The sequence below is a fragment of the Azospira sp. MPR-E4 genome (genome assembly GCF_058809645.1).
The window spans coordinates 54,744-99,336 of record NZ_JBXAST010000006.1 but is presented as its reverse complement, the minus strand read 5'-3'; the positions used below and the strand labels follow the sequence as shown (position 1 = coordinate 99,336).

Here is a 44,593-nt window from a genome sequence, read left to right as displayed (position 1 = left end):
GTGGTGGGGCGGGCTTAGAAGGAGTATTTGCCATGTTGCCTCCGTTGATAGTAACTGGGGAGATTATGGATACTTCAGTTGCTTTATTAATTTTTGATTTATCAAGTCCGCCGAGATAAAACGCAATAAATGCCAAGAATGCTACTGCAGCAGTAGCAATCAAAGCTCCACTGGTTTTGTGAAGATAAATTGAGCGACGGTCATTGCATTTAGTGTTCTCGGAAGATGCTTGTACATAGTAATTCATCAAGTAGTCAGAAAAATGCTCTGCTGCCAGTTGTTCTCCATTTTCATATTGTGCGTATGTCTTCTTTAGTGTCTCTCTATAGAGTTCTGTTTCTATTGCTGCAGGAACAAAAGAGTAGGTGTTGTTGTACCAAGATCGAATAAAGAAAAATGTAGCGAATGCTAATGCTGTGGTAGCAAGTCCCAGTAACAGTAAAAACACTATGGCGGCTGTTGAAAAACCTAGGTGCTCATAGTTTTGAAGCATGAAGGCGAGAACGCCAACAAAAGAAACGATGAGGGTCAGAGGAGTCTGCAACCGCGCGTTTAATTTTTCACGAGCATCGATTTCATGAAAATACAGTTTTTCATAAAGAGTAATTGCATCCTTTTTATCCATAGCGGTGACGAAGGTCTCAGGAACTCTTAATTGGTGTGAGATCGATACTCTAAACAAAAAATTTAACTCAGAGTCATATTACTCTTGACTCAGCAACTGATTGGTCGCCCGCAGCCGGTGGGCCATGATGCGCATGACTTCGGTGGCGAAGTGGGGGGTCTGGGCGATGAGGATGTGGAAGCGCTTTTCGTCGATGGCGGCGAAGGTGCAGTCGCTCACGGCGAGGACGCTGGCGGAGTGGGGCAGCCGTTCCACCAGGGACATTTCGCCGAGGATGGCGCCGGCTTCCACTTCGTCCACCGCCCGCTCGCCCACCAGCACCCGGGCGTGGCCATCGAGGAGGACGTAGAGGGCGTCGCCTGGGTCGCCGGCGCGGAAGAGGAAGTCGCCAGCGGCGATGCGGCGCTGGTTGGGTTCGTGGCGGAAGAGGTCGTGGAACAGCATGGGGTTTCTCCTTGGAATGTTCAGTCTTCCGACTCGCTGTCCAGGGCCGGTTCCTTCAGCTCGGGCAGGGAGGCGAAGCGCTGGCTGGCCTTGAAGCCCTGGGCCACGGCGCGGCGCAGGTCGCTGAGGCAGGCCAGCCAGTCGTACATGGCATTGACGTCGGTGCCGCCGGCCCCGGCCTGGAGCAGGGCGGCCTTGCTGCGCTGGTAGGTGTCCTCGAAGCTGTCCCGGGCCTCTTCGGCGCGCAGGGCGATGTTCTCCGGGGCCTCGCCGCAGTCCGGGTCGGCGGCGCCGAAGAAGGCCTGGGCCGAGACCAGCACGGGAGCGACGGCGGCCAGCAGGTCGGTCTGTTCGTCCCGGTTGGGGCTGCTGAGGACCCGGGGGCCGGCCTGGCCGCTGAGAGCCACGTGGTACATGACCCGGGCCAGGGTGTCGTAGTAGTTGGCGATGCGCAGCAACTCGGGCAGCTGTTCGGCCTGGTCCCGGTGCACCTGGCGGCGGCTGACTTCGCCGACGAAGCGGCCGATCTCGGCCTGGAGCTTTTCGATCACTTCCAGGCGGCGGGTGAATTGCACCGCGTCGGCCGGGGCCTGCTGTTGCAGGTGGCGGCAGGCCAGGTTCCCCAGTTCCAGGGCCAGGTGGGCGACCCGGGCCAGTTCCCGGCGCAGGGCCTGCAGCGCCAGCTGGGGCACGGTGGCGACGTTGCGGTCCAGGTAGCGGGGATGGGCGGCGTTGTCTTCGGTGGAGGCGAAGCGGGACAGCAGGAAGGGCACCAGCCAGCGGGAGAGCAGGCCCATCAGCACCACGCCGAGGGCGTTGAAGAGGGTGTGGAAAATCACCAGCTGGGTCACCGGGTCGTCGCCGTCGCCCAGCCCCAGGTCGATGGCCTTTGACAGCCACAGCAGGGGCACCAGCAGGGCGGCGGCCACCACCGCGGTGGCGACGTTGAAGAAGACGTGGGCGGCGGCCAGGCGTTTGGCGTTGGCGGTGGCGCCGATGGCGGCGACGATGCCGGTGAGGGTGGTGCCCACGTTGGCGCCGATGACCAGGGCCGCGGCGGCGGTGAGGGGCAGCATGCCGCCGGCCACCGCTGTCAGGGCCAGGGTCAGGGTGGCGGCGGAGGCCTGCAGGATGACGGTGAGGGCGATGCCGATGAGGATGGCCAGGGCCAGGGCGCCCGGGTCGCTGCCCAGACGCGGCAGGGCGTCCGGCCCCAGACCGGCGAAGCCGTCCTTGAGCAGCTCGATGCCGAGGAAGAGCAGGCCGAAGCCGGCCAGGCTCATGCCCAGGCCGCTGCGCCGGGTGCCTTCGCCGGTGAGCTTGAGGGCCATGCCGATGCCGATGAAGGGCAGGGCGAAGGCGTCGATGGAAATCTTGAAGCCGATCCAGGCCACCAGCCAGCCGGTCACCGAGGAGCCCAGGTTGGAGCCGAAGACCACCCACAGGGCGGCGGCGAAGCTGAGCAGGCCCGCATTGACGAAGCCGATGGCGGCCACGGTCATGGCGGTGGAGGACTGCACCAGGGCGGTGACGCAGATGCCGGTGATGAGGCCGTGCAGGCGGGTCCGCGTCCACGCCGCCAGGATGCGCTCCAGGGCCCGCCCGGCGGCCAGTTTGAGGCCGTCGGTGAGCATGGTCATGCCCAGCAGGAAGAGACCGATGCCGCCCAGCAGGGCGGTCAGCAGGCCGAGGAGGGAGGTGCCTGCCGTCACGGGCGGCCCGCGCCCATCAGACGTGGCCCCGCAGCACCACCCAGGCGAAGACGGCCAGCAGCACCAGGAAGGTCAGGGCCCAGGGCCACACCCGGCGCTTGTCGGCGTAGGGGTCGGTGAGGGCCCGCTCGGCACCATCCGGCAGCTTGGCCAACTGGGTCAGGGCGGTGCCGAAGGGAATGTTGATGCGGGCCCGGGCATTCACCGCCCAGCCGTTGGCGTCCAGCAGGGGCCCCAGGGTGCGGCTCCTGAGCTTGAACCAGGCCAGCAGCATGGAAGGGCCGGAGACCATGAGCATGAGGCCGGCCACGGCGATGGGCATCTGCCACCAGGAGAGGCCGAGGAAGCCGGTGACCACCGAGGCGATGGCGGTGCCGATGGCGCCCACGGCCAGGCCCAGGGCGGCGAAGATGCCGGCGAACTTGCCCACGTCGAAGGGCGTCGGTGCCGGCTTGGCCGCAGCCGGGGCGGCGGGTGCGCTTTCCACCTTCTTGGCGCCGTCGGCCACCAGGGAGGCGGACTGCTGCTCCACGGCGGCGGCCTTGGCGGCGGCGAATTTCTGGAACTGCTCGCCGATCATGCGCGCCACCTTGCGGTAGGGCGACCAGAAGGCCTGGCGGATGCTGATGGGGTGGTCCACGATCTTGCTGATGGTGGCGTTCCAGTCCCGGCCCTGGCGGTCGTAGAAGACACCGTTGCGGCCCACCAGCAGCTGGTCCGAATCGCCGGCGGTGAAGGCGGCGGCGATGGAGAGCTTTTCGCCGCCGCGCTGGCAGTCGCAATAGACCAGGCAGATGCGGGAGAGGCCGGCCAGGGCGGCGTGTTTGGCGGCGTCGTTCACCGGGATCACCAGTTCGCAGCTGCGGCCGTCCAGGTACAGGGTGCCGGCCTGGAACATGGCCTTGCCGCGGCGGGTGTAGAAGTCGCGGAAGGAGACGAAGTTGTTGGCCAGCAGGGCCAGGTCGCGCACGTAATGCACCAGCCGGTCGGCGCTGCTGATGGCCTCGAATTCGGGGGCCACGGCGGCGTCCTCGGCGATGAGGGCGAGCAGGCGCGCCGGCAGGTTGCCGGCGAGGATGGCCTGCAGCCGCTCCAGCCCCAGCTCGGCCACCGGGGTTTCGACCCGGGCGGCGAGCCAGTCCTCATGGGCCTGCAGCCTGGCCAGCAGGGCCTGCCAGTCGGCCTCCGTCAGTGCTTGCCGCTGGCCCAGCAGGGGCGTCACGGCGGCGCTGGCCAGGGTGGCTACGGCAGCGCTCCAGGCCGGGTTGAGGCCGCCTTCCAGAGGCAGGGGGCGGCCGGCTTCAATGCGGGCCAGGGGCAGGGCGGCGATGGCCGCATCCCCCGCTTCCAGGTTGCGCGTCGCCAGGGCCTTGAGGTCGTCCTCGGCGCCGTTCATGAGGCCGCCGGCCCGGGGGTCGAAAGCGGCCAGGCGGCAGCGGGTGAAATAGTCCTCCACCTTGGCCCGCACCGCGGCCACGGCGTCCCGGGCGGCGGCGGTGGCCTCGCCCAGGGGCAGCACGGCGCCATCCTGCCGGGCGGCGGCCTGCCACTCGCACCAGGCCTTGGCCTCGGCCAGGAAGCGCTCGGCCTGGGCCTGGGATACGCCGGGCTCGCCGCTGCGGTCGGTGTCGCTGCCGATGCGCTCCATGATCTCCTGCACCAGGGCGGCCAGGGCCTCGTCCTGGCAGTTGGCCGGGGTGACGATGCCGTCGCCGTTGAAGCGGGCGGCGGCGAAAATGGCGGCGATGTCGGAGGTGTCGGCCGGGGTGATGCTGGCGGCCTCGCCCTTGCCCAGGCTCTGCAGGATGCGCCGGGCGGCGGCCAGCACCTGGCGGCCTTCCTCGCTGCTGTCGTCGATGGCGTCCAGGGGCAGGGTGGCGGCGCCGGCGCCGAGCAGGGCCTTGTCCTTGAGCAGGGCGCCGGTCCAGTGCAGGGCGGCGATCAGTTCCGGGGCGCGGATGTGGCCGTCCCGGTCGGTGTCGATCAGCTCCAGGGTGCGGCGGTCGAACTCCAGGCCCTGGATGGGGCAGGAGAGGGCGACCCACAGCTTCTGGTCCAGCTGGTCCAGGTGCAGCAGGTCCTCGGCCCGGTCCAGGCGCACCTGGTCGAAGCCCCCGGCGCGGAAGAAGCGCCAGCGGTGGGTGTTCTGGGGAGTGGTCATGGAATGGCGGTCCTCGGTCGGTGGGCGGGAAGGCAGCGCCGGCCCTTCGTTGGCGGGGCCGTGCCTGGATATGCGCCGAGTATAGGAAACCCGACCCGCTCTGAATAGTGGGGACGAGCCGCTAGAATGGCGTACCCCCTCTACGGAGCACAGCATGGAATATCGCGCATTGGGCCGCAGCGAGCTCAAGGTTTCCGCCGTCTGCCTCGGCACCATGACCTTCGGCCAGCAGAACAGCGAGGCCGAAGGGCACGCCCAGCTGGACCGGGCCGTCGCCGCCGGCATCAATTTCATCGACACCGCCGAGATGTATCCGGTGCCCGCCCGGGCCGAGACCTACGGCGCCACGGAGCGCATCGTCGGCTCCTGGCTCAAGCGCCAGGCCCGGGACCAGGTGGTGATCGCCACCAAGGCCGCCGGCCCCGCCCGCAGGATGGAGTGGATCCGCGGCGGCCCCCTGGCTTTCGATCTGGCCAATCTGCGCCGCGCCCTGGAGGATTCCCTCCAGCGCCTGCAGACCGACTACGTGGACCTCTACCAGCTGCACTGGCCGGCCCGCAACCAGCCCATGTTCGGCCAGTGGCAGTTCGAGCCGGAACAGGAACGGGAGTCCACGCCCCTGCGGGAAACCCTGGAGGCCCTGGCGGTGCTGGTGCAGGAGGGCAAGATCCGCCAGGTGGGCGTCTCCAACGAGCATCCCTGGGGCGTCATGGAATTCCTGCGCCTGGCCCGGGAGCACGGCCTGCCGGCCATCGCCTCCACCCAGAACGCCTACAACCTGATCAACCGCCTCTACGACACCGGCGGCCTGTCCGAAGTCTGCTTCCGGGAGCGGGTGTCCCTGCTGGCCTATTCGCCCCTGGCCTTCGGCCATCTCTCCGGCAAGTACCTGGCCGATGCCAAGGCGGCGGGGCGCATCACCGCCTTCCCCGGTTTCGGCCAGCGTTACGAGAAGGTCAATGTGCCGCCGGCCCTGGCCGCCTACCGGGAGCTGGCCGCCCGCCACGGCCTTTCCATGACCGGGCTGGCCCTGGCCTTCTGCTACAACCGGCCCGGCGTCACCAGCACCATCATCGGCGCCACCTCCCTGGCCCAGCTGGAGGAAAACCTGGAGGCCTGGGAACGGCGGCCCGGGGCCGAGCAGTGGCGCGCCATCCAGGCCGACATCGACGCCGTGCACCAGCGCTATCCCAACCCCGCCCTGTAGGGTGGCGAGCGGCTGTCGCGTCATGGCACAAGGGCGCCCCGGTGGCGCCCTTGTCGTTGCGGCGGTCACCATGGAAGGCGCGGTGGCGCTGGCGGCTGCCCTCGCACTGCCCGGAGTCAGCATTGCGGCACCGGATCGGCGGGCAGCAAAAAGCCCGTTGCGGACAGGGCCGGAACGGGCTTCTCTGGGGGGCGGCAGACGGCGCTCAGTGCTTGGCCGCCTCGCCTTCCTTGGCGGCTTCCTTGGCCCCTTCCTTCGGCGCTTCGGCGGCGCTATCGGCCGGTGCGGCTTCGGCGTCGGCCTTCTTCTTGGTCTTCTTCTTTTTCGGGTCTTCCGGCGGCGGCGCCGGGGGCAGGGTGGGGGCGATGGTCTGGATCTGGTTTTCCCGCATGTACACGTCCATCTCGCGCCAGCCGCCGTACACCGCGTCCTTGGGCAGCCAGTAATAGACGCTGTAGCAATCCTCGATGGCGCGGCCGGACTGGCGGCAGGCGCCGCCTACGGCCTTGCCTTCGGCCTCCAGCTTGGCGGCCTTGGCCGCCTGGTCCTCGATGCCCAGCTTGCTCTGGACCTGGTCGCAGCCGCCCAGCAGTAGGGGGGCGGCAAGAATGGTGATGGCGATGGCGCTTCTTTTCATGGTCGGCCTTTGATTTGGTCCCTGGATTCTATCTCAGCTGGCGCTTCTGTCAGTTGGCGAAGGCGGCGATGCCGGTCTGGGCCCGGCCCAGGATGAGGGCGTGGATGTCGTGGGTGCCTTCGTAGGTATTCACCACTTCCAGGTTCAGCATGTGGCGCACCACGTGGAATTCGTCGCTGATACCGTTGCCGCCGTGCATGTCCCTGGCCGTCCGGGCGATCTCCAGGGCCTTGCCGCAGGAGTTGCGCTTCAAGAGGGAGGTCATTTCCGGCGCATCCTGGCCCGCGTCCTTCAGGCGGCCCAGGCGCAGGCAGCCCTGCAGGCCCAGGGCGATCTCGGTCTGCATGTCCGCCAGCTTCTTCTGCACCAGCTGGTTGGCGGCCAGGGGACGGCCGAACTGGGGCCGGTCCAGGGTGTATTGGCGGGCCGCGTGCCAGCAGGCTTCGGCGGCGCCGAGGGCGCCCCAGGCGATGCCGTAGCGGGCCTGGTTGAGGCAGGCGAAGGGGCCCTTGAGGCCCTTCACCTTGGGCAGCAGGTTTTCTTCCGGCACGAACACCTTGTCCATGACGATCTCGCCGGTGACCGAGGCCCGCAGGCCCATCTTGCCCTGGATGACCGGGGCGGACAGGTCCTTCATGCCCTTCTCCAGGACGAAGCCGCGGATTTCGCCGCCGTCCTCATCCTGGCCGTCCTTGGCCCAGACCACGAAGACGTCGGCGATGGGGGAATTGGTGATCCACATCTTGGCCCCCGTCAGCTCCCAGCCACCGGGCACGGCCTTGGCGCGGCTTTCCATGGAGCCGGGGTCGGAGCCGTGGTTGGGCTCGGTGAGGCCGAAACAGCCGATCAGCTCGCCGGTCGCCATCTTCGGCAATAGCCGCTCCTTCAGGGCCTCGCTGCCGAAGGCGTGGATGGGGTACATGGCCAGGGAGGACTGCACCGAGACCATGGAGCGGTAGCCCGAATCGACCCGCTCGATCTCCCGGGCCAGCAGGCCGTAGGAAACGTAGCTGGCGCCGGCGCAGCCGTAGCCGTCGAGGGTGGCGCCGAGCAGCCCCAGTTCCCCCAGTTCGCGGAAGATGGCCGGATCAGTCTGTTCGTGGCGGAAGGCCTGGACGATGCGGGGCAGCAGCCGGTCCTGGCTGTAGTGGCGGGCGGTGTCCCGAATCTGGCGCTCTTCGGCGCTGAGCTGGTCGTCCAGCTGCAGGGGGTCTTCCCAGTTGAAGCGGCTCATGGGCTCCTCTTCCTTTATTCCTCCTTGATGGAGCGGGGATTTTAACCGCATTCCCCGGTGCCGCAGGCGGCCGCCGGGCTCACTCGGTCTCCTGGCGCCGGTCGCCCTGGCGGCGTTCGGGTCCTGCGTGGGTCTGTTCCGCCTGGCGCCGGTCGTCGCCCCGGCCCAGAGTCGGGCGGGCCTTGTGGGCCAGCACCTTCTGCCGCATCTCCTCGCCCAGGGCCTGCAGGGCCTCGTCGTCCAGGGATTCGGCCAGTTCGATGATCTTGCGCCGGGTGGCGTCCTCGTTGCGCTGCACGACGTTGAAGAGCAGCCACAGGGCCAGGGCGTTGATCACCACCAGCACCACCTCCAGATAGAGCAGGGGGGTGAAGATGGGGCGCTGGGAACGGTCGCCGAGGATGAAGTAGAAGCTGTCGAAGCCCGAGGTCGCCGCCTGGCGCAGCAGGGAGGGATAGGGCTCGAAGGGCGGGAAGAGGCAGATCAGCGCCAGGTTCACCAGGGTGAACAGGCCGATGGCACGGCTGTAGCGGAAGCGGGGAATCTCGTGGGCCTCCCGCTGTTGCAGCAGCAGCCAGGCGCTGAGGGCGTTGGCGGCGACGAACATGAGCTGCAGGGTCAGCAGCTCCTGGTGGATGGGCTTGTGCCCCAGCTGGGTCAGCAGGGGGTAGAAGCCGTCGAAGGAATTGAGGGCGCCCCGGGCCAGGGGGATGTTGTTGAAGGGGGGGAACAGCACCATCAGCAGCAGGTCCAGCAGGGCGACGATGCACACCAGTCTCTGATATTTGTTCATGGCTCTCGCTCTCGGTGGCGCCGGGCATGGATGCCCATGCACGAGTCATTATGGTGGCTGGGCCGGGGGCTGACAAGCAGGCCGGCGGCCCCCGGGGCCGGGTCTGGCGTTGTCCTCCGGCGGTCATCTTTCCGGCGCTATAATTGCCGTTTTAGCACTGCTTGAGGATTGGCGATGTTCATTTCCGCCCGACGCACTTCTTTGCTTGCCCTTTCCCTGGCCGCCGCCTTCGCCCTGGCCGGCCCCGCCCAGGCCGCCAAGCCGGCCAAGGCCCCTGCCGCCCCGGCCAAGGCTGCCGCTCCCCAGGAACCGGTGGAACTGACCCTGTCCCACCAGCTGGAAGAATCCCGCACCTCCCGCCTGCAGGAAGTGGTGGACCGCTTCAACGGCCAGCAGAAGGCCTACAAGGTGGTGCTGGTGCACCGCCAGGGCGGCGCCGGCAACTACCATATGAACCTGGCCCTGCGCGACGAGCTGAGCCACTTCGTCAGCGGCAAGGAACCCTACCGGGCCCTGCACCAGGTCATCAGCGAGAGCAAGGAAAAGATCGACACCGCCCGCCTGGCGCCCGAACTGCGCAGCGGCGTCACCGACGGCAAGGGCCGTCTGCTGGGCCTGCCCATGGCCTACTCGACCCCGGTGCTGTTCTACAGCAAGAGTGCCTTCCGCCGCGCCGGCCTGGATCCCGAGGCGCCGCCCAAGACCTGGTGGGAACTGCAGGCCGTGGCCGGCAAGCTGTTCGACGCCGGCATCAAGTGCCCCTACACCACCTCCCGCCCGGCCTGGGTGCACATCGACAACCTGGCCGCCCGCAACAACGTGGAAACCGTGGGCGAGAAGGGCGAGATGGCCTTCAACGGCATGATGCAGGTCAAGCACGTGGCCCTGCTCAACTCCTGGTACAAGGCCCGCTACTTCCATACCTTCGGTGGCCAGAATGAGGCCGACGCCCACTTCGCCAGCGGCGAGTGCGGCATGATCACCACCGCCTCCGACCGCTTCGTCACCTTCCGCGAGAACAAGGACCTGGACGTGGGCGTGGCGCCCCTGCCCTATTACGACGACGCCTACGGCGCTCCCCGCCAGGCCCTGGCCGACGGCGCCTCCCTGTGGGTCGGCCCCGGCCACAAGGCCGCCGAGTACAAGGGCGTGGCCAAGTTCGTCGGCTTCCTCATGGCTCCCGACATGCAGGTGGAAATCGCCCGCTCCGGCGGCTACCTGCCCCTCACCGCCGCCGCCCAGGCCGCGGCCAAGGGCAAGCTGCTCAAGGACGACATGCGCAACATCGACGTGGCCCAGGCCCAGCTCGGCCCGGTGCTGCCCCGCACCTCGGTGAGCAAGGCTGCCGCCCTGACCCCGGTGGTCTCCGCCATCAACCCGGTGCGCCTGATCATCGACGAGGAGCTGGAGCAGGTGTGGTCCAACAAGAAGCCGGCCAAGCTGGCCCTGGACAACGCCGTCAGCCGCGCCAACGCGGTTCTGCGTTCCGGCGCCGCCGCCCGTCTGGCCGAAGCGCCGGCGGCCTCCAAGGTGCGCTGATCCGCGTTGTGGGCCTGCAAGTGCCGCCACAAGAAATGCCGGTCCCTGGGGCCGGCGTTTTTGCATCCGCTCCCGCCTATCCCCGGCTCATCGCCCACCGGGGCGGCGGCAGCCGCGCGCCGGAAAACACCCTGGCCGCCATCCGCGCCGGCCACCGTGCCGGTTTCGCCGGGGTGGAATTCGACGCCATGCTCAGTGCCGACGGCACCCCTTTCCTGATCCACGACGAAACCCTGGAACGCACCAGCAATGGCCGCGGCGCCGTGGCGGCCAGCAGCGACGCGCTCCTGGCCGGCCTGGATGCGGGCAGCTGGCATTCCCCCGCCTTCCGCGGCGAACCCCTGCCGACCCTGGCAGCGGCCCTGGACCTGTGCCGCAGCCTGGGCCTGTGGGTCAATCTGGAAATCAAGCCGAGTCGCGGCCGGGAGGCTGAAACCGGCGCCGCCGTGGCCGAGGTGGCGGCCCGGGCGGTGGCTGCCGGCCTGCCGGCGTCCGCCCTGGTGCTCTCCTCCTTTGCCGAAGAGGCCCTGGCAGCCGCGCGGCAGACGGCTCCCGGCCTGGCCCGGGCCCTCCTGGTGACGGCCGTGCCGGCGGACTGGGAAGCCCGTCTGGCGCGCCTGGGGGCGGTGGCCCTGCATTGCGCCGCCGCCGGGCTGGACGAGCATACGGTGCGGCAGCTGGCCGCCGGGCTGGCCGCCCGGGGCGGGGCCCTGGCCTGCTACACGGTCAATGACGCGGCTCGTATTTCCGCCCTGCTGCAGTGGGGCGTCGCCGGGGTGTTCACCGACCGCCTGGACCTGGCCGGCCCGGCCTGACCTGGCATCTCGGATACATCCGCTTACACACGCTTACTTCCTGCTTGTCGTCGGCCGCCGGGCCATGACGTTAAAGTGGCCATGGGAATCGCCCATGACATTCAAATCAGGAGACCTGCCATGAAGACCTTCAAGCCCGTTGCCGCCGCCGCCTTCTTCCTCGCCCTGTCCGGCCCCCTGCTGGCCCAGACCGTCACGCCCAAGGTGGACCAGCGCCAGGCCAACCAGGAGCAGCGCATCGACCAGGGCGCCCAGAGCGGCACCCTCACCGGCAAGGAAGCGGCCCGGCTGGAGAAGGGCCAGACCCACGTGGAAAACGTGGAGACCCGGACCCTGGCCGACGGCAAGGTGACGGCCCGGGAGCGGGCCCGCCTGGACCACGCCCAGGACGTGCAGAGCCGCCGCATCGCCCGGGAAAAGCGGGACGGCCAGCATGATTTCAACCACGACCGCCGCAGCGACCGGGCCGAGCACCGGGCTGCCCGCCGCGCCGCGCGTCAGTAAGCCGCTGCCGGCCGCGGCACCGCCGTCGCCGCCGGCATTTGCGACCACCCGGCCAGGAGCCCCGTCCCGCGGGCATCCTGGCCGGCCCGGGGCTCGCCTGGCGCGGGCCTCGGCGCTTTGTCCAAGGCCGCCATGCTCCTGCTGAACACGGGCACTGCGGCAAGCCGGTCCCGGCCCGGTTCAATGATAAAATGCGCGTTTTTCCAATTCAGTCGCCCCCGCCATTGGCCGGGGCCAAGGATGCAACGACGATGAAAAGCGCCGAAATCCGCCAGAAGTTCCTCGACTTCTTCGCCTCCAAGGGCCACCAGATTGTCTCTTCCAGCTCCCTGGTGCCCCACGAAGACCCCACCCTGCTGTTCACCAACGCCGGCATGAACCAGTTCAAGGACGTCTTCCTCGGTTTCGACAAGCGTCCCTACACCCGGGCCACCACTTCCCAGAAGTGCGTGCGAGCCGGCGGCAAGCACAACGACCTGGAGAACGTGGGCTACACCGCCCGCCACCACACCTTCTTCGAGATGCTGGGCAACTTCAGCTTCGGCGACTACTTCAAGCGCGACGCCATCACCTACGCCTGGGAGCTGCTCACCGTCGTCTTCGGACTGCCCAAGGACAAGCTCACCGTCACCGTCTATGCGGAGGACGACGAGGCCTACGACATCTGGACCAAGGAAATCGGCGTGCCCGTGGAGCGGGTCATCCGTATCGGCGACAACAAGGGTTCCCGCTACGCTTCCGACAACTTCTGGATGATGGGCGACACCGGTCCCTGCGGCCCCTGCACCGAGATTTTCTACGATCACGGCGAGCACATCTGGGGCGGCCCTCCCGGGTCCCCCGAGGAAGACGGCGACCGCTTCATCGAAATCTGGAACAACGTCTTCATGCAGTTCAACCGGGACGAAGCCGGGGTCATGCACCCGCTGCCCAAGCCCAGCGTGGACACCGGCATGGGCCTGGAGCGCATCGCCGCCGTGCTGCAGGGCGTGCACGCCAACTACGAGATCGACCTGTTCCAGCGCCTGATCGCCGCCGCCGCCCGGGAAACCTCCGGCGCCGACATGGACAGCCCGTCGCTGAAGGTGCTGGCCGACCACATCCGCGCCTGTTCCTTCCTCATCGCCGACGGCGTCATCCCGGGCAATGAAGGCCGGGGCTACGTCCTGCGCCGCATTATCCGCCGCGCCATCCGCCACGGCTACAAGCTGGGCGCCCGCGCCGCCTTCTTCCACAAGATGGTGCCGGACCTGGTGGCCGAGATGGGCGCCGCCTATCCCGAGCTGGCCTCCGGCGAAAAGCGCGTCATGGACGTGCTGAAGCAGGAAGAGGAGCGCTTCTTCGCCACCATCGAACACGGCATGGCCATCCTCGAAGACGAGCTGGCCCAGATGGCTGCAGCCGGCTCCACCGTCTTCAACGGCGAGACCGCCTTCAAGCTGCACGACACCTACGGCTTCCCCCTGGACCTCACCGCCGACATCTGCCGCGAGCGCAACTTCACCGTGGATGCTCCGGCTTTCGACGCCGCCATGGCCCGCCAGAAGGAACAGGCCCGCGCCGCCGGCAAGTTCAAGATGGCCGCCAACCTGGAATACGACGGCCCCGCCACCACCTTCCACGGCTACGACACCCTGGAGTTCAAGGGCAACGTGCTGGCCCTGTACAAGGACGGCGTCGCGGTCAATGAACTGCACGAAGGCGACATGGGCGTGGTGGTGCTGGACAACACCCCCTTCTACGCCGAATCCGGCGGCCAGGTGGGCGACCGGGGCGCGCTGCAGAGCGTGCACGGCATCTTCGCGGTGGAAGACACCCAGAAGATCCAGGCCACCGTCTTCGGCCACCACGGCGTGGTCAAGACCGGCACCCTGACGGTGGGCAACAACGTCACCGCCAAGGTGGACATCCAGGCCCGGGCCCGCACCGTGCGCAACCACTCCGCCACCCACCTGATGCACAAGGCCCTGCGCGAAGTGCTGGGCGGCCATGTGCAGCAGAAGGGCTCCCAGGTGGACCCGGACAAGACCCGCTTCGACTTCGCCCACAACGCGCCCATGAGCGATGAGGAAATCCGCAAGGTGGAAGCCATCGTCAATGCGGAAGTGCTGGCCAACGCCGCCACCGAAGCCCAGGTCATGGGCATCGACGACGCCCAGAAGAGCGGCGCCATGATGCTCTTCGGCGAGAAGTACGGCGACGAGGTGCGGGTGCTTTCCATCGGCTCCTCCAAGGAACTGTGCGGCGGTACCCACGTCACCCGCACCGGCGACATCGGCCTCTTCAAGATCGTCGCCGAATCCGGCGTTGCCGCCGGCGTGCGCCGCGTCGAGGCCATCACCGGCGACAACGCCCTGGCTTTGGTGCAGCAGCAGCAGGCCGTGCTGGCCCAGGCCGCCGCCGCCTTCAAGGCCCCGGTGGCCGAGCTGCCGGCCAAGATCGCCCAGACCCAGGAGGCCGTGAAGGCTCTGGAGAAGGAACTGGCCAAGTTGAAGTCCAAGCTGGCTTCCAGCCAGGGCGACGACCTGGTGAACCAGGCCGTGGAAGTGAAGGGCGCCAAGGTCCTCGCCGCCACCCTGGAAGGGGCCGACGTCACCGCCCTGCGGGAGACCATGGACAAGCTGAAGGACAAGCTCAAGTCCGCCGCCATCGTCCTGGCCTCCAGCGCCGAAGGCAAGGTCACCCTGATCGCCGGCGTCACCGCCGACCTCACCGCCAAGGTCAAGGCCGGCGAGCTGGTCAATCAGGTGGCCCAGCAGGTGGGCGGCAAGGGCGGCGGCCGTCCCGACATGGCCCAGGCCGGCGGCACCCAGCCGGAAAACCTGCCGGCAGCCCTGGATTCCGTGGCTGCCTGGGTGGCAGGCAAGCTCTAAGCTGCCGCTTTCCCTCGGCAAAAAAGCCCTCCCCTGCGGGAGGGCTTTTTTTATGGCCGATCCCCGTCTTGGCTCAGGGGCTGGCGATGAGGGCGGCCAGGCGCTGGGCGTCGCGGATGCGGATCAGGCCCCGGCCGGTGGCCACCAGGCCGTCGGCCGCCAGTTCCCCCAGCAGGCGGGCCACCACCTCCCGGGTGGTGCCCAGGTGGTCGGCCAGCTGCTGCTGGGTCTGGCGCAGCTCCCCGGCGGCCGAGGCCTGCAGCAAGAGGAGGTTGGCCAGGCGCTGGTTGAGCTTGTAGGCATGCACCTGCTCCAGTTCCTGCATCAGGCGGAACACCAGGGTGGCCAGGGTGTGCACCGTCAGGTCCCGGATGGCGTCTTCCCGGGCGAACAGGGTGCGGTACAGGGGGCCGGGCACCAGGGCCACGGTGGTGGGCTGTTCGGCCTGGACCCAGGCCGGGTAGCGCAGGTCGTTGAAGAGGCTGTTGAGGGCGAAGACGCAGGTCTCCCCCGGGTCGATGCAATAGAGGGTGGCCTCGTTGCCGTTGGGGGCCAGGGAATAGACCCGCAGCCGCCCCCGCAGGACGAAATAGGCGCCGGAGATGGCCTGGCCCTTGTAGAGGACCGGCGAGCCCGGCTGGCACTCGGCGGTGACCACGCCCTGGCGCAGCAGTTGCAGGCTGTCCGGGCTGAGCAGGCGAAAGAGGGGAAGGGTGTCGAAGTCCTGCACGGGGCGGTCTCCCGGGGGGCGGTATGGGCCCATTCTAGCCCGCCGGCATGGCGCCGGCATGCTTGCCGGCGGCGGCCCGCTGCCGGGCCAGCAGGCTGTCGCTGCTGAGGGCGTTGAGGAAGGCGACGATGTCCGCCACCTCCCGCGGGCTCAGGGGCGAACGCTCGATGCGGTGCAGGGCCCGGTCCTGGCCGCGCCAGGCCGTCAGACGGCCGGAACGACCCAGCTGGGCGCTGGCCATGATGCGCACCACTTCCTCCAGCCGATCCACCGAGCCGTTGTGCAGCCAGGGGCCGGTGAGGGCCACGTTGCGCAGGGAGGGCACACGCCAGACGCCCCGCCGGCCGCCCTCCAGCAGCAGGGGGTATTGGTCCTCGTAGGCCGTGGGGTTGGCCGGGAAATGGCGGCGCGGGGCCTGGCCGCCGAGCAGGCTGGCGTCGCTGAAGGCCGGCCCCTTGTGGCAGAGGACGCAGCCGACGGACTCGAACAGGGCCATGCCCCGCAGCTGGGCCTGGCTGAGGGCGGTGGCGTCGCCGCGGACGAAGCGGTCATAGGCGCTGTCCGGGGTGATCAGGGTGCGCTCGAAGGCGGCCAGGGCTTGGGCGATGCGGCTGAAGGTGACCTCCCCGTCGCCGAAGGCCCGGGCGAAGTCCCGGCGGTAGCCGAGGTCGGCGGCGAGGCGCCGTTCCGCCTCGCCGGGGCTGTCCAGATTCATTTCCACGGGGTTGAGGATGGGGCCCTTGGCCTGCTCCTCCAGGGAAGGGGCGCGGCCGTCCCAGAACAGCACCGACTGGAAGGCCGCGTTCCATACCGTCGGCGTGTTGCGCGGGCCGCTCTGCCCCGCTTCCCCCAGGGCGGTGGGGCGCCGGTCGCCGCCGGCCTTGGCGTAGAGGTCGTGGCAGGAACTGCAGGACTGGGTGCCCTGGCCCGAGAGGCGGGTTTCGTGGAAGAGACGTTCCCCCAGGGCGATCTTGGCGGCGTTGCCCGGGTTGTCGGCCGGCTCCGGCGCCTGTAGCGGCAGGGCTTCCCAGACGTAGGCCGGGGCTGCCTGGGGCACCGCCGGCAGGGCGACCGGCGAGGCGACTGCCTCCTCTTCCGCCGGGGGCGGGCGGTAGGCGGCGGCGATGAGGGGAGCCACCGTGCCGCCGGGGGCCTGGACCAGCACCGCCGCCACCGCCATTTTCAGGCTGAAGGCCAGCAGCCCGGTGCCCAGGGCGCCGGTAAGCAGCCAGCGCCCCTCCCGGGTGAGGCCGGCGCGGGGGGCCAGGTCCTGCCGCACCATCAGGGCCAGCAGGGTGAAGAGGCCGATGACGGCGACCAGACCGATCGCCAGTAAGTCAAACAGATCGCTGTCCATGATGTTCTCCCTTGGGTGGCGGGCGCCCCCTGGCCCCGGGGGCGCCCTGGGCTCAGGCCCGGGCGGGGCGGCGGAAGAAGGTGTCGGCCGGGGTGGCGGTGGACACTTCGCAGATGCTGTCGAAGGGCAGGCCCACCCGTTCGTGGGCCCGCCGCACCGCTTCCGCGTCGGGCGCCATGTTGAGGCAGAAGGCGCGGCCATCGGCGTAGCTGAGGTGGGTGCGCAGGGGGATGACGCCTTCGGCGTAGCAGGCGGCTTCGTACTGGGCGTAGAAGCCCTCGAAGTCGGCGGCGCTGAGGCCGGCGGGGAAAGTGCCGTGCTGCTGGTCGTGGGTGTCAATGAAAAAACGCAGGGCTTGCATGGTCGGCTCCTTGGCGGTGACTACGGGATGTAGTGGGGCGGAGCTTAGGCCGTTGCCGGCGGCACCTCTGTAGCAAAAGCTACACAAGCTTCCCGGGCCGGCCAGGCCGGAGAGGCGCACCGTTCCTGCCTTCCGGGGTGCCCCTGCGGCAGGCCGGCTGCCGCTCCCGGCCGTGGGCCGGCGGCGCCAGCAGTGCTATCCTGCGGTTTTCCCTTTTCCGCTTGCCGACATCATGCGCATCCTGCTGCTCTCTTCCCTCCTGGCCCTGTCTTCCCTGGCCCCGGCCCTGGCCGCCGACAACCTGGACCGCACGCCGGTGGAGGCCACCACCGCCGCCGGCGACAAGGTGCGTCTCTACCCCACGGGCAAGTGGGAATTCGTGGACGGGGCCAAGGCCGCCGAGGCCAGGAAGCGGGCCGAGCAGTACCCGGAAAACCAGGTTCGCCCCATTGAGGCCCAGGGTGGCTGGGTGCCGGGCAGCAAGATGCTGATGCCCGGCGACAAGGACTACAACCGGGGCTCCCTCAACCCCAAGGCCCGCTGATGTCGGAGCTGTCTTCCCCCTACCGTTTCTGTCCCTGCTGCGCCGGCACCCTGAGCTGGCGCGAGATCGGCGGCGCGCCGCGCCAGGTCTGCGACGACGCGAGCTGCGGCCACGTCTTCTGGGGCAATCCGGTACCGGTGGTGGCGGCCCTGGTGGAGTGGCAGGGCAGCGTCATCCTGGCCCGCAACGCGGCCTGGGCCGAAGGCCAGTTCGGCCTGGTGACGGGCTTCCTGGAGCGGGACGAGGCGCCGGCCGAGGCCGCCTGCCGGGAGGTGGGGGAGGAGCTGGGGCTGGTGGCGGTGGGTGCCCAGCTTATCGGCACTTATCCCTTTGCCCGTAAGAATGAGGTGATCATGGCCTTCCACGTGCCGGCCCAAGGGGAAATCTGCCTCAACGAGGAGCTGGCGGAAGTCCGCCTGATCGCGCCGGAAAAGCTGAAGCCCTGGGATTACGGCACCGGTCTGGCGGTGGCCGACTGGCTGCGCCGGCGCGGCGCCGGCTGAAGGAATTCCTGCGTCGCCGCTTGGGGCGCACGGCCCGGGGGGCAGGCCCCAGTCTCAGAGATTGGGCAGGCGTTCGTCGCCGTTCTGCTGGTCCAGGATTTCCCGGGCTAGACGGGTGGCGATGACCACGTATTCCCGGCACTGGGCGTGCAGGTGGTTTTCCCGGTACACCTGGCGTCCTTCCTGGGTTTGCAGGTCGCAGCCGAGGAGTTCGCTGCAATGGCCGCCGCCGCAGGTGGCGCGGAATTCGTCGGTGAAGCGCTGGATGGCGTCGTAGTTGGCGGTCACCGGTTCCCGCGGGTCGCTGCGGCCCAGGGCCAGATTGAGGGCCAGCACGCCGCCCGAGTAGGCGCCGCAGGTGCCCCAGGTGCGGGAGAGGCCGCTGCAGAAACCGGTGGCGATGCCGGGAATGAGGGGGGAGTCCAGGCCCATGTGCCGGGCCAGGGCCAGCAGCACACTCTCGGCGCAGTAGAAACCGGAATCGAAGAAGTCGCCAGCCTGGCTGGTGGGATCCACGCCATGGTAGCTGTGGGGGGTGCTGGGCACGCTGCGGGCGTGGGCCAGGGAGCGGCGCATGAGGGCCGTCTGGTCCGGGTCCGGATCGTCCCGCAGCAGGGCCTGGCGCAGGGACTCGGGGGCCGTGTCGCGGTGGGCCGGGGTGAAGCCCAGGGTCTCGAAATAGGTGCGGCTGGAGGCGGTCAGGGTGTACAGCTCCCGGATGCCCATGCCGTAGGCGTGGTCCAGGACGTGCTGGTAGAGCTGGCGGGCGATGCGCTGCTTGCGGAAGCCGGGACGGACGATGAGGGAATGGAGCAGGGCCACGTCGCCGCAGGGGGCGAGGCCTCCGGCGCCGACCAGGCCCACGTCCGAGTCGGCGACGTACACCACGTCTTCCACCTGGCGGCAGTGGCTGGGTTCGTCCGGGTGGGCCAGGGACAGCAGGGCATGGATGGCGTCGTGATCGGCGCCGGCAGCTTGGCGAATCTGGAACATTGCTTGCCTCCTCCTCGTCCGCCGGGGGCGGCGGATGGTCAGTGTGCAGCGGGGATTCCGGATGGACGGAGGCAGCCGCGAGGCGACCTTTGAGCCTGGTTTTCCAACGTTTTATATGAAGCCGGCAAGGGGTGCAATTTGCAGTGCACCATCAGCTTTCTTTATTTCGCCGCCAGCCCAGCAGGGAGGCGGCATTGGCCCGGCAGGCCGGCGCCAAATCAGTTCTGCTGTTCCTGGCCGATGGCCCGGGTCCAGGCCAGCGCCTGGGCCTGGGCCAGGTTGACCCGCTCCGGCGAGAGCCCCGGCAGCTGCGCCACCAGGGCCGGAACCTGGCTCAGGTCCTCGCTTTCCAGGGCCTCGATGAGGCGCAGCAGCAGCCCCAGGGAGCCCTGGTGGCGCAGCAGGGCCTGCTTCACGTCCGTGGCCAGGGTGGAAATCTGGCTGAGGATTTCGTCGATGGGCGTGGCGAAGAGGGCCGGGGTGAGGGAAAGGATGCCGGTCATGAAGGCCCGGTCGGCGAAATCCCGGTCTGCCGCCATGTGGCTTTCCGCCAGCAGTTCCAGCAGCCGGGCCCGGGTCGCCGCCAGTTGCAGCAGGGGCGGGAAGCCGGTGTTGCCGGCCGGGTCGGTATAAAGCAGCAGTTGCAGCCAGCGCTGCAGTTGGCGCCGGCCCAGCAGGGTGATGGCGTGACGCAGGGAGGTGATGCGGGTGCGGGCGCCGACGGCCGCGGAGTTGGCCATGCGCAGCAGGTTGATGGAGAGCCCGGGCTCGTGCTTGAAGGTCTGCTCCAGCTGGGGCGTGTCCGAATCGTCCAGGACCTGGGACAGCAGCTTCAGCAGGGAGAGGCGGGACTGGCCCAGCTTGCGCCCGGAGAGGATGGTGGGGTGGGCAAAGTAGTAGCCCTGGAAGAGATGGAAGCCGAGGTTGCGGCAGTGTTCCATCTGTTCCCGGCTTTCCACCTGCTCCGCCAGCAGTTCCAGGGGACGCCGGGCCAGGGCCTGCACCAGGCCGGGCAGGGCCTCCTCGGACACGGCGGAGATGCACACCTTGGCGATGTCCATCAGGTCCAGCAGGGGCTCCATGGCCGGGGTGACGGCGACGATGTCGTCCAGGGCCAGGGTGAAGCCCTTGGCCTTCAGTTCCCGGCAGCGCTTGAGGAGTTCCGGCGTCACCTCCACCGTCTCCAGGATTTCCAGCACCACCTTGTCCTTCGGCAGCAGCTCCACCGCCTCGCTGAGGAGGAAGTCGCCGTCCACATTGATGAAGGCTTTCTGTTCCCCCAATGCGTCGGCCAGGCCCAGTTCGGTGAAGGCGTGGGTGATGACCGTGGCGGTGGCCACCATGTGGTTGGCGACGATGGCCCGGTTGGGCGCCGGCCCGGAGCGGAACAGCAGCTCGTAGCCGTAGAGGCTCTGCCGGGCATCCAGGATCGGCTGGCGGCCCAGGTAGATGGGCGTGGTGTGGGTGGTGTCGGGGGCCATGGCGGTCAGCTGTCGCGGGCCAGCATGTTGGCCCAGGCCATGGCCTGGGCCAGGCATTCGGTGAGGAGGGCGCCCCGCAGGCCGGGCATCTCGGCGATGAGGCCGTTGAAGGTGGCGTCGCCGTCGGCCTTCTCCAGCTGCTCGGCCAGGGCCAGCAGGCGGCCCAGGTCGCCCTTGTATTCGATCAGGGCCTGCTTCACGTCCGGCGGCAGGGGCAGGGGCGTGATGATGTCGGCGATGGGCTGGCCGATGACGGCGGGCAGCAGGGAGAGAATGCCGACCATGAAGGCCCGGTCCGGCAGGTCTTTCTGCCGGGGCAGGAATTTCTGGGTCACCAGTTCCAGGAAGCGGCCCCGGGTGGCGGCCAGCTGCAGCAGGGGGCCCACCTCGCCGCCTTCCGGATCGGCGTAGAGCAGCAATTGCAGCCAGCGTTGCAGCTGGTTGCGGCCGAGGATGGTGATGGCGTGGCGCACCGAGGCGATGCGCACCGCCAGGCCGCTGGCGCAGGAGTTGGTGAGGCGCAGCAGATTCAGGGTGAGGCCCGGCTCGCCCTTGAAGGAACGCTCCAGGGCGGCGGTGTCCGCGTCCTTGAGGATCAGGTCGAGCAGGCGCATCACCGTCATGGCCGAATGGGTCAGTTTCTTGCCGGAGATGAGGGTGGGACGGGCGAAGTAGTAGCCCTGGAAATATTCGAAGCCCAGGTCGAAGCAATGCTCCATCTGGCTCTGGTTTTCGATCTTTTCCGCCAGCAGCTTCTTCTGCAGGGGGCGCAGCTTGCAGGCCAGGAGGAACAGCTGGTGGTTGTCCAGCAGCTGGTGGTCCACCTTGAGGATTTCCGCTTCCGGCAGCAGGGGCAGATTGATTTCCGCGAACTCGGCGACGCCGCCCAGGGCGAAGGTGAAGCCCTGCTGCTTCAACTCGCGGCAGCGGGCCAGCAGGGCCTCGTCCGCCGGCGTGTCGGCGGGCAGTTCCAGGACCACGCTGGCGCCGGGCAGGATCTCCACCTCGGGGCCGAGGACGAAGTCCGGGGTGGCGTTGATGTAGGCCTTGTAGGGCCCCAGCACGTCCCCCAGGGACATTTCGCCGAAGGCATTGGCCACTACCCGGGCCGTGGCCAGGCGGCCGTCGGCCACGGCGGCCCGGTCCACGCCGCTGCTGCGGAACAGCAGTTCGTAGGCGACGAGCTTCTGCTCCCGGTCCAGGATGGGCTGGCGGGCCAGGAAGATGTCGGCGTCCAGGGGCAGGATCATGGCGGTCGGGTCAGAAGGGCAGGGTCAGGCCGGGCCAGGCGGCGGCCAGTTCGCGGCGGAAGTCGGCCTGGATGCGGGCCAGGGCCTCGGCGTTGTCGGCCTCGAAGCGCAGCACCACCACCGGGGTGGTGTTGGAGGGACGGGCCAGGCCGAAGCCGTCGGCGTACTCCACCCGCAGGCCGTCGATGGTGATGATTTCCCGGGCGGCCTCGAACTTGGCGCCGGCCTTGAGCTTGTCCAGCAGGGCAAAGGGTTCGCCTTCGGCCATCTTGATGTTCAGCTCCGGGGTGGAAGTGGCGTTGGGCAGGTCCTTCAGCACCGGGTTGGCGTCGGCGGCCCGGGCCAGGATTTCCAGCAGGCGGGCGCCGGTGTAGAGGCCGTCGTCGAAGCCGAACCAGCGCTCCTTGAAGAAGACGTGGCCGCTCATCTCGCCGGCCAGGGGGGCGCCGGATTCCTTCAGCTTTTTCTTGATCAGGGCGTGGCCGGTCTGCCACATCACCGGCTTGCCGCCGTGTTCGCGAATCCAGGGGGCCAGCAGGCGGGTGCATTTGACGTCGTAGACGATCTCGCCGCCGGGGACGCGGGACAGCACGTCGGCGGCGAACAGCATCAGCTGGCGGTCGGGGAAGATCACTTCGCCGTCCTTGGTCACCACTCCCAGACGGTCGCCGTCGCCGTCGAAGGCGATGCCGATCTCGGCGTCGGTCTCCTTCAGGGCGCGGATGACGTCGGCCAGGTTTTCCGGCTTGGAGGGGTCCGGGTGGTGATTGGGGAAGTTGCCGTCCACCTCGCAGAAGAGGGGCACGATGTCACAGCCGAGTTTCTTGAACAGTTCGGGCGCCACGGCGCCGGCGACGCCGTTGCCGCAATCCATGACTATCTTCATGGGGCGGGCCAGCTTGACGTCGGCCAGGATGCGTTCCACGTAGGCGGCCTTGACGTCGGCCTGGGTCAGCTTGCCTTCGCCCCGGGCCAGGTCGCCGGCTTCGATGCGGCGCTTTAAGGCCTGGATCGCCTCGCCGGCCAGGGTCTCGCCGCCGATGACCATTTTCAGGCCGTTGTAGTCCGGCGGATTGTGGCTGCCGGTGACGGAGACGCAGGAATGGCAGCCCAGGTGGTGGGCGGCGAAATAGGTGAGGGGGGTGGGCACACAGCCGATGTCGATCACGTCCACCCCGGCGGCGCGGATGCCGTCAGCCAGGGCGCCGGCCAGCTCCGGGCCGGAGAGGCGGCCGTCGCGGCCGATGGCGATGGCCGTCTGCTGCCGCTCCCGGGCCAGGCTGCCGAGGCCGTGGCCGATGGCGCGCACCACGTCGGCGGTGAGGCTTTTGCCGACGATGCCGCGGATGTCGTAGGCCTTGAAGATTTCGGGGGGCAGGGCGGGAATCTGGACGGAGGCGTTCATGAATCGGACTCGTGTTTTTATGTTCGGGCGAATGTTCGGATGGCAGCGCCTGGTGGCGGCGTCAGCAGTGTTGCCGGAAAAAGTGCAGCAGGCGCCGGGGCAGCCAGTCCAGGCGGCCAGGCGGGCCGCCCCGGACGAAGCCCACGTGACCGCCGTGGGCCGGTTGCTCCAGCCGGACCTGCAATGATACCTGAGTAGGGGTGGGCAGGGCATGGGCCGGCAGGAAGGGGTCGTTGCGCGGATTGAGCACCAGGGCGGGCACCCGGATGCCCTGCAGCAGGGGCTTGCTGGAAGCCCGCCGCCAGTAGTCGTCCACCCCGGCGAAGCCGTGCAGGGGCGCCGTCACCGCATCGTCGAAGGCCCGCAGGCTGCGGGCCCGGCGCATGGGGCGCGGGTCGAAGAGGTCGGGGAAGCGCCGCAGGCGGGCCTCCGCCCCCCGTTTCAGGGTGCCGAGGAAATGGGCGCTGTAGACCCGGTTGAAGCCCCTGCCCAGGGCGTCGCCGCAGATGGTCAGATCCAGGGGCGGGCACACCGCGGCGGCGGCCTCCACCACCCGGGTGGCCTGGAATTCTTGTTCCCCCAGCCACTTGAGCAGGGCGTTGCCGCCGAGGGAAACGCCGGCGGCGAACAGGGGCCGTTCGGGGAAGTGCTGCCGGAGGCGGTGCAGGATCCAGTCGATTTCGGCGGAGTCGCCGGAATGGTAGGCCCGGGGCAGACGGTTCAGTTCGCCGGAGCAGCCTCGGAAGTGGGGCACCACGCCGCCCCAGCCGGCCTCGGCGGCGGCGGCCATGAGGGCGGTGGCGTAGTGGCTGCGGGAACTGCCCTCCAGGCCGTGGAACAGCACCAGCAGGGGCCGCCGGCAGGGCGGATGGGCCAGGGGCGGGGCCTCCCGGTCCGGGTCCAGCCAGTCCAGGTCGATGAAGTCGCCATCCGGCGTTTCCCAGCGCTCCCGCACGTAGGCCGGAGGCGCCGGCCGGATCAGCAGGGGGTAGATGGTCTGCAGGTGGCCGCCGGGCAGCCACCCCGGCGGGGTGTAGGCCGGCGGATGGGCCATCAGTGCAGGACCCGGGGCTGGGCGTCCCCGTCGCTGTCGCCGTTGCCTTCTTCGGCGCCGGGGGAGGCGTGGTGGGAGAGCAGGCGCCAGCCGTCGCTGCCGCGGATGAAGACGTTGGTCACCAGCACCGGGCCCCGGGGTTCCGGGTCCCCTTCGGCGAAAAAGGTTTCCTGCAGACTGTGCACCGCCAGCATGCCGCCGAGCCAGGCGACCCGCTCGCCGATGCGCACGGTGAGCCGGGGAGCGCTGGCGAAAAGGCTCTGCCAGCCATGGCGGATCTGGGCGTGGCCGCACAGGCGCTGGCCGTCGGGATGGATGCAGACGACGTCCTCGTCGTCGGCCCAGATGGCCATCATGGCCTCCAGATCGCCCTTCTCCAGGGCCTCGTAGAAGGCGTTTTCGGCATCTTCAGGGCGGGGGAAGGGCGGTGTCGGCATGGGAGACTCCGGCGGTCAGCGGGGGAGAGTGTCCAGGACCCGGAGAGGTTCCAGGTCCTGCAGGCATTTGAAGTGCCCCAGGGGGCACTCCCGTTTGAAACAGGGGCTGCATTCCAGGCCCAGCTGCAGCACCGTGGCCCGCTCGCTGAGGGGCGGCGTGAAGCCGGGGGAGGAGGAACCGTAGAGGGCGGTGAGGCCGCGCCCCAGGGCGGCGGCCACGTGCATCAGGCCGGAATCGTTGCAGACCACGTGGTCGGCCAGGGCCAGCAGGTCGATGGCCTGGTCCAGGCTGGTGGCGCCGCACAGGTTGCGGGCGCAACCGTCGGCGGCCTGGGCGATGCTTTCGCCTACCGGCCCATCCTTGTGGGAGCCCAGCAGCCAGACGGTCCAGCCCTGGGCGGCAGCGGCCCGGGCCAGGCTGGCGTAGTGGGCCTCGGGCCAGCGTTTGGCGGGGCCGTACTCGGCACCGGGGCAGCAGACAAGCAGGCGGGACGGGCGTTCCAGGCCCAGGGCTGCCAGGGTCCGCATCTGGTCTGCCTCCCGGGAGTGCAGGCGGGGCGGGGCAATGGGCCGGGGCGGCTGTCGGCCGGGGGCTTCCGCCAGTTGGGCGAAGCGTTCCACCATCAGGGGCGTGGCGCTTTTGTCCAGGGTGTGGCGGCAGTTGAGCAGGCCGTAGCGGGCCTCGCCGGTGAAGCCGACACGCAGCGGAATGCCGGCGAAGGCGGTGACCAGGGCGGATTTCAGGGAATTGGGCAGGACCCAGGCGGCGTCGTAGCCCCGGGCCGCCAGCTGGCGGCCGAGGGCCCAGCGGGCCTTGAGATTGAGTTCGCCGTGGGCGAAGGGGTTGTCCAGGACTTCCCCGATCTCGTCCATGCGGGAGAGCACCGGCGCCACCCAGCGGGGCGCCAGGGCATCGAGCACCAGCCCCGGGTGGCGTTCCTGCAGGCGCTGGAGCAGGGGCTGGGCGAGGACGGCGTCGCCGATCCAGGAGGGGGCGACGATGAGCCCGCGACGCAAGGTCATCGCCTCTCCTCCATGAAACGGCACGGGGTCAGTGGTGACCCTTGGGCGCTTCGCCCTTGAAGACGTAGCGGGTGCTGCAGTAGGGACAGGTCACTTCGCCGGTCTTCAGCACGTCCAGGAACACCCGGGGATGCTGGCTCCACAGGGGAGCCTTGGGGGTGGGGCAGTGCAGGGGCAGGTCGTCGGCGGTGACTTCGACGGTCAGATTGTCGGCCATGGTCGGTCTCGGAACGGGCGAAAGGATTAAACGAAGGCCAGCCAGTCGGCGTGGGCGGCGGAACGGCCATTGACCACGTCGAAGTACTTTTCCTGCAGGGCCTTGGTGACGGGGCCGCGGTGGCCGACGCCGATCTGGCGGTTGTCCAGTTCGCGGATGGGGGTCACTTCGGCGGCGGTGCCGGTGAAGAAGGCCTCGTCGGCGCAATAGACTTCGTCGCGGGTGATGCGCTTTTCCACCACCTCGATGCCCATTTCGCCGGCCAGCTGGATCACCGTGGCGCGGGTGATGCCTTCCAGGCAGGAGGTCAGGTCCGGGGTGTACAGCTTGCCGTTCTTGACGATGAAGATGTTCTCGCCGGCGCCTTCACAGACGTAGCCTTCCGGGTCCAGCAGCATGGCTTCGTCGTAGCCGTCGGTGAGGGCTTCGTTGTTGGCCAGGATGGAGTTCATGTAGTTGCCGGAGGCCTTGGCCCGCACCATGGTGATATTCACGTGGTGGCGGGTGAAGGAGGAGGTCTTGATGCGGATGCCGCGCTGCATGCCTTCCTCGCCCAGGTAGGCGCCCCAGGGCCAGGCGGCGATGATGACGTGCACCTTGGCGCCCTTGGGGGAAACGCCCATCTTCTCGGAGCCGTAGAAGGCCAGGGGGCGGATGTAGCCGGATTCCAGGTTGTTGGCGCGGATCACTTCCTTCTGGGCTTCGTTCAGCTCTTCCTGGCTGTAGGGCAGGGCCATCTGGAAGATGTGGGCGGAACGGGCCAGGCGCTGGGTGTGGTCCTGCAGACGGAAGATGGCGGTGCCCTTGTCGGTCTGGTAAGCCCGGACGCCCTCGAACACGGCCATGCCGTAGTGCAGGGAGTGGGTGAGGGCATGGGTGGTGGCTTCGCGCCAGGGCACCAGTTTGCCGTCTTGCCAAATGAAACCGTCGCGGTCCGACATAGACATGTTGAATCTCCGTTCGCTGCGTGTTCGATAAAGTCCGAAATTCTAGCCCAAATCCGCACCGCCTGCATTGGTGCGGCGCGGCATGACGGCTGGCCCCGGCCTTGGGCCTGGGGGTAAAATGCGGCCTTTGCGCAATCCGGAATTCCCATGGCACCCGTCTGGAAACCCAATGTCACCGTGGCCGCCGTCGTCGAGCGGGACGGCCGTTTTCTCCTGGTGGAAGAAGAGACCGACGACGGTCTGCGCTTCAACCAGCCTGCCGGCCATCTGGACGAGGGCGAGTCCCTGGCGCACGCCTGTGCCCGGGAGTGCCTGGAGGAAACCGCCTACCGTTTCCGTCCCACCGCCCTGGTCGGTATCTACCAGTGGCCGCGGCCGGCCGGCGACATCACCTACCTGCGCTTCGCCTTCACCGGCGAGATTGAAGGTTTCGAGGAAGGCCGGGCCCTGGATACGGGCATCATCGGCGCCCGCTGGCTGACCCTGGAGGAGGTGCGGGCCACGGCGGAACGCCACCGCAGCCCCCTGATCCTGCGCTGCATCGAGGACTACGTGGCCGGCAAGCGCCATCCCCTGGACCTCATCACCCACTATTCATGAGAGTCCTCGTCGCTGCAATACTGGCTCTGGGGCTGCCTCTGGGGGCCGCCGCGGAGCCGGTGGGACTCTGCTACAACTACGGCTGCACGGTGCAGACGGAAGTGGAGGTGAGTCGGGCCCAGCTGGACGCCATCGGGCGGGAAATGCTCAAGGCCCGGGACGCCGAGTCCGAGCGCCGCTTCCTGGCCGAGGCGGTGGCCCGCCTGTACCGCATCGCCGGCACCCAGACGCCCATCTGGCGCGACAAGGGCGGCAATTCCGAGGACGACGCGGTGGAGGGGCGCATGGACTGCATCGACCACTCCACCAACACCACCCATTTCATCGAGTTGCTGGCCGGCCGCGGCTGGCTGCGCTACCACACCCTGCTGCCCCGCCAGATGCGGCGCCGCGGCCTGATCTTCGATCACTGGACCGCCGCCATCGAGGACGGCAACGGGGAAAAGTTTGCGGTGGATAGCTGGTTTTTTGACTACGGGGAGACGCCGGCTGTCATCCCCTTCGAGGATTGGCTGGACGGCCGGGACCCGGAAGCACGGCACCGGGTGGCCGAGGCGGTCCAGGAACAGATGGAAAGACAGGTGAAGCAATGAGCGCAGCACAGGAAAAAGGTACGGTCGTGGTCGGTCTTTCCGGCGGGGTGGATTCCTCCGTCGCAGCCCTGCTGCTGAAGCGCCAGGGCTGGAAGGTGGTGGGCCTCTTCATGAAAAACTGGGAGGACGACGACAATGAGGAATACTGCTCCTCCCGCCAGGACCTCATCGACGTCATGAGCGTGGCTGACACCATCGGCATCGACGTGGAGGTGGTGAATTTCGCCAAGGAGTACAAGGAGCGGGTCTTCGCCGAGTTCCTCAAGGAATATCAGGCCGGCCGCACCCCCAATCCGGACATCCTGTGCAACTCGGAAATCAAGTTCAAGGCCTTCCTCGACCACGCCATGCAGCTGGGAGCCGACAAGATCGCCACCGGCCACTATGCCGGGGTGCGGGAAGTGCCCCATCCGGCCGGCGTCGGCGTCGAGTACCAACTGCTCAAGGCCGAGGACGGCACCAAGGACCAGAGCTACTTCCTGCACCGCCTCAACCAGGCCCAGCTGTCCAAGACCCTCTTCCCCCTGGCCGACTGGTACAAGCGGGACGTGCGCAAGCTGGCCCTGGAGGAAGGACTGCACGTGGCGGCGAAGAAGGACTCCACCGGCATCTGCTTCATCGGCGAGCGGCCCTTCAAGGATTTCCTGATGCGCTACCTGCCGCCGCAGAAGGGCGAGATCCGGGATCTGGACAGCGGCAAGGTGCTGGGGGAACACGACGGCATGACCTACCACACCATCGGCCAGCGCAAGGGCCTGCACATCGGCGGCCTGGCCGGCGGCCAGAAGGCCAACGGCGAGCACGATGCCTGGTTCGTGGCGAAGAAGGACGTGGCGGCCAACGTGCTCTACGTGGTCCAGGGCCACGACCATCCGGCCCTGCTCTCGGGCCGCCTGGAAGCCCATGACCTGTCCTGGGTTTCGGGCCGGGCGCCGCGGCCCCACTGGGTCTATTGCGCCAAGACCCGCTACCGGCAGGAGGACGCGCCCTGCGAGGTGGAGCGGGTGGATGGGGAATCCTGCCTGATCGATTTCGCCGAACCCCAATGGGCCGTGACCCCGGGGCAGTCGGTGGTGCTGTACGAGTCCCGGGTCTGCCTGGGCGGCGGCGTCATCCGCTAGAGGGCGGGTAAAACCGGCTGTGGCCGGGCCGGCGCGGGGCCGGCCCCGGTGCTACACGGCGCCGGCCTGCTGCACGATCTCGGCCAGTTGCCGGTTTTCCAGGAGCATGCGGCGCTGGGCCAGGGCCTGGGCGATGCTGTTCTTCAGTTCGAAATCGCTCCAGGGCTTCTGGATGAAGGCGAAGATGTTGGCGCCGCCGATGGCCTGGATCAGGTCGCCTTCGCAGATTTCGTTGCTGATGAGGATGCGGAAGCAGTCGGGCTGCAGGTCGGCAAAGCGCTGCAGCAACTCCACTCCGTCCATTTCCGGCATCTTGCGGTCGGCGATGATGCAGGAGAAGGTGTTGTTCTTCACCAGCTCCAGGGCGTGGCGGGCCGAGGGCGTGACCTGCACGCTGATCTTGCCTTCCTGCAGCACCGGCGTGGTGGCGTGGGCCACTTCGGCACGGATCGCCAGGTAGAGGTCGTCCACCTCGGAGTGGTGGGTGAGCACCCGGGAGAGGGAGCCGAGTACGCCCGGGTCGTGATCCACGATCAGGATCTGCTCCATGTTGCCTTCGGGCAGGGGCGGCACGCTGATCTGCCGCTGCCGCACCACAGCCGCCAGTTCCCGGTGCTGGCGCAGGGTCTGGTGATAGCCGATGGCCTGGGCCAGGGAGCTTTTCAGGTAGTAGTCGTGCCAGGGCTTGGGAATGAAGCGGTAGATGTGGGTCTCGTTGACCATGCGGATCAGGGTGGCCATGTCGGTCTGGCCGCTCAGCACCAGGCGGGCGCATTCGGGCTGCAACAGAGTCAGTTCCTTGAGGAACTCCAGGCCGTCCATGTCGGGCATGCGGTAGTCGCTGATGACCGCGTCGAAACTCTGTTCCCGGGCCTTGGCCAGGGCCTGCAGCGGGTCGGTGCAGCCGGTCACCTGATAGCGGTAGCGGCCGTGGGGCGGCGAGGCCAGCTCCCGTTGCACGGCGCTGACAATGTTGGGCTCGTCGTCCACAACGAGGATGTGGCGGATGTTGTTTTGGTCCACGATCTGCATTCCTGAATGAGGGAGTGGCCGCACGCTGGGGCGGCGGGACATGTCAAAAGGGTAGCACAGGCACGGCCGGCTTTCCCAGCCGGCCTCAGTGCTCCGGCGCGGCGCCGTCGGCGGGCGGCGGCTTGCGCATTTCGTACTGGCGGAAGGCGTCCCGGATTGTTTCCAGCAGTTCGCCGTCGTCCCAGGGCTTGGTCAGGAACTTGAACAGTTCGCCCCGGTTCACCGCACTGGTGACGGCCTTCAGGTCGGTGTAGCCGGAAAGGATGATGCGCATGGTGTCCGGGTACATGGCCCGCACCTTGCCCAGAAATTCGGCACCGTCCATCTCCGGCATGCGGGCGTCGGAAATGATGACCCCGACGTCGTGGCCGGCCAGGATGTCCAGGCCCTCCTTGCCGCTGTTGGCGGTGAGGATGACGTAGCCTTCGCGGCGGAAAAGGCGTTTCAGGGCCGAGAGAATCCCAGGTTCGTCGTCCACCAGCAGCAGGGTGCGTCCGGGTACCTTGGACTCGGGCTGGAACTCCAGCTTGCGGCCCTGGCGCAGCATGGCCTCGAATTCGTCGGCGGGCAGGGCCGGGCTGAAGAAGTAGCCCTGCATTTCGTCGCAATTGCGGGCCCGCAGGAAATTGAGCTGGGCCTCCGTCTCCACCCCTTCGGCAATGGCCAGCAGCTTCAGGCTATGGGCCAGGGAAATGATGGCCAGGGCGATGGAAGCGCTGTCGGGATCGTGGGTGATGTCGCGGACGAAGGTCTGGTCGATTTTCAGCCGGTCGATGGCGAAGCGCTTGAGGTAACTGAGGGAGGAGAAGCCGGTGCCGAAGTCGTCGATGGAGAGGGCGATGGAGAGGCCCTTGAGCTTTTCCGTGGCGCGGATGAAGGCCTCGGCGTCGGCCATGACGGCGCTCTCCGTCAGCTCCAGTTCCAGGTAGTTGGGGGCCAGCCCGGTGTCGTGCAGGATGCGGGCGGCCAGCTCCACCACATCCTGGGCGGCGAACTGGCGGGCGGACAGATTCACCGCTACGGGAATCTTGGGCAGGCCCGCGTCCTGCCAGGCCTTGTTCTGGCTGCAGGCGGTGCGCAGCACCCATTCGCCGAGGGGCACGATGAGGCCGGTTTCCTCCGCCAGGGCGATGAAGGAGCCGGGCATGACCAGGCCCTTCTCCGGGTCCTGCCAGCGCACCAGGGCTTCGGCGCCGATGATGGCGCCGTTGCGCAGGTTTACCTGGGGCTGGTAGTACACCACCAGCTCGCCCTGGTCGATGGCCCGGCGCAGGCCGTTTTCCAGGTCCAGGCGCTCCAGGGAGCGCTGGTTCATTTCCGCCGTGTAGAACTGGAAGCGGTTGCCGCCCTTGGTCTTGGCCTTGTACATGGCGGCGTCGGCGTTGCGCAGCAGTTCCTCGCCGTTGTCGCCGTCCTTGGGAAAAGTGGCGATGCCGATGCTGCCGGACAGGAAAAACTCCCGCTCCGCCACGTGGAAGGGATTGGCCAGGGCCTTCAGGATGGGCTGGGCGAAGGCGCTGGACTGCTCGGCCGTGGCCACCTCCACCACCAGCACGAACTCGTCCCCTTCGAGGCGGGCCAGGGTGTCCATCTTGCGCACCTGGCGCCCCAGGCGCTGGGCCACTTCCCGCAGCACCTGGTCGCCGGCGGCCCGGCCCAGGGTGTCGTTGATGCTCTTGAAGCGGTCCAGGTTGAGGGTGAGGACGGCGATGTTCATGCCGCTGCGGCGGCACACCTCGATATTGTGGTTGAGGCGGTCGTAGAGCAGGTTGCGGTTGGGCAGGTCCGTCAGTTCGTCGTAGTTGGAGTGGCGCTCCAGCTGTTCCAGGTAGCGCTTGCGGTCCCGGATGTCGCGCAGGGTGGTGACGGCGCCGATGATCCTGCCGTCCTCGACGATGGGGGTGTGGGAGCACTCCAGGGGCAGGGGCGTGCCGTCCCGGTGCCAGAGGGTGCTTTCCCGGTCCCGGATGGTGATGCCGGAGTGCAGGCACAGGTGCATGGGGCAGTCTTCGACGGCGTAGTGGCTGCCGTCGATGTGGGAGTGGTGCAGCATGCGGTGGGAGTCCTGGCCGAGCAGTTCCTCCTCGGTGTAGCCCAGCAGGGCCGTGGCGGCCGGGTTGATGAAATTGATGCGCCCCTCCACGTCCACGCCGAAGATGCCTTCGCTGGCGGAGGAAAGGATCAGCTGCCGCATGCGGTTGAGACGGGCCTCGTTGCGCTGCCCCTGTTCCTGGATGGCCAGGTTTTCCGCCACCCGGCGCTGCACTTCCGCCTCCAGGGAGGCGTTCTGCCGGCGCAGCTGGTCCTGGGCCAGCTTCAGGTCCAGCTGGGTGCGGATGCGTCCCAGCAGGATGGCCGGGCGGATGGGCTTGGCGATGTAATCCACGGCCCCCAGGGCCAGGCCCCGCTCCTCGTCCTCGTCCGCATCCAGGGCCGTGACGAAGATCACCGGAATGTGCCGGGTGGCCGGATTGGCCCGCAGCTCGGCCAGGGTTTCGTAGCCGTCCATCTCCGGCATCATGATGTCGAGCAGGATCAGGTCCGGCACCGGGGTGCTGTTGGCCACCTTCAGGGCCCGCTGGCCGCTGTTGGCGATGCGCACGTTGTAGTGGGGATTGAGCAGCTCGCCGATGACGGTGAGGTTTTCCTTGGTGTCGTCCACCACCAGGACGGTTTCCTGGTGCAGGGGGGCGTCCCCCGCCTCGGGCAGGTCGTTTTCAATCATCCTGGGAAGACTCCGGAAGCCGCCGGCTCCGCCTCCGGCCGCATGAATGCCGCCAGCCAGCGGTTTTCCAGCTGCAGGCGGTGCTGGGCCAGGGCGAGGGCGATGTTGGCCTTCAGTTCGAAGTCGCTCCAGGGCTTTTCGACGAAGGCGAAGATGTGGGCCTGCTGGATGGCCTGGGCCAGTTCGGCCTCGCCGATCTGGCCGCTGATGAGGATGCGGCTGCAGTCCGGCTGGCGGGCGGCAAAGCGCTGCAGCAGTTCGATCCCGTTCATCTCCGGCATGCGGTAGTCGGCGATGATGCAGGAAAAGGCGACCCGCTCGGCCATCTGCAGGGCGTAGGCGGGGGAGGGGGTGATCTGGACGCTGATGTGGTCCTCCGCCAGGGTCCGGCGGCGGGGCTGGCCGTGCTGTTCGGCCAGGATGGCGGCGAAGAGGCCGTCGGACTTGCTGTGGTGGGTGAGCACCCGGGCCAGGCTGTTGAGCACGCCCATGTCGTCGTCCACGATCAGCAGCTGTTCCACCGCCGCCGGTTCCGGCAGCAGTTCCGACAGCTGGCGTTGGCGCGCCGCTTCGGCCAGGCGCCGGTTTTCGGCCAGGGTCTCGGCGTAGTCGATGGCCTGGGCGAGGGCGGCCTGCAGCATGTAGGCCGGCCAGGGCTTGGCGATGAACCGGTAGATGTGGGTTTCATTGACCATGCGCACCAGGCTGTCCATGTCGGTCTGGCCGCTCAGGACCAGGCGGGGACAGTCCGGCTGGATGGCCGCCAGGGCCTTGAGGAATTCCAGGCCGTCCATGCCCGGCATGCGGAAGTCGCTGATGACGGCGTCGAAGGTCTGCCGCTCGGCCGCCACCAGGGCCTGGCGCGGGTCGGTGAAACCGGCCACGGTGAAGGCATAGCGGCCCAGGCGGCGGCCCTTGAGCTCCCGCTCCACGGCATGGAGGATGCTCAGTTCGTCGTCCACCACCAGAATGTGGCGGGTGGGATGATCGTGCCCATATTCCATGCCAGCCTCCTGCCTCTGCCTGCATTGACCCCGGTGTCCCGGCGATAGTCCCTACTCTACCGAAAAACCGTCCCCTTTCGCCCTAGGATAATGCCGGGGGCAAGAAAAAAGGCTGCCCGCGGGCAGCCTTTTTCGGGGAGGCGCAATGGCCGCCGAGCCCTGGCGTTCAGTCGTGGGGCAGGGTGTCGCTGAAGGCGGGGCGCTGCATCAGCTTCTCGTGGATGCGGGCCAGGCCCGGATAGGCCGGCCGCCATTCGATGTCGGCAAAGCGGAAGTCCAGGTAGCCCAGGGCGACGCCCACGGCGATGTCCGCCAGGGAGAAGTGGGTGCCCATACACCAGGGGTTCTCGCCCAGTTCCTTGGCCATGTAGTCCAGGGTGCGCTGGATCTTTTCCCGTTGCCGGGCGATGGTGGCTCCATCCTGCTTCTGCTTCGGCCGCTTGCCTTCGAGGAAGGTGGCCACCGCCGCTTCCAGCAGGCCGTCGGCCAGGGCCTCCCAGCGCTTCACTTCCATGCGTTCCCGGTTGGGGGCGGGCATCAGCTTGTTGTTGGGGGTGACGTTGTCCAGGTATTCGACGATGACCCGGGAATCGAACAGGGGCGTGCCGTCGTCCAGCAGCAGGACGGGAATCTTGCCCAGGGGGTTGTGCTCCGGAACGCGGCTTTCCGGCGTCCACGGCGACTCGATTTCGAACTCGGCCTCGATCTTCTTTTCCGCCAGGACCACCCGTACCTTGCGCACGAAGGGGCTGGTGTAGGAACCGATCAGTTTCATGAGCTTCTCGTTGTCTGTATGCGTGTTTTCGACCGGGCAGGCCCGGCCGGATGGGGAGGCAAAGTATAACACCCCGGACCACCGTCCCCTGCCAAGCAAGTCACGTACGCCATGCCGTGCTGGTTCGGGGACGGCAATTCCGGTTTGCCCAGACCTTTGCCCGGCGGGTAAAATTCCGCTCTTGGCTCAACAGGATACCCATTCCATGTCTCTTCACGCTCTCACCGCCCTTTCCCCCCTGGACGGCCGCTATGCCGGCAAGGTGGATGCCCTGCGTCCCCAGTTCTCCGAGTACGGCCTGATCCGCCGCCGCCTCCAGGTGGAAATCGAATGGCTCAAGGCCCTGGCGGCTGAACCCCATTTCGCCGAAATCCCCGCCTTCTCCGCCGCCACCGTGGCCGAGCTGGACGCCCTGGTGGCCGGTTTCGGCCCCGAACAGGCCGCCGAGGTGAAGGCCATCGAGGCCACCACCAACCACGACGTGAAGGCCCTGGAATACTGGATCAAGGACAAGACCAAGGCCAACGCCGAAGTCACCAAGGTCACCGAATTCATCCACTTCGCCTGCACCTCCGAAGACATCAACAACCTCTCCCACGCCCTCATGCTCAAGGCCGCCCGGGACGAGGTGATGCTGCCCTCCCTGGACAAGGTCATCGGCCGCCTGCGCGACCTGGCCCATGAACTGGCCGAGGTGCCCATGATGAGCCGCACCCATGGCCAGCCGGCGACGCCTTCCACCATGGGCAAGGAACTGGCCAACGCCGTCTATCGCCTCAACCGGGCCCGCGTCCGCATCGCCGAGGTCGGCCTGCTGGGCAAAATCAACGGCGCCGTCGGCAACTACAACGCCCACCTGGCCGCCTACCCCGGCTTCGACTGGGAAGGCTTCGCCAAGCGCTTCGTCGAGAGCCTGGGCCTGGAATTCAACCCCTACACCATCCAGATCGAGCCCCATGACGCCATGGCCGAACTGTATGACGCCTTCGCCCGCACCAACACCATCCTCATCGACCTGGACCGGGACGTCTGGGGCTACATCTCCCTGGGCTTCTTCAAGCAGAAGGTGAAGGCCGGCGAAGTGGGTTCCTCCACCATGCCGCACAAGGTCAATCCCATCGACTTCGAGAACTCCGAAGGCAACCTGGGCCTGGCCAACGCCGTCTTGAAGCACCTCTCCGAGAAGCTGCCCATCTCCCGCTGGCAGCGCGACCTGACCGACTCCACCGTGCTGCGCAACATGGGCGTCGGCCTCGGCTACGCCCTGCTCGGCTACGATTCCCTGCTGCGCGGCCTGAACAAGCTGGAAGTGAATGCCCAGGCCATGCACGACGACCTCAACGCCAACTGGGAACTGCTGGCCGAGCCGATCCAGACCGTGATGCGCCGCTACGCCGTGCCCCAGGCCTACGAGAAGCTCAAGGAACTGACCCGGGGCACCCGCGTCACCCGCGAAGGCATGCAGACCTTCGTGCAGTCCCTGGAAATCCCGGAAGCCGCCAAGGCCGAACTGCTCAAGCTGACGCCCTGGGACTACACCGGCAAGGCTGCCGAACTGGCCAAGCGCATCTAAGCCCATGCGCTGCCCCCGCTGCGATCAGCCCATGGAGGACCGTCGGAGCGACCTCTGCCCCGACTGTCTTGAAGCCCGGCAGAAGGCCATGGTCCGGGGCGCCCGCCAGGGCGGCCTGGCCGGCCTGTTGCTGGGCCTGCTGCTGGCCGGCCTGCTGCTCGGCGTCTACGGGCCCGAGCGGGGCATCAAGGCCATCGCCTTCGGCATCGCCTCGGCCTGCGCCATCACCGGCGTGCTGTTTGGCATGCTGCGCCGGCGCTGATTTTTTTCTCCCAAGAACTACAACCAGAGTTTCCCCATGAGCTTTGCTGAAAACCTGAAGAAGCTGCCGGGCATTTCCCACCTGGCCGCCATCAACCTGCTCGATGCCGAAGGCAATACCGTCGCCACCATCGAGAACAAGCCGGGCAGCGCCGGTTCCGTCGCCGTCTACAACCACCTGGCCCAGACCTACGGCGCCATCACGCCCCAGGCCGCGCTGAAGGGCATCGAGATCTATGCCGAGCACAGCGAGGATGCCAAGCTGCATCCGGGCAAGCATCCCAATATCGACCGCCTGATCCAGCTGGCGGCCGAGGGCAAGACCCTGCGCGCCAAGCACGTCTTTGCCGTGTAAAAGTTGTAAAAATCCGGTGGAAAAGGGCGGCTGCGGCCGCCTTTTTTCTTGCTCCCAGCCCGGCTGGCAGCCGCATCTGCGGCCGTTTCCAGGCTGTTGCTCCGGTCTTGTCCGGTGGGTGCCGTACATTAATGCCGGCTGATATGCCATTGCCTTGAGTCGTATAATTGCCCGTCGTTGCGCCGCGCCTTGCGGTGCCACCATCAGCCTTTCCATTCAAACCACAACACGAGAGAAATGCCATGAAGAAACTGCCCAAGCTCCTGCTCGCCCTTTCCGCCCTGGCCGTGGCCGCCGGCGCTTCCGCCCAGGTCAAGCCCGAAGACGCCATCAAGTACCGCAAGGCCGGCTACTCCTACATGTCCTGGAACATGGGCAAGATCAAGGAGCAGACCATCGACAACCCGGCTGCCTACAACAAGGACCAGGTCCTGGCCGCTGCCCGCACCATCGCCGCCATCGCCAACTCCGGCATGGGCGCCCTCTACGTGCCCGGCTCCGACAAGGACGCCGGCGGCCAGAAGACCCGGGTCAAGCCCGAGTTCTTCCAGCAGCAGGAGGAAGTGGGCAAGATCGCCCGCGCCTTCAATGCCGAAGCCAACAAGCTGGCCGAAGTGGCCGCCGGCGGCGACGTGAACGCCATCAAGGCCCAGTTCGGCAAGACCGGCGAGACCTGCAAGTCCTGCCACGACAAGTTCCGCATGAAGGACTGAGGTCCTTGCATCCGGCAGGCGGCCCTGGCGTCGCCCTGTCCGGAGCGTGCAGGCAAAGAAAAGGCCGCCCGTGGGCGGCCTTTTCTTTGGGGGCTCGACGCTTACCAGCTGGGCGTGGCCGGTGCCGATGCCGGCAGCGGGGGCGGCGGCGCGATCCAGGCGCCGGACGCGCCCCAGACGGCCAGGGCCGCCAGGGCCAGGGCGACGATGAAGGCCACCAGGCCGCCGCCCTGGGCATGGGCGGTGGCGGGCACGGCGGGCTGTGCTGCCGGCAGTTCCTTCCAGCCGGTGAGCATGGGCTTGACCAGGTTGTCCTTCTTCACCCGGGCGTAGAAGACGATGGCGCCCACGTGCACCAGCACCAGGGCCAGGATCAGGGGAAAGGCGCCCTTGTGCAGGCCGGAGAGGGTGTCGGAGAGGTCCTTGCCCACCAGGTCCATGAGGGGGCCGCGGAAGGCGATGTCGTCGTTGGCGAAGAGGCCGGATACCACCTGGAACAGCAGCAGGGCCAGCAGGGCCAGCACGGAGAGGGCGCCCAGGGGATTGTGGCCCAGGCCCTGCCAGCGGCCCTGCAGATAGGCCTTGATGGCGCCGGGGCCGGGCACGAACTGGCTGAAGCGGGCGTAGGTGGAACCGGCCACGCCCCACACCAAGCGGAACACCAGCAGGCCGACGATGGCCAGGCCCAGCTTGCCGTGAACGAAGATGGCGTTGCCGCCGACCTGGCCGGTGACCACGGCGCCCAGCACCAGGGCGGCCAGCAGCCAGTGGAAGAGGCGGGTGGGCAGGTCCCACACCTTGATTTTCTGCGTGCTCATGGGTGTTTCTCCCTCATGCAAGTAAAACGGGCCGCCCGCGGTGGCAGGCGACCCGTCGAATTGTAGCCCCTGCCGCAGGGGCGGGGCTGTGGCCGAATGTAACCGGCCGTTGCTGATCCAGACTCAGACGCAGGCGCCGTCGTCGCTGACGTTGGGGTCCTTGGCCTTGGGGGCCTTGATGAACTGCTCCCGGGACACCCCCAGCCACATCACCAGGGGGCTGGCCACCAGCACCGAGGAGTAGATGCCGAAGAGGATGCCGATGGTCAGGGCCATGGCGAAGTAGTGCAGGGTCTCGCCGCCGAACACCAGCATGGACAGCACCATCATCTGGGTGGAGCCGTGGGTGATGATGGTGCGGGAGATGGTGCTGGTGATGGCGTGGTCCAGCACCTGGGGCGTGGTCATGCCGCGGGCCTTGCGGAAGGTTTCCCGCACCCGGTCGAAGACCACCACGGATTCGTTCACCGAGTAGCCCAGCACCGCCAGCACCGCCGCCAGCACCGAGAGGGAGAATTCCCACTGGAAGAAGGCGAAGAAGCCCAGGATGATGATGACGTCGTGCAGGTTGGCGATGATGGCCGACACCGAGAAGCGCCATTCGAAGCGGAAGGCCAGGTAGATGACGATGCCGATGATCACCACCAGCAGGGCCATGGCGCCGTTCTCCGCCAGTTCCTTGCCCACCTGGGGGCCGACGAACTCGACCCGGCGCAGGGAGGCGGAAGCGTCCTCGGCGGAGAGGGCGGCCATGACGGACTCGCCCAGCTTGGCCGTGTTCTGCTCGGACTTCAGGGGCAGACGGATCAGCACGTCCTGGGAGGAGCCGAAGTTCTGCACCGAGTAGTCGGAGAAGCCGGACTTGCCCAGGGCGCCGCGGATCTTCTCCAGGTCGGCAGCCTGGCTGTAGTTGACCTCGATCAGGGTGCCGCCGGTGAATTCCACCGACAGATGCAGGCCCCGGGTGGCGAGGAAGAACACGGCCAGGAGGAAGGTGACCAACGAAATGACGTTGAACACCAGCGCATGGCGCATGAAGGGGATGTCCTTGCGGATCTTGAAAAATTCCATGATGAGTATCCCTTGCTAGGCGCTTACTTGGCGCTGTCCAGGCCGGGCTTCCAGACCTGGCCGATGGAGACCTTGTCCAGCTTCTTGCGGCGACCGTAGATGAGGTTGACCAGGGCCCGGGAGACCACCACGGAACTGAACATGGAGGTCAGGATGCCCAGGCAGTGCACCACGGCGAAGCCCCGGATGGGGCCGGAGCCGAAGGCCAGCAGGGCAACGCCGGCGATCAGGGTGGTGACGTTGGAGTCCAGGATGGTGCCGAAGGCCCGCTCGTAACCGGCAGAGATGGCCGCCTGGGGGCTGGCGCCGTTGCGCAGTTCTTCCCGCACCCGTTCGTTGATCAGCACGTTGGAGTCGATGGCCATGCCCAGAGTCAGGGCGATGGCGGCGATGCCCGGCAGGGTCAGGGTGGCCTGCATGAGGGACAGCAGGGCCACCAGGAACATCAGGTTGGCCGCCAGGGCCAGGGTGGAGATGAGGCCGAACATGAGGTAGTAGCACATCATGAAGGCGGCAATGGCGAGGAAGCCCCACAGGGTGGAGTGGAAGCCCTTGCTGATGTTGTCGGCGCCGAGGGAGGGGCCGATGGTGCGCTCTTCGACGATGTCCATGGGCGCCGCCAGGGAACCGGCCCGCAGAAGCAGGGCGGTGTCGTTGGCTTCCATGGTGCTCATCTTGCCGCTGATCTGGACCCGGCCGCCGCCGATTTCGGTGCGGATTACCGGGGCGGTGACCACTTCGCCCTTGCCCTTTTCAATGAGCAGGATGGCCATGCGCTTGCCCACGTTCTCCCGGGTGATGTCCTTGAAGATGCGGGCGCCGGCGGAATCCAGGGTCAGGTGCACCGCCGGTTCGTGGGTCTGGCCGTCGAAGCCGGGCTGGGCGTCGGTGAGGCGGTCGCCGGTCAGCACCACCTGCTTCTTCACCAGCAGGGGCGAGCCGCCCCGTTCGCTGTAAAGCTCGGTGCCGAAGGGTGCCTGGCCGGCCATGGCCGCTTCCAGGGCGCCCGGGGTGTCGTCCACCATGCGGATTTCCAGGGTGGCGGTGCGGCCCAGGATGTCCTTGGCCTTGGCCGTGTCCTGCACGCCGGGCAGCTGCACCACGATGCGGTCGGCGCCCTGCTGCTGGATCACCGGCTCGGCCACGCCCAGCTCGTTGATCCGGTTGTGCAGGGTGGTGATGTTCTGCTTCAGGGCGAAGTCCTGGATGCGCTTGACCGCCGTGGGCTTCAAGCTGGCGGTGAGCTTCAGGTCGGAACCGTCCTGGCCGTCCACGAAGGTCAGGTCGGGCTGGTTGTCTTCCAGCGCGATGCGGGCCTTGGTGCGGGTGTCGGCGTCGCGGAACTTGACCACCACCGCATTGCCTTCCCGGTTGATGCCGGCGTGGCGCAGGTTCTTGTCCCGCAGCAGGGTGCGCAGGTCGGCCGACATGGAGTCCAGGCGCTTGGTCAGCGCGCCGGCCATGTCCACCTGCAGCAGGAAGTGCACGCCGCCCCGCAGGTCCAGGCCCAGGTACATGGGCAGGGCGCCCAGGTTGGAGAGCCACTTGGGGGAGGAGGAGAGCAGGTTCAGGGCGACCACGTACTGGGCGTCCTGGGGATTCGGGTTGAAGGTCTTTTCCAGCAGGTCCTTGACCTTGAGCTGGGTGTCGGTGTCCTTGAAGCGGGTCTTGACGCCGTTGCTGTCGAGGAAGATGCCGTCGTGGCTGATGCCGGCGCCCTGCAGGGCGGCTTCGACGCGGGACAGCAGCTGGGCATCGGTCTTCAGGGTGGCGCGGGCCGGGGAAAGCTGGACGGCCGGGGCTTCACCGAAGAAATTGGGCAGGGTGTAGAGGAAACCGATCACCAGTGCGACGACGACGGTGATGTATTTCCAGAGCGGATAGCGGTTCATGGGCGGTTCCTGGGGGACCGAAAAAGGCAAGGGGCCGGACGAATCCGGCCCCGGGGATGACTTACAGGGACTTCAGGGTTCCCTTGGGCAGCAGCACCCCGATGGCGGGTTTCTGCACCACGACTTCGGTGTTGGGGGCGATTTCCAGATGGACGTAAGCGTCGCCGATCTTGGAGACGCGGCCCACCATGCCGCCCTGGGTGACCACTTCGTCACCCTTTTGCAGGGCGTCCACCATGGCCTTGTGTTCCTTGGCCTTCTTCATCTGGGGGCGGATCATGAGGAACCACAACACCACGAACATCAGGATGATGGGCAGGAATTGCATCAGGCCCCCGGTGGGGTCGGCAGCCTGGCCTGCGGCCTGGGCGTGAGCGGCGCTAATCAGCACGGTTTTACTCCTTGATTGCTTCGAAATTTGAACGGGGCATTGTACCACCGAGCCATGGCGCGGATGCCCGGTGGCGGACCTACGGTGCGGCTTTAGCCGGCCGCCGGGCTGGCACCCCGGGAACGGTCCCGATGGAAGTTCTCCATATGGGGCTGCAGGCGCCCTTCTTCAATAGCGGCGCGCAATTCGGCCATCAGCACCTGGTAGTAGTGCAGGTTGTGGATGGTGTTGAGCATGGAGCCGAGGATTTCCCCGGCGCGGAAGAGGTGGTGCAGGTAGGCCCGGCTGAAGTTGCGGCAGGTGTAGCAGTCGCAGGAAGGGTCCAGGGGGCCGGTGTCCTGGCGGTGGATGGCGTTCTTGATCTTGAGGTCGCCGTAGCGGGTGAACAGGTGGCCGTTGCGGGCGTTGCGGGTGGGCATGACGCAGTCGAACATGTCGATGCCCTGGCTCACCGCATGCACCAGGTCTTCCGGCGTGCCAACGCCCATCAGGTAGCGGGGCTTGTGGGCGGGCAGTTTCGGTGCGGTGTGGGCCAGGATGCGGGCCATGTCTTCCTTGGGCTCGCCCACGGAAAGGCCGCCGATGGCCATGCCGTCGAAGCCCATTTCATCCAGGCCGGCCAGGGATTCGTCGCGCAGGGTCTCGTACATGCCGCCCTGGACGATGCCGAAGAGGGCGTTGCCGTTGCCCAGGCGACGGTGCTCGTCGATGGAGCGCTGGGCCCAGCGCAGGGAGAGGCGCATGGACTTGGCCGCCTCGTCCACGGTGGCCGGGTAGGGCGTGCATTCGTCGAAGATCATGACGATGTCCGAGTTCAGCGTGTGCTGGATGCGCATGGACTCTTCCGGCGTCAGGAACAGCTTGGCGCCGTCGATGGGGGAGGAGAACTTCACTCCTTCCTCGGTGATCTTGCGCAGGGCGCCCAGGGAGAAGACCTGGAAGCCGCCCGAATCGGTGAGGATGGGCTTGTTCCAGCCCATAAAGTCGTGCAGGCCGCCGTGGGCCTTGATTACTTCCAGGCCCGGGCGCAGCCACAGGTGGAAGGTGTTGCCGAGGCAGATCTGGGCGCCGATGTCGTGCAGGGACTGGGGCGTCATGGCCTTGACCGTGCCGTAGGTGCCCACCGGCATGAACACCGGGGTCTGCACCGTGCCGTGGGCCAGGGTCAGGGTGCCGCGACGGGCCTGGCCGTCGGTCTTGAGAAGTTCGAACTGCATGGACGTATTCCTAAATTCCTGAAAACCATTTTTGCCACAGAGGGCACAGAGAACACAGAGAGAAGTTGACCGTAGGTCTTGCCCCGGTGGATGAAGGGGGCGTTGGTTTTACTCTGTGATCTCTGTGTCCTCTGTGGCTATGACTTGTCTTCCCGCTCCAGCAGCATGGCGTCGCCGTAGCTGAAGAAGCGGTATTTTTCTGCCACCGCGTGGGCGTAGGCGGCGCGGATGGGGTCCAGGCCGGCGAAGGCGGAGACCAGCATGAGCAGGGTGGAGCGGGGCAGGTGGAAATTGGTGATGAGCCGGTCCACCACCTGGAAGCGGTAGCCCGGGGTGATGAAGATGTCCGTCTCGCCGCTGCCGGCCCGTACCAGGCCGTTGCCGCAGGCGGCCGATTCCAGGGTGCGCAGGGAGGTGGTGCCCACCGCCACCACCCTGCCGCCCCGTTCCCGGGTGGCAGCGATGGCCGCAGCGGTTTCTTCCGGCACGTGGAAGCGCTCGCTGTGCATCTTGTGCTCGTCGATCTTTTCCACGCGCACCGGCTGGAAGGTGCCTGCCCCCACATGCAGCGTCAGCGCGGCTCGGCGGACACCCTGCTCGGAGAGCCGCTCCAGCATTGCCTCATCGAAGTGCAGCCCGGCGGTGGGCGCTGCCACGGCGCCCGGGTGGCGGGCATAGACGGTCTGGTAGCGGGCCTCGTCCTCCGCTTCCACCCCATGCTCAATATAGGGCGGCAGGGGCAGGCGGCCGTACTGTTCGGCCAGGTCCCACAGATTGCCTTCGCCTTCCAGTTCGAGGGCGAAGAACTCACCCCGGCGGCCGCTGCACACCAGGCTGAAAGCGTTTTCCAGGGTGATGCGGGTACCGGCCTTGGGCGACTTGCTGGCCCGCACCTGGGCCAGGGCGTGGCGCTCGTCCACGATGCGCTCCAGCAGCACTTCCACCTGGCCGCCGGAGTCCTTCTGGCCGAAGAAGCGGGCCTTGATCACCCGGGTATCGTTGAACACCAGCAGGTCGCCGGGGGCCAGCAGGCCGGGCAGGTCAGTGAAGCGCAGGTCGGCCAGGTGGGGGCCGTCCACGTGCAGCAGGCGGCTGGCGCTGCGTTCCCTGGCCGGATGCTGGGCGATCAGTTCGGGCGGCAGGGGAAAGTCGAAAAGGTCGACGGAAAGGCTCATGGTCTTGCGGCTTTGGCGGTGGTGCCCGGAGCAGGCGGCGGGTGTCCTCGTCCGGCTTGTGGGGGCGTCGTGAATCGGTGATAATGCGCCCCTCGCGCAGTAGTGCCCGCCAGCTCTGGCCGGGCGTCCCGGGCCGGGATGGCGGAATCGGTAGACGCAGCGGATTCAAAATCCGCCGCTGGTAACAGTGTGAGGGTTCGAGTCCCTCTCCCGGCACCAAATACACCCACCCCGTGGGGCGGTTTTTGCAAAGGCCGCATTCTCTCACAGTCTTCGTTCCGGGATAAATTCGGCACCTTTTGATCTGGCCATGCGCCGTTTTGCCGCGCTGTGGTTAGACTGTGGCCTGTTTTTCCCTTACGCCCGTTGCCCATGAACGCTTCCACACTCGCCAGCCTCTCCCGTCCCACACCCGGGCAGGCCTGGTGGCT

General features: G+C 67.5%; 44 protein-coding genes and 1 tRNA gene (1 of these 45 running past the window's edge). 16 read left to right on the top strand and 29 right to left on the bottom strand.

Going from position 1 to position 44,593, the window contains the following annotated elements:
- The 4 genes from AC1RTA_RS03600 to AC1RTA_RS03585 all read right to left on the bottom strand — a co-directional run.
- On the bottom strand, positions 1-625 hold a 625-nt coding region (locus AC1RTA_RS03600; protein WP_492783975.1), incomplete at its 3' end, for a hypothetical protein.
- 78 nt (positions 626-703) lie between these two features.
- Positions 704-1,069, bottom strand: coding sequence for a Crp/Fnr family transcriptional regulator (locus AC1RTA_RS03595; protein ID WP_492783974.1), 366 nt, complete (start codon positions 1,067-1,069; stop codon positions 704-706).
- 20 nt (positions 1,070-1,089) lie between these two features.
- Entirely contained in the window at positions 1,090-2,781 is a 1,692-nt protein-coding gene (locus AC1RTA_RS03590) for a Na/Pi cotransporter family protein (RefSeq protein ID WP_492783973.1), read from the bottom strand.
- Positions 2,782-2,797: 16 nt separating this feature from the next.
- Complete coding sequence (locus AC1RTA_RS03585) at positions 2,798-4,942, bottom strand: hypothetical protein (protein WP_492783972.1); 2,145 nt, start codon at positions 4,940-4,942, stop codon at positions 2,798-2,800.
- Positions 4,943-5,096: 154 nt separating this feature from the next.
- Between AC1RTA_RS03585 and AC1RTA_RS03580 the strand changes: the two genes are divergently transcribed.
- Positions 5,097-6,149 carry an aldo/keto reductase gene (locus AC1RTA_RS03580; RefSeq protein ID WP_205231005.1) on the top strand — a complete coding sequence of 351 codons (1,053 nt, stop codon included), beginning with the start codon at positions 5,097-5,099 and terminating at the stop codon, positions 6,147-6,149.
- Between the two features lie 205 nt (positions 6,150-6,354).
- Here the strand turns inward: AC1RTA_RS03580 and AC1RTA_RS03575 are convergent, their stop codons facing one another.
- The 3 genes from AC1RTA_RS03575 to AC1RTA_RS03565 all read right to left on the bottom strand — a co-directional run bounded on the left by AC1RTA_RS03575 (position 6,355) and on the right by AC1RTA_RS03565 (position 8,813).
- Complete coding sequence (locus AC1RTA_RS03575) at positions 6,355-6,786, bottom strand: hypothetical protein (RefSeq protein WP_492783971.1); 432 nt, start codon at positions 6,784-6,786, stop codon at positions 6,355-6,357.
- Between the two features lie 49 nt (positions 6,787-6,835).
- On the bottom strand, positions 6,836-8,020 hold the full coding sequence (locus AC1RTA_RS03570; RefSeq protein ID WP_492783970.1) for an acyl-CoA dehydrogenase: 1,185 nt from the start codon (positions 8,018-8,020) through the stop codon (positions 6,836-6,838).
- Positions 8,021-8,099: 79 nt separating this feature from the next.
- Positions 8,100-8,813, bottom strand: a complete 714-nt coding sequence (locus AC1RTA_RS03565) for a hypothetical protein (RefSeq protein ID WP_130458954.1) — start codon at positions 8,811-8,813, stop codon at positions 8,100-8,102.
- A gap of 174 nt (positions 8,814-8,987) precedes the next feature.
- Here AC1RTA_RS03565 and AC1RTA_RS03560 point away from each other — a divergent pair, with 174 nt between their 5' ends.
- From AC1RTA_RS03560 to alaS, 4 genes are all read left to right on the top strand, one after another.
- Positions 8,988-10,352 carry an extracellular solute-binding protein gene (locus AC1RTA_RS03560; RefSeq protein WP_287873839.1) on the top strand — a complete coding sequence of 455 codons (1,365 nt, stop codon included), beginning with the start codon at positions 8,988-8,990 and terminating at the stop codon, positions 10,350-10,352.
- Positions 10,353-10,387: 35 nt separating this feature from the next.
- The gene (gene ugpQ / locus AC1RTA_RS03555) at positions 10,388-11,167 is read left to right on the top strand and encodes a glycerophosphodiester phosphodiesterase (RefSeq protein ID WP_492783969.1); all 780 of its coding nucleotides are present in this window, start codon (positions 10,388-10,390) and stop codon (positions 11,165-11,167) included.
- A 120-nt stretch (positions 11,168-11,287) separates the two neighbouring features.
- Positions 11,288-11,671 (top strand): hypothetical protein, encoded by a 384-nt coding sequence (locus tag AC1RTA_RS03550; protein WP_492783968.1) that lies wholly within the window; start codon positions 11,288-11,290, stop codon positions 11,669-11,671.
- A gap of 251 nt (positions 11,672-11,922) precedes the next feature.
- Complete coding sequence (gene alaS / locus AC1RTA_RS03545) at positions 11,923-14,544, top strand: alanine--tRNA ligase (protein WP_492783967.1); 2,622 nt, start codon at positions 11,923-11,925, stop codon at positions 14,542-14,544.
- 73 nt (positions 14,545-14,617) lie between these two features.
- Here alaS and AC1RTA_RS03540 read toward each other — a convergent pair whose 3' ends face one another.
- From AC1RTA_RS03540 to AC1RTA_RS03530, 3 genes are read right to left on the bottom strand one after another with little or no spacing between them, the layout of a single operon-like run.
- Positions 14,618-15,274 carry a Crp/Fnr family transcriptional regulator gene (locus AC1RTA_RS03540; RefSeq protein ID WP_492783966.1) on the bottom strand — a complete coding sequence of 219 codons (657 nt, stop codon included), beginning with the start codon at positions 15,272-15,274 and terminating at the stop codon, positions 14,618-14,620.
- Positions 15,275-15,308: 34 nt separating this feature from the next.
- Complete coding sequence (locus tag AC1RTA_RS03535) at positions 15,309-16,631, bottom strand: cytochrome-c peroxidase (protein ID WP_492783965.1); 1,323 nt, start codon at positions 16,629-16,631, stop codon at positions 15,309-15,311.
- Between the two features lie 52 nt (positions 16,632-16,683).
- Positions 16,684-16,992: a DUF4242 domain-containing protein gene (locus AC1RTA_RS03530; RefSeq protein WP_014238360.1), complete on the bottom strand. Its 309-nt coding sequence runs from the start codon at positions 16,990-16,992 to the stop codon at positions 16,684-16,686.
- Between the two features lie 232 nt (positions 16,993-17,224).
- Here AC1RTA_RS03530 and AC1RTA_RS03525 point away from each other — a divergent pair, with 232 nt between their 5' ends.
- Complete coding sequence (locus AC1RTA_RS03525) at positions 17,225-17,536, top strand: hypothetical protein (protein WP_014238359.1); 312 nt, start codon at positions 17,225-17,227, stop codon at positions 17,534-17,536.
- A complete protein-coding gene (locus AC1RTA_RS03520; protein ID WP_492783964.1) occupies positions 17,536-18,039 on the top strand; it encodes an NUDIX domain-containing protein in 504 nt (167 codons plus the stop codon). Before AC1RTA_RS03525 ends, AC1RTA_RS03520 begins: the two co-directional genes overlap by 1 nt.
- Positions 18,040-18,093: 54 nt before the next feature.
- Here AC1RTA_RS03520 and AC1RTA_RS03515 read toward each other — a convergent pair whose 3' ends face one another.
- From AC1RTA_RS03515 to AC1RTA_RS03475, 9 genes are all read right to left on the bottom strand, one after another.
- Positions 18,094-19,032 (bottom strand): C-GCAxxG-C-C family (seleno)protein, encoded by a 939-nt coding sequence (locus AC1RTA_RS03515; RefSeq protein ID WP_014238357.1) that lies wholly within the window; start codon positions 19,030-19,032, stop codon positions 18,094-18,096.
- A 218-nt stretch (positions 19,033-19,250) separates the two neighbouring features.
- Positions 19,251-20,513, bottom strand: coding sequence for an EAL and HDOD domain-containing protein (locus AC1RTA_RS03510; protein ID WP_014238356.1), 1,263 nt, complete (start codon positions 20,511-20,513; stop codon positions 19,251-19,253).
- 5 nt (positions 20,514-20,518) lie between these two features.
- Positions 20,519-21,763: an EAL and HDOD domain-containing protein gene (locus AC1RTA_RS03505; protein WP_130458945.1), complete on the bottom strand. Its 1,245-nt coding sequence runs from the start codon at positions 21,761-21,763 to the stop codon at positions 20,519-20,521.
- 10 nt (positions 21,764-21,773) lie between these two features.
- A complete protein-coding gene (locus tag AC1RTA_RS03500) occupies positions 21,774-23,168 on the bottom strand; it encodes a phosphomannomutase/phosphoglucomutase (RefSeq protein WP_492783963.1) in 1,395 nt (464 codons plus the stop codon).
- A 61-nt stretch (positions 23,169-23,229) separates the two neighbouring features.
- The gene (locus AC1RTA_RS03495) at positions 23,230-24,222 is read right to left on the bottom strand and encodes a hydrolase (RefSeq protein ID WP_492783962.1); all 993 of its coding nucleotides are present in this window, start codon (positions 24,220-24,222) and stop codon (positions 23,230-23,232) included.
- Positions 24,222-24,659 (bottom strand): YybH family protein, encoded by a 438-nt coding sequence (locus AC1RTA_RS03490; RefSeq protein ID WP_014238352.1) that lies wholly within the window; start codon positions 24,657-24,659, stop codon positions 24,222-24,224. The genes AC1RTA_RS03495 and AC1RTA_RS03490 overlap by 1 nt, the downstream gene beginning before the upstream one ends.
- 15 nt (positions 24,660-24,674) lie before the next feature.
- Entirely contained in the window at positions 24,675-25,682 is a 1,008-nt protein-coding gene (waaF, locus tag AC1RTA_RS03485; protein WP_492783961.1) for a lipopolysaccharide heptosyltransferase II, read from the bottom strand.
- 28 nt (positions 25,683-25,710) lie between these two features.
- Positions 25,711-25,899, bottom strand: coding sequence for a zinc-finger domain-containing protein (locus AC1RTA_RS03480; RefSeq protein WP_014238350.1), 189 nt, complete (start codon positions 25,897-25,899; stop codon positions 25,711-25,713).
- Positions 25,900-25,925: 26 nt separating this feature from the next.
- A complete protein-coding gene (locus AC1RTA_RS03475) occupies positions 25,926-26,846 on the bottom strand; it encodes a branched-chain amino acid transaminase (RefSeq protein ID WP_014238349.1) in 921 nt (306 codons plus the stop codon).
- 147 nt (positions 26,847-26,993) lie between these two features.
- Here AC1RTA_RS03475 and AC1RTA_RS03470 point away from each other — a divergent pair, with 147 nt between their 5' ends.
- From AC1RTA_RS03470 to mnmA, 3 genes are read left to right on the top strand one after another with little or no spacing between them, the layout of a single operon-like run.
- A complete protein-coding gene (locus tag AC1RTA_RS03470) occupies positions 26,994-27,446 on the top strand; it encodes an NUDIX hydrolase (RefSeq protein WP_492783960.1) in 453 nt (150 codons plus the stop codon).
- Positions 27,443-28,039: a hypothetical protein gene (locus AC1RTA_RS03465; RefSeq protein WP_492783959.1), complete on the top strand. Its 597-nt coding sequence runs from the start codon at positions 27,443-27,445 to the stop codon at positions 28,037-28,039. The genes AC1RTA_RS03470 and AC1RTA_RS03465 overlap by 4 nt, the downstream gene beginning before the upstream one ends.
- A complete protein-coding gene (gene mnmA / locus AC1RTA_RS03460) occupies positions 28,036-29,160 on the top strand; it encodes a tRNA 2-thiouridine(34) synthase MnmA (RefSeq protein WP_130458941.1) in 1,125 nt (374 codons plus the stop codon). Before AC1RTA_RS03465 ends, mnmA begins: the two co-directional genes overlap by 4 nt.
- A gap of 51 nt (positions 29,161-29,211) precedes the next feature.
- Here mnmA and AC1RTA_RS03455 read toward each other — a convergent pair whose 3' ends face one another.
- The 4 genes from AC1RTA_RS03455 to AC1RTA_RS03440 all read right to left on the bottom strand — a co-directional run bounded on the left by AC1RTA_RS03455 (position 29,212) and on the right by AC1RTA_RS03440 (position 34,696).
- Positions 29,212-30,192 carry a response regulator gene (locus AC1RTA_RS03455; protein ID WP_492783958.1) on the bottom strand — a complete coding sequence of 327 codons (981 nt, stop codon included), beginning with the start codon at positions 30,190-30,192 and terminating at the stop codon, positions 29,212-29,214.
- Between the two features lie 85 nt (positions 30,193-30,277).
- The gene (locus AC1RTA_RS03450) at positions 30,278-32,917 is read right to left on the bottom strand and encodes an EAL domain-containing protein (protein ID WP_205231016.1); all 2,640 of its coding nucleotides are present in this window, start codon (positions 32,915-32,917) and stop codon (positions 30,278-30,280) included.
- Positions 32,914-33,921 (bottom strand): response regulator, encoded by a 1,008-nt coding sequence (locus AC1RTA_RS03445; RefSeq protein WP_014238343.1) that lies wholly within the window; start codon positions 33,919-33,921, stop codon positions 32,914-32,916. The genes AC1RTA_RS03450 and AC1RTA_RS03445 overlap by 4 nt, the downstream gene beginning before the upstream one ends.
- Before the next feature lie 166 nt (positions 33,922-34,087).
- Positions 34,088-34,696 (bottom strand): glutathione S-transferase, encoded by a 609-nt coding sequence (locus tag AC1RTA_RS03440; RefSeq protein ID WP_014238342.1) that lies wholly within the window; start codon positions 34,694-34,696, stop codon positions 34,088-34,090.
- Between the two features lie 205 nt (positions 34,697-34,901).
- Between AC1RTA_RS03440 and purB the strand changes: the two genes are divergently transcribed.
- From purB to AC1RTA_RS03420, 4 genes are all read left to right on the top strand, one after another.
- Positions 34,902-36,269, top strand: coding sequence for an adenylosuccinate lyase (purB, locus tag AC1RTA_RS03435; RefSeq protein ID WP_130458937.1), 1,368 nt, complete (start codon positions 34,902-34,904; stop codon positions 36,267-36,269).
- 31 nt (positions 36,270-36,300) lie between these two features.
- Complete coding sequence (locus AC1RTA_RS03430) at positions 36,301-36,531, top strand: hypothetical protein (protein ID WP_130458936.1); 231 nt, start codon at positions 36,301-36,303, stop codon at positions 36,529-36,531.
- 36 nt (positions 36,532-36,567) lie between these two features.
- A complete protein-coding gene (locus tag AC1RTA_RS03425; protein ID WP_014238339.1) occupies positions 36,568-36,885 on the top strand; it encodes a DUF2322 family protein in 318 nt (105 codons plus the stop codon).
- Positions 36,886-37,127: 242 nt separating this feature from the next.
- A complete protein-coding gene (locus tag AC1RTA_RS03420) occupies positions 37,128-37,598 on the top strand; it encodes a c-type cytochrome (protein WP_014238338.1) in 471 nt (156 codons plus the stop codon).
- A 101-nt stretch (positions 37,599-37,699) separates the two neighbouring features.
- Here AC1RTA_RS03420 and AC1RTA_RS03415 read toward each other — a convergent pair whose 3' ends face one another.
- From AC1RTA_RS03415 to queA, 6 genes are all read right to left on the bottom strand, one after another.
- Positions 37,700-38,416 carry a cytochrome b/b6 domain-containing protein gene (locus AC1RTA_RS03415; protein WP_492783957.1) on the bottom strand — a complete coding sequence of 239 codons (717 nt, stop codon included), beginning with the start codon at positions 38,414-38,416 and terminating at the stop codon, positions 37,700-37,702.
- Between the two features lie 123 nt (positions 38,417-38,539).
- Positions 38,540-39,487: a protein translocase subunit SecF gene (secF, locus tag AC1RTA_RS03410; protein WP_205231018.1), complete on the bottom strand. Its 948-nt coding sequence runs from the start codon at positions 39,485-39,487 to the stop codon at positions 38,540-38,542.
- 23 nt (positions 39,488-39,510) lie between these two features.
- The gene (gene secD, locus AC1RTA_RS03405) at positions 39,511-41,379 is read right to left on the bottom strand and encodes a protein translocase subunit SecD (protein WP_492783956.1); all 1,869 of its coding nucleotides are present in this window, start codon (positions 41,377-41,379) and stop codon (positions 39,511-39,513) included.
- A gap of 61 nt (positions 41,380-41,440) precedes the next feature.
- Complete coding sequence (yajC, locus tag AC1RTA_RS03400; protein WP_014238334.1) at positions 41,441-41,770, bottom strand: preprotein translocase subunit YajC; 330 nt, start codon at positions 41,768-41,770, stop codon at positions 41,441-41,443.
- 92 nt (positions 41,771-41,862) lie between these two features.
- Positions 41,863-42,987: a tRNA guanosine(34) transglycosylase Tgt gene (gene tgt, locus AC1RTA_RS03395; protein ID WP_014238333.1), complete on the bottom strand. Its 1,125-nt coding sequence runs from the start codon at positions 42,985-42,987 to the stop codon at positions 41,863-41,865.
- A 137-nt stretch (positions 42,988-43,124) separates the two neighbouring features.
- The gene (gene queA, locus AC1RTA_RS03390; protein ID WP_492783955.1) at positions 43,125-44,162 is read right to left on the bottom strand and encodes a tRNA preQ1(34) S-adenosylmethionine ribosyltransferase-isomerase QueA; all 1,038 of its coding nucleotides are present in this window, start codon (positions 44,160-44,162) and stop codon (positions 43,125-43,127) included.
- Between the two features lie 132 nt (positions 44,163-44,294).
- On the opposite strand from queA, the gene AC1RTA_RS03385 reads away from it, so the two are divergent.
- Both AC1RTA_RS03385 and AC1RTA_RS03380 read left to right on the top strand, forming a co-directional pair.
- Positions 44,295-44,381, top strand: a tRNA-Leu gene (locus tag AC1RTA_RS03385).
- A 153-nt stretch (positions 44,382-44,534) separates the two neighbouring features.
- On the top strand, positions 44,535-44,593 hold the beginning of the coding sequence (locus AC1RTA_RS03380) for a 1,4-dihydroxy-2-naphthoate polyprenyltransferase (RefSeq protein ID WP_492783954.1). 862 nt of this gene lie beyond the right edge of the window; 59 of the gene's 921 nt are visible here — the first part of the coding sequence; its start codon is at positions 44,535-44,537; the stop codon falls past the right edge of the window.

Excerpts from the sequence above, each read along its gene's own strand:
- AC1RTA_RS03530 (WP_014238360.1), bottom strand. The coding sequence starts at position 16,992 with ATGCAAGCCCTGCGTTTTTTCATTGACACCCACGACCAGCAGCACGGC.
- ugpQ (WP_492783969.1), top strand. The coding sequence starts at position 10,388 with ATGCCGGTCCCTGGGGCCGGCGTTTTTGCATCCGCTCCCGCCTATCCC.
- AC1RTA_RS03510 (WP_014238356.1), bottom strand. The coding sequence starts at position 20,513 with ATGGCCCCCGACACCACCCACACCACGCCCATCTACCTGGGCCGCCAG.
- AC1RTA_RS03550 (WP_492783968.1), top strand. The coding sequence starts at position 11,288 with ATGAAGACCTTCAAGCCCGTTGCCGCCGCCGCCTTCTTCCTCGCCCTG.
- AC1RTA_RS03515 (WP_014238357.1), bottom strand. The coding sequence starts at position 19,032 with ATGTTCCAGATTCGCCAAGCTGCCGGCGCCGATCACGACGCCATCCAT.
- AC1RTA_RS03445 (WP_014238343.1), bottom strand. The coding sequence starts at position 33,921 with ATGGAATATGGGCACGATCATCCCACCCGCCACATTCTGGTGGTGGAC.
- AC1RTA_RS03565 (WP_130458954.1), bottom strand. The coding sequence starts at position 8,813 with ATGAACAAATATCAGAGACTGGTGTGCATCGTCGCCCTGCTGGACCTG.
- tgt (WP_014238333.1), bottom strand. The coding sequence starts at position 42,987 with ATGCAGTTCGAACTTCTCAAGACCGACGGCCAGGCCCGTCGCGGCACC.
- queA (WP_492783955.1), bottom strand. The coding sequence starts at position 44,162 with ATGAGCCTTTCCGTCGACCTTTTCGACTTTCCCCTGCCGCCCGAACTG.
- AC1RTA_RS03585 (WP_492783972.1), bottom strand. The coding sequence starts at position 4,942 with ATGACCACTCCCCAGAACACCCACCGCTGGCGCTTCTTCCGCGCCGGG.
- AC1RTA_RS03490 (WP_014238352.1), bottom strand. The coding sequence starts at position 24,659 with ATGCCGACACCGCCCTTCCCCCGCCCTGAAGATGCCGAAAACGCCTTC.
- AC1RTA_RS03470 (WP_492783960.1), top strand. The coding sequence starts at position 26,994 with ATGGCACCCGTCTGGAAACCCAATGTCACCGTGGCCGCCGTCGTCGAG.
- AC1RTA_RS03580 (WP_205231005.1), top strand. The coding sequence starts at position 5,097 with ATGGAATATCGCGCATTGGGCCGCAGCGAGCTCAAGGTTTCCGCCGTC.
- AC1RTA_RS03415 (WP_492783957.1), bottom strand. The coding sequence starts at position 38,416 with ATGAGCACGCAGAAAATCAAGGTGTGGGACCTGCCCACCCGCCTCTTC.
- AC1RTA_RS03450 (WP_205231016.1), bottom strand. The coding sequence starts at position 32,917 with ATGATTGAAAACGACCTGCCCGAGGCGGGGGACGCCCCCCTGCACCAG.
- alaS (WP_492783967.1), top strand. The coding sequence starts at position 11,923 with ATGAAAAGCGCCGAAATCCGCCAGAAGTTCCTCGACTTCTTCGCCTCC.
- AC1RTA_RS03520 (WP_492783964.1), top strand. The coding sequence starts at position 17,536 with ATGTCGGAGCTGTCTTCCCCCTACCGTTTCTGTCCCTGCTGCGCCGGC.
- AC1RTA_RS03430 (WP_130458936.1), top strand. The coding sequence starts at position 36,301 with ATGGAGGACCGTCGGAGCGACCTCTGCCCCGACTGTCTTGAAGCCCGG.
- AC1RTA_RS03500 (WP_492783963.1), bottom strand. The coding sequence starts at position 23,168 with ATGAACGCCTCCGTCCAGATTCCCGCCCTGCCCCCCGAAATCTTCAAG.
- AC1RTA_RS03465 (WP_492783959.1), top strand. The coding sequence starts at position 27,443 with ATGAGAGTCCTCGTCGCTGCAATACTGGCTCTGGGGCTGCCTCTGGGG.
- secD (WP_492783956.1), bottom strand. The coding sequence starts at position 41,379 with ATGAACCGCTATCCGCTCTGGAAATACATCACCGTCGTCGTCGCACTG.
- AC1RTA_RS03575 (WP_492783971.1), bottom strand. The coding sequence starts at position 6,786 with ATGAAAAGAAGCGCCATCGCCATCACCATTCTTGCCGCCCCCCTACTG.
- AC1RTA_RS03440 (WP_014238342.1), bottom strand. The coding sequence starts at position 34,696 with ATGAAACTGATCGGTTCCTACACCAGCCCCTTCGTGCGCAAGGTACGG.
- AC1RTA_RS03475 (WP_014238349.1), bottom strand. The coding sequence starts at position 26,846 with ATGTCTATGTCGGACCGCGACGGTTTCATTTGGCAAGACGGCAAACTG.
- AC1RTA_RS03480 (WP_014238350.1), bottom strand. The coding sequence starts at position 25,899 with ATGGCCGACAATCTGACCGTCGAAGTCACCGCCGACGACCTGCCCCTG.
- AC1RTA_RS03425 (WP_014238339.1), top strand. The coding sequence starts at position 36,568 with ATGAGCTTTGCTGAAAACCTGAAGAAGCTGCCGGGCATTTCCCACCTG.
- AC1RTA_RS03525 (WP_014238359.1), top strand. The coding sequence starts at position 17,225 with ATGCGCATCCTGCTGCTCTCTTCCCTCCTGGCCCTGTCTTCCCTGGCC.
- secF (WP_205231018.1), bottom strand. The coding sequence starts at position 39,487 with ATGGAATTTTTCAAGATCCGCAAGGACATCCCCTTCATGCGCCATGCG.
- waaF (WP_492783961.1), bottom strand. The coding sequence starts at position 25,682 with ATGACCTTGCGTCGCGGGCTCATCGTCGCCCCCTCCTGGATCGGCGAC.
- AC1RTA_RS03595 (WP_492783974.1), bottom strand. The coding sequence starts at position 1,069 with ATGCTGTTCCACGACCTCTTCCGCCACGAACCCAACCAGCGCCGCATC.
- AC1RTA_RS03495 (WP_492783962.1), bottom strand. The coding sequence starts at position 24,222 with ATGGCCCATCCGCCGGCCTACACCCCGCCGGGGTGGCTGCCCGGCGGC.
- AC1RTA_RS03560 (WP_287873839.1), top strand. The coding sequence starts at position 8,988 with ATGTTCATTTCCGCCCGACGCACTTCTTTGCTTGCCCTTTCCCTGGCC.
- AC1RTA_RS03420 (WP_014238338.1), top strand. The coding sequence starts at position 37,128 with ATGAAGAAACTGCCCAAGCTCCTGCTCGCCCTTTCCGCCCTGGCCGTG.
- AC1RTA_RS03455 (WP_492783958.1), bottom strand. The coding sequence starts at position 30,192 with ATGCAGATCGTGGACCAAAACAACATCCGCCACATCCTCGTTGTGGAC.
- AC1RTA_RS03535 (WP_492783965.1), bottom strand. The coding sequence starts at position 16,631 with ATGGACAGCGATCTGTTTGACTTACTGGCGATCGGTCTGGTCGCCGTC.
- mnmA (WP_130458941.1), top strand. The coding sequence starts at position 28,036 with ATGAGCGCAGCACAGGAAAAAGGTACGGTCGTGGTCGGTCTTTCCGGC.
- AC1RTA_RS03570 (WP_492783970.1), bottom strand. The coding sequence starts at position 8,020 with ATGAGCCGCTTCAACTGGGAAGACCCCCTGCAGCTGGACGACCAGCTC.
- purB (WP_130458937.1), top strand. The coding sequence starts at position 34,902 with ATGTCTCTTCACGCTCTCACCGCCCTTTCCCCCCTGGACGGCCGCTAT.
- AC1RTA_RS03505 (WP_130458945.1), bottom strand. The coding sequence starts at position 21,763 with ATGATCCTGCCCCTGGACGCCGACATCTTCCTGGCCCGCCAGCCCATC.